This is a genomic window from Ruegeria sp. HKCCD6604 (assembly GCF_013110635.1).
Lineage (GTDB): Bacteria > Pseudomonadota > Alphaproteobacteria > Rhodobacterales > Rhodobacteraceae > Ruegeria.
In genome coordinates, this window is sequence record NZ_WVQW01000003.1 from 171,268 (window position 1) to 228,938 (window position 57,671).

Annotated in this window: 45 protein-coding genes (2 of these 45 only partly in view); 25 read left to right on the top strand and 20 right to left on the bottom strand. The window is 58.9% G+C overall.

Annotated elements, in window-relative coordinates:
• Positions 1-563 carry the 3' portion of a 2-oxo-hept-4-ene-1,7-dioate hydratase gene (gene hpaH / locus GS614_RS10850; protein WP_171726261.1) on the top strand. Its footprint begins 238 nt before the window's first position, so only the last 563 of its 801 coding nucleotides appear in the window; its start codon lies off the left edge, out of view; it ends in the stop codon at positions 561-563.
• Positions 564-574: 11 nt separating this feature from the next.
• A complete protein-coding gene (locus GS614_RS10855) occupies positions 575-1,630 on the top strand; it encodes an aldolase/citrate lyase family protein (protein ID WP_171726262.1) in 1,056 nt (351 codons plus the stop codon).
• Positions 1,631-1,729: 99 nt separating this feature from the next.
• On the opposite strand, the gene GS614_RS10860 is transcribed toward GS614_RS10855, so the two are convergent.
• Genes GS614_RS10860 through paaG form a run of 4 tightly spaced genes read right to left on the bottom strand, consistent with a single transcriptional unit; the run spans position 1,730 to position 4,878 of the window.
• A complete protein-coding gene (locus tag GS614_RS10860) occupies positions 1,730-2,326 on the bottom strand; it encodes a TetR family transcriptional regulator (RefSeq protein WP_171726263.1) in 597 nt (198 codons plus the stop codon).
• 3 nt (positions 2,327-2,329) lie between these two features.
• Positions 2,330-3,640, bottom strand: a complete 1,311-nt coding sequence (gene paaK, locus GS614_RS10865) for a phenylacetate--CoA ligase PaaK (protein WP_171118144.1) — start codon at positions 3,638-3,640, stop codon at positions 2,330-2,332.
• A gap of 24 nt (positions 3,641-3,664) precedes the next feature.
• Positions 3,665-4,090 carry a hydroxyphenylacetyl-CoA thioesterase PaaI gene (gene paaI, locus GS614_RS10870; protein ID WP_171170296.1) on the bottom strand — a complete coding sequence of 142 codons (426 nt, stop codon included), beginning with the start codon at positions 4,088-4,090 and terminating at the stop codon, positions 3,665-3,667.
• 2 nt (positions 4,091-4,092) lie between these two features.
• Positions 4,093-4,878 (bottom strand): 2-(1,2-epoxy-1,2-dihydrophenyl)acetyl-CoA isomerase PaaG, encoded by a 786-nt coding sequence (gene paaG / locus GS614_RS10875; RefSeq protein WP_152460574.1) that lies wholly within the window; start codon positions 4,876-4,878, stop codon positions 4,093-4,095.
• A gap of 103 nt (positions 4,879-4,981) precedes the next feature.
• On the opposite strand from paaG, the gene GS614_RS10880 reads away from it, so the two are divergent.
• The 6 genes from GS614_RS10880 (at position 4,982) to paaZ (ending at position 13,355) form a co-directional block, all read left to right on the top strand.
• Positions 4,982-7,015, top strand: a complete 2,034-nt coding sequence (locus GS614_RS10880; RefSeq protein WP_171726264.1) for an FAD-dependent oxidoreductase — start codon at positions 4,982-4,984, stop codon at positions 7,013-7,015.
• Positions 7,016-7,085: 70 nt separating this feature from the next.
• Positions 7,086-8,105: a TRAP transporter substrate-binding protein gene (locus GS614_RS10885; protein WP_171726265.1), complete on the top strand. Its 1,020-nt coding sequence runs from the start codon at positions 7,086-7,088 to the stop codon at positions 8,103-8,105.
• 57 nt (positions 8,106-8,162) lie between these two features.
• Positions 8,163-8,666: a TRAP transporter small permease gene (locus GS614_RS10890; RefSeq protein WP_152460571.1), complete on the top strand. Its 504-nt coding sequence runs from the start codon at positions 8,163-8,165 to the stop codon at positions 8,664-8,666.
• Complete coding sequence (locus GS614_RS10895) at positions 8,666-10,018, top strand: TRAP transporter large permease (protein WP_171118134.1); 1,353 nt, start codon at positions 8,666-8,668, stop codon at positions 10,016-10,018. Before GS614_RS10890 ends, GS614_RS10895 begins: the two co-directional genes overlap by 1 nt.
• Positions 10,018-11,205 (top strand): cytochrome P450, encoded by a 1,188-nt coding sequence (locus tag GS614_RS10900; RefSeq protein ID WP_171614653.1) that lies wholly within the window; start codon positions 10,018-10,020, stop codon positions 11,203-11,205. The genes GS614_RS10895 and GS614_RS10900 overlap by 1 nt, the downstream gene beginning before the upstream one ends.
• A gap of 119 nt (positions 11,206-11,324) precedes the next feature.
• Entirely contained in the window at positions 11,325-13,355 is a 2,031-nt protein-coding gene (paaZ, locus tag GS614_RS10905) for a phenylacetic acid degradation bifunctional protein PaaZ (protein WP_171726266.1), read from the top strand.
• 327 nt (positions 13,356-13,682) lie between these two features.
• Here the strand turns inward: paaZ and GS614_RS10910 are convergent, their stop codons facing one another.
• Positions 13,683-14,135 carry an Lrp/AsnC family transcriptional regulator gene (locus GS614_RS10910; RefSeq protein ID WP_171118128.1) on the bottom strand — a complete coding sequence of 151 codons (453 nt, stop codon included), beginning with the start codon at positions 14,133-14,135 and terminating at the stop codon, positions 13,683-13,685.
• Positions 14,136-14,250: 115 nt separating this feature from the next.
• On the opposite strand from GS614_RS10910, the gene GS614_RS10915 reads away from it, so the two are divergent.
• The 10 genes from GS614_RS10915 (at position 14,251) to GS614_RS10960 (ending at position 29,339) form a co-directional block, all read left to right on the top strand.
• Positions 14,251-15,450, top strand: coding sequence for a methionine gamma-lyase (locus GS614_RS10915; protein ID WP_171726267.1), 1,200 nt, complete (start codon positions 14,251-14,253; stop codon positions 15,448-15,450).
• Between the two features lie 14 nt (positions 15,451-15,464).
• Entirely contained in the window at positions 15,465-17,846 is a 2,382-nt protein-coding gene (locus GS614_RS10920; RefSeq protein WP_171726268.1) for a 1-deoxy-D-xylulose-5-phosphate synthase N-terminal domain-containing protein, read from the top strand.
• A 387-nt stretch (positions 17,847-18,233) separates the two neighbouring features.
• Positions 18,234-20,210 carry a DEAD/DEAH box helicase gene (locus GS614_RS10925; RefSeq protein ID WP_171726269.1) on the top strand — a complete coding sequence of 659 codons (1,977 nt, stop codon included), beginning with the start codon at positions 18,234-18,236 and terminating at the stop codon, positions 20,208-20,210.
• Between the two features lie 185 nt (positions 20,211-20,395).
• A complete protein-coding gene (locus GS614_RS10930) occupies positions 20,396-22,453 on the top strand; it encodes an adenylate/guanylate cyclase domain-containing protein (RefSeq protein ID WP_171726270.1) in 2,058 nt (685 codons plus the stop codon).
• Between the two features lie 298 nt (positions 22,454-22,751).
• A complete protein-coding gene (locus GS614_RS10935) occupies positions 22,752-24,335 on the top strand; it encodes an ABC transporter substrate-binding protein (protein WP_171726271.1) in 1,584 nt (527 codons plus the stop codon).
• A gap of 68 nt (positions 24,336-24,403) precedes the next feature.
• Entirely contained in the window at positions 24,404-25,498 is a 1,095-nt protein-coding gene (locus GS614_RS10940) for a Xaa-Pro peptidase family protein (RefSeq protein WP_171726272.1), read from the top strand.
• The gene (locus tag GS614_RS10945; protein ID WP_171170022.1) at positions 25,498-26,505 is read left to right on the top strand and encodes an ABC transporter permease subunit; all 1,008 of its coding nucleotides are present in this window, start codon (positions 25,498-25,500) and stop codon (positions 26,503-26,505) included. Before GS614_RS10940 ends, GS614_RS10945 begins: the two co-directional genes overlap by 1 nt.
• The gene (locus GS614_RS10950) at positions 26,505-27,407 is read left to right on the top strand and encodes an ABC transporter permease subunit (protein ID WP_152460560.1); all 903 of its coding nucleotides are present in this window, start codon (positions 26,505-26,507) and stop codon (positions 27,405-27,407) included. The genes GS614_RS10945 and GS614_RS10950 overlap by 1 nt, the downstream gene beginning before the upstream one ends.
• 4 nt (positions 27,408-27,411) lie before the next feature.
• Positions 27,412-28,389, top strand: a complete 978-nt coding sequence (locus tag GS614_RS10955; protein ID WP_171118115.1) for an ABC transporter ATP-binding protein — start codon at positions 27,412-27,414, stop codon at positions 28,387-28,389.
• Positions 28,386-29,339 (top strand): ABC transporter ATP-binding protein, encoded by a 954-nt coding sequence (locus GS614_RS10960; RefSeq protein ID WP_171118113.1) that lies wholly within the window; start codon positions 28,386-28,388, stop codon positions 29,337-29,339. Before GS614_RS10955 ends, GS614_RS10960 begins: the two co-directional genes overlap by 4 nt.
• Positions 29,340-29,677: 338 nt before the next feature.
• Here GS614_RS10960 and GS614_RS10965 read toward each other — a convergent pair whose 3' ends face one another.
• Positions 29,678-31,462 carry an ABC transporter ATP-binding protein gene (locus GS614_RS10965; RefSeq protein ID WP_171726273.1) on the bottom strand — a complete coding sequence of 595 codons (1,785 nt, stop codon included), beginning with the start codon at positions 31,460-31,462 and terminating at the stop codon, positions 29,678-29,680.
• A gap of 429 nt (positions 31,463-31,891) precedes the next feature.
• On the bottom strand, positions 31,892-32,830 hold the full coding sequence (locus tag GS614_RS22160; protein WP_253285336.1) for a cytochrome c family protein: 939 nt from the start codon (positions 32,828-32,830) through the stop codon (positions 31,892-31,894).
• Between the two features lie 96 nt (positions 32,831-32,926).
• Between GS614_RS22160 and GS614_RS10975 the strand changes: the two genes are divergently transcribed.
• Genes GS614_RS10975 through GS614_RS10985 form a run of 3 tightly spaced genes read left to right on the top strand, consistent with a single transcriptional unit; the run spans position 32,927 to position 35,312 of the window.
• Entirely contained in the window at positions 32,927-33,451 is a 525-nt protein-coding gene (locus GS614_RS10975; RefSeq protein WP_216597837.1) for an RNA polymerase sigma factor, read from the top strand.
• Positions 33,448-34,185, top strand: coding sequence for a hypothetical protein (locus GS614_RS10980; protein WP_171614637.1), 738 nt, complete (start codon positions 33,448-33,450; stop codon positions 34,183-34,185). The genes GS614_RS10975 and GS614_RS10980 overlap by 4 nt, the downstream gene beginning before the upstream one ends.
• Positions 34,186-34,223: 38 nt before the next feature.
• Positions 34,224-35,312: a helix-turn-helix domain-containing protein gene (locus tag GS614_RS10985; RefSeq protein ID WP_371809397.1), complete on the top strand. Its 1,089-nt coding sequence runs from the start codon at positions 34,224-34,226 to the stop codon at positions 35,310-35,312.
• On the opposite strand, the gene GS614_RS10990 is transcribed toward GS614_RS10985, so the two are convergent.
• Positions 35,285-36,175, bottom strand: coding sequence for a LysR family transcriptional regulator (locus GS614_RS10990; RefSeq protein WP_171614633.1), 891 nt, complete (start codon positions 36,173-36,175; stop codon positions 35,285-35,287). The genes GS614_RS10985 and GS614_RS10990 overlap by 28 nt on opposite strands.
• A gap of 107 nt (positions 36,176-36,282) precedes the next feature.
• Between GS614_RS10990 and GS614_RS10995 the strand changes: the two genes are divergently transcribed.
• Positions 36,283-37,284 carry a sterol desaturase family protein gene (locus GS614_RS10995; RefSeq protein WP_171726274.1) on the top strand — a complete coding sequence of 334 codons (1,002 nt, stop codon included), beginning with the start codon at positions 36,283-36,285 and terminating at the stop codon, positions 37,282-37,284.
• 72 nt (positions 37,285-37,356) lie between these two features.
• Here the strand turns inward: GS614_RS10995 and GS614_RS11000 are convergent, their stop codons facing one another.
• Positions 37,357-38,661: a UDP-glucose/GDP-mannose dehydrogenase family protein gene (locus GS614_RS11000; RefSeq protein WP_171726275.1), complete on the bottom strand. Its 1,305-nt coding sequence runs from the start codon at positions 38,659-38,661 to the stop codon at positions 37,357-37,359.
• A gap of 373 nt (positions 38,662-39,034) precedes the next feature.
• Positions 39,035-39,922, bottom strand: coding sequence for a LysR substrate-binding domain-containing protein (locus tag GS614_RS11010; RefSeq protein ID WP_171726277.1), 888 nt, complete (start codon positions 39,920-39,922; stop codon positions 39,035-39,037).
• A 229-nt stretch (positions 39,923-40,151) separates the two neighbouring features.
• Between GS614_RS11010 and GS614_RS11015 the strand changes: the two genes are divergently transcribed.
• Complete coding sequence (locus GS614_RS11015) at positions 40,152-41,507, top strand: MmgE/PrpD family protein (RefSeq protein ID WP_171726278.1); 1,356 nt, start codon at positions 40,152-40,154, stop codon at positions 41,505-41,507.
• 191 nt (positions 41,508-41,698) lie between these two features.
• Here the strand turns inward: GS614_RS11015 and GS614_RS11020 are convergent, their stop codons facing one another.
• The 8 genes from GS614_RS11020 to xdhA form a co-directional block, all read right to left on the bottom strand.
• Entirely contained in the window at positions 41,699-42,436 is a 738-nt protein-coding gene (locus GS614_RS11020; protein WP_171118091.1) for an Asp/Glu racemase, read from the bottom strand.
• Entirely contained in the window at positions 42,433-43,500 is a 1,068-nt protein-coding gene (locus tag GS614_RS11025) for a histidinol-phosphate transaminase (protein WP_171726279.1), read from the bottom strand. Before GS614_RS11025 ends, GS614_RS11020 begins: the two co-directional genes overlap by 4 nt.
• Positions 43,497-45,161 (bottom strand): hydantoinase B/oxoprolinase family protein, encoded by a 1,665-nt coding sequence (locus GS614_RS11030; protein WP_171726280.1) that lies wholly within the window; start codon positions 45,159-45,161, stop codon positions 43,497-43,499. The genes GS614_RS11025 and GS614_RS11030 overlap by 4 nt, the downstream gene beginning before the upstream one ends.
• Positions 45,162-45,169: 8 nt before the next feature.
• Positions 45,170-47,257, bottom strand: coding sequence for a hydantoinase/oxoprolinase family protein (locus tag GS614_RS11035; RefSeq protein WP_171726281.1), 2,088 nt, complete (start codon positions 47,255-47,257; stop codon positions 45,170-45,172).
• 516 nt (positions 47,258-47,773) lie between these two features.
• Positions 47,774-49,375 carry a xanthine/uracil/vitamin C permease gene (locus tag GS614_RS11040; protein ID WP_171726282.1) on the bottom strand — a complete coding sequence of 534 codons (1,602 nt, stop codon included), beginning with the start codon at positions 49,373-49,375 and terminating at the stop codon, positions 47,774-47,776.
• A gap of 43 nt (positions 49,376-49,418) precedes the next feature.
• Positions 49,419-50,297 carry a xanthine dehydrogenase accessory protein XdhC gene (gene xdhC / locus GS614_RS11045; protein ID WP_171726283.1) on the bottom strand — a complete coding sequence of 293 codons (879 nt, stop codon included), beginning with the start codon at positions 50,295-50,297 and terminating at the stop codon, positions 49,419-49,421.
• A gap of 3 nt (positions 50,298-50,300) precedes the next feature.
• Entirely contained in the window at positions 50,301-52,619 is a 2,319-nt protein-coding gene (gene xdhB / locus GS614_RS11050) for a xanthine dehydrogenase molybdopterin binding subunit (protein ID WP_171726284.1), read from the bottom strand.
• Between the two features lie 15 nt (positions 52,620-52,634).
• Positions 52,635-54,098 carry a xanthine dehydrogenase small subunit gene (gene xdhA / locus GS614_RS11055; RefSeq protein WP_171726285.1) on the bottom strand — a complete coding sequence of 488 codons (1,464 nt, stop codon included), beginning with the start codon at positions 54,096-54,098 and terminating at the stop codon, positions 52,635-52,637.
• Positions 54,099-54,253: 155 nt separating this feature from the next.
• On the opposite strand from xdhA, the gene GS614_RS11060 reads away from it, so the two are divergent.
• The gene (locus GS614_RS11060) at positions 54,254-55,156 is read left to right on the top strand and encodes a LysR family transcriptional regulator (protein WP_171229400.1); all 903 of its coding nucleotides are present in this window, start codon (positions 54,254-54,256) and stop codon (positions 55,154-55,156) included.
• 53 nt (positions 55,157-55,209) lie between these two features.
• On the opposite strand, the gene GS614_RS11065 is transcribed toward GS614_RS11060, so the two are convergent.
• The gene (locus GS614_RS11065) at positions 55,210-56,442 is read right to left on the bottom strand and encodes a urate hydroxylase PuuD (RefSeq protein ID WP_171726286.1); all 1,233 of its coding nucleotides are present in this window, start codon (positions 56,440-56,442) and stop codon (positions 55,210-55,212) included.
• 101 nt (positions 56,443-56,543) lie between these two features.
• On the opposite strand from GS614_RS11065, the gene GS614_RS11070 reads away from it, so the two are divergent.
• A complete protein-coding gene (locus GS614_RS11070; RefSeq protein WP_152460538.1) occupies positions 56,544-57,464 on the top strand; it encodes a LysR family transcriptional regulator in 921 nt (306 codons plus the stop codon).
• Between the two features lie 5 nt (positions 57,465-57,469).
• Here the strand turns inward: GS614_RS11070 and uraH are convergent, their stop codons facing one another.
• Positions 57,470-57,671, bottom strand: the 3' portion of a protein-coding gene (uraH, locus tag GS614_RS11075) for a hydroxyisourate hydrolase (protein WP_171118073.1). Its footprint extends 152 nt past the window's final position; the window shows 202 of its 354 coding nt (coding positions 153-354); the start codon falls outside the window, past its right edge; it ends in the stop codon at positions 57,470-57,472.

The following is a 57,671-nucleotide window of genomic DNA, read 5'->3' on the forward strand; positions in this document are numbered from 1 at the left end:
GAATTCTGTTTGACGACATGGTGTTTGCACAGGGTGCCACCGTTCCGGCCGGGCGCTTCATCCAGCCCCGGATCGAGGCCGAAATTGCCTTTGTCATGAAATCGGCCATGGGCGGGGGGAACGTGTCCCGCGCAGATATCATCGCGGCGACGGATTACGTCGCGCCGTCCATCGAAATTCTGGATACGCGGATTCAACGGGTGGATCCCGAAACCGGCAAGGCCCGTACGGTGTTTGACACGATCAGTGACAATGCCGCCAATGCCGGTATCGTTTTGAGCAACGATCGCCACAGGGTGGATGCCTTTGATCTGCGATGGGTTGGGGCGCTGACCTTCCGCAATGGCGAGATCGAGGAAACCGGTCTGGGCGCGGGGGTGCTGAACGATCCGGTCGAAAGCGTCGTTTGGCTGGCGCGACGCATGGCGCAATACGGTCAGAGCATCGCGCCGGGCCAGATTGTTCTGTCCGGCAGCTTCATCCGCCCGGTCGAATGCCCCCCGGGAACAGAAATCCACGCGGATTTCGGACCGTTTGGCTCAGTTGATATCAATTTCGCCTGAAAGGAGCGCCAATGCCTGCGCCAATCAATTCGTTCAAGGCCGCGCTGACGTCGGGAACCCCTTTGATCGGGTGCTGGATCGGCTTGGCCAATGCCTACACCGCCGAGATCGCCGCAACCGCGCAGTTTGACTGGCTGCTGGTCGACGGAGAGCATGCGCCAAACGATCTGCGCTCGATCCTCGAGCAGGTGAGGGTGATTGAAGGATCTGGCAGTACCCCTGTCGCACGCCTGCCGATTGGCGAGACCTGGATGATCAAGCAATATCTTGATGCCGGTGTGCAGAACATTCTGGTGCCGATGGTCGAAAGCGGCGATCAGGCGCGCGAACTGGTGCGGGCCGTGCAGTATCCACCCCGTGGCGTTCGGGGCGTAGGTTCCGCTTTGGCGCGGGCCTCGCGTTTTGCGGCTATCCCGGATTATCTGAAAACGGCGGACGAGCAGATCTGTCTTTTGGTGCAGGTCGAAAACAGGCTTGGGCTGGAGGCGCTGGACGACATCCTGGCGACCGACGTCGATGGGGTGTTCGTCGGCCCGTCGGATCTGGCCGCAGATATGGGCCATATCGGCGATGCCGGGCACCCGGACGTGATCGAGGCCGTTCTTGATGCGATCCGGCGCATCGTTGCGGCAGGCAAGCCGGCAGGGATATTGTCGCTGGACCCGGTCATGCAGCGAAAATGCCTGGATCTGGGGGCAACATTCGTGGCCACGGACATCGATGTGACTTTGTTCGCCAAGGCAATCCGGGCCGCTGCCGCTGATGGGCTCAGCCTGCTGCCCGATCAGGTGGCTTCGGGAATCGCGCAGACAGGCGCGGCGTCGAAATACCTGCAACAGCTTTGCAAACACTGGTCGCACAAGGCTCAGGTAACACTCGATGAAACACAAGGCAGCGTGAGCTTTCCGGACGGGAACCGCGTCACCCTTTCGGCGGGCGACACCAGCCTGACCGTAATCGCCGCCACCCGGGCGCGCGGTGATCTGGCCCGATGGCAACAGGTCATCGAGGCTCATCTGGCGCGTTTTGCGTTTCGGGAAGAGTTCCGTATTGATTGGTCAGGATGAGGAAAACACGTTGCGGCCCTGAACCTGCTATTGTGGCAACGGGTCAAAGGCAGGCACCCCTGTGTTGGATTTGGAACGGGTTTGCCCAAAAGGCCTGAGCTAGAGCTTCTGGATACCATGGACGGTCAGAGTGCTGACCAGATCGGCATAGTCTTCGCGGGCCTTGGGCCCTGCTCCGCTGTTCCACATGTAATACCAGTTCAGCATCCCAAAAACTGACATCGTGGTGCCGCGCAGCTTGTCCTTGTCATCGTTGAAGGCTGTCGGGGCCAGCTCTTTCAGGATGTCGCGCACAAAATTCACCAATTCCAGCTGATACCCGCGCAGAAGTTTCTGCTGTTCCTCGGTCAAGGCGCTCATGCCGCTGATCTGCACCCGGTGTTCGTCATCTGCGCCTTGGTAGGCAAACAGGATTTCGCGCACCGCTTTCCGCAGCTTATGTTCAGACGTAAGACCGTTCAGATCCACATTGCAGATACGGTCGCGAAGCTCGCGCAGGTAGGTTTCAAGGATGTCATACAAGATGGCATCCTTGCTGTCGTAATAGTGGTAGATGTTTGCCTTGGAAATCCCGCACTCTTTTGCCAACAGGGTCATCGAGGCGCGATCAAACCCTTGGTCGGCGAACACTTTGGCGGCCGTTTTCAGGATTTGCTTCCGCTTCTGGTCGTGATCTTTGGCGATTGTACGGGCCACGGCTTATTCCTTATCGCGATTGTCGACGACGCGCTTCGCCTTGCCCTGAGAGCGTTCGACGTCGCCGGGGTCACCTACAACAATTTCCGTTGAGACGCCAACGACGTCCTTGATCCGCTTGGTCAGCATCCGTGCCGCGGCCGTCTTGGATAGTTCGTCGGTGGAATCCGGGGACGATTCAACATAAACCCGCATGGCGTCCATGCGGCCGGATTTGTACAGCTCGATCTGATAATAAGGGGCAAGGCCCCCCGTCGCCATGACCTGTTCTTCGATCTGGCTGGGAAAGACGTTGACGCCGCGCAGGATCATCATGTCGTCGCTGCGACCGGTGATCTTGGCCATCCGGCGCATGGACCGTGCTGTCCCCGGCAACAGGCAGGTAAGATCGCGCGTGCGATAGCGGATCATCGGCAAACCTTCCTTGGTCAGGGTCGTGAACACCAACTCGCCAGTTTCGCCATCGGGCAGGACCTCTCCGGTCGCGGGATCAATGATTTCAGGCAGGAAGTGATCTTCCCAGATCACCGGGCCATCCTTGGTTTCCACGCATTCATTGGCCACCCCGGGCCCCATGATTTCGGACAGGCCATAGATGTCGACCGCATGCATATCAAACGCATCCTCGACTTCGGCGCGCATGGCGTCTGTCCAGGGCTCGGCACCGAACACGCCAACCTTCAGCGAGCTTTCACGCGGGTCGAGCCCCGCCTTGTGGAACTGTTCAAGGATATTGAGCATATAGGAAGGCGTAACCATGATCCCGTCGGGGCGGAAATCGTTGATCAGGTTGACTTGCTTTTCGGTTTGCCCGCCGGACATGGGGACGACGGTCGCGCCAAGCCGCTCGATCCCGTAATGTGCGCCAAGACCGCCGGTGAACAACCCGTAACCATAGGCATTGTGCACCATGTCCCCCTTGCGCAACCCCGATGCGCGCAGGGACCTTGCGCCCAGATCCGCCCAATTGTCGATGTCGTTTTTCGTGTAGCCCACCACCGTCGGCTTGCCCGTCGTACCGGACGAGGCGTGCAGGCGAATGATCTGGCTGCGTGGAACGGCGAACAGGCCGAACGGATAGTTGTCACGCAGATCATTCTTGTACGTGAACGGAAACTTCGCCAGATCCGAAAGCTGCTGAAGATCGTCAGGATGCACACCGGTTTCGTCAAACCGTTGCTTATACATCGGAACGTTCTCATAGGCGTGGCGAACGGACCATTTGAGGCGTTCAAGTTGCGTCGCGCGGATTTCGTCGATCGAGGCGATCTCGATCGGGTCCAGATCCGCTTTGTTTGGGGAAAGGTCTTCCATCGCGTCACTCCTCCAGTCGCGAAGCTATTCCTGAAAATTCTGCCCGCCGACCGCGCGGGACATTCCGCGAAATTCGGCGATCAGGGTGTTGTCTTGGTTGGTGACGCGCACGTCATAGATGCCACTGCGGCCGGTGACGGCAACCTCTGACGCGATTGCGGTCAGATGGTCCCCTTTTTTTCCGGGCGCGAGGTAGCTCATCATCGTATGCTGGCCGACGGTTGCCACGTTACGGCTGTTGCAGGCGAAGGCAAAGGCGCTGTCGGCCAGAGCATGAGTGACGCCCCCGTGGCAAATGCCGTGCCCGTTGCAGTGATGGTCCCCGACTGTCAGGGTCAGAACTGCACGGCCTTCGTCGACTTCGACCAGATCCATCCCGAACCATTTGCTGGCTTGGTCATTTGCCCACATCGCTTCAGCGGATTTCGTGGCACGTTCTTTGGGCGTCATCATCAGCGTCCCTGGAAATTCGGTGCCCGCTTTTCAAGAAAACTGGATACGCCTTCGGCGTAATCCGCGCTTTCCCCGCAGGTCTTCATTGCGTCTGCTTCGATCTCGAGCTGATCCGAGAGGGACGTGGTGGCAGCCGTTTGAATGCACTGTTTTGTCAGCCCGAGCCCGAGGGTGGGGCCGTTTGCCAATTGCGCGGCAAGTGCGCGCGCTTCGGTCATCAATTGATCATCGGCCACCGCCTTCCAGATCAGCCCCCAATCTTCGGCTTGCTTGGCCGGAAGGGGTTGGGCTGTCAGGGCCAGCCCCTTGGCGCGCGCCTCGCCCAACAGGCGCGGCAAGTGCCAACTGCCGCCCGTGTCGGGAATCAGGCCCACCTTGGAAAAGCTCTGAATGAATTTCGCACTTTCCGCGGCCAGAACCATATCACAGGCCAGCGCCAGATTTGCACCCGCCCCGGCGGCCACTCCGTTCACGGCGCAGATCACCGGGATATTCATCGACCGGATCAACCGGACAAGAGGGGCATAGAATCTGCGTACCGTTTTGCTTAGATCCGGCGGGCCATCCATTTTCGATGGGTCGCGATCGCCGAGGTCCTGACCGGCACAAAAGCCTCGTCCGGCACCGGTCAGCAATATCGCGCGGGCCCCGCCGTCGCGCGCGGCTTTCAGCGCATCCTGAAGCGCCAGGTGCATTTCTTCATTGAACGAGTTCAGCTTGTCCGGGCGGTTCAGGGTGATTTCGGCCCAGTTCCCGTTGTCTTGTACAAGAATCGTATCGCTCATGACTGTCTCATCTGGTCTCGTTTCAACTTAATCATTGCATTAACCGAACGGTTGGTCAATATATAAACCCGAACCGAATCTGAACCGATCAAAGGGATTGCAAATGTCGCAGTCGTCGCTGGTGAGCGTTGAATTTGAGGGCAACGTGGCGTGGGTCACCATTGACAACCCGCCAGTAAACGCGACGTCGACAGGTGTTCGGCAAGGGCTGTCTGACGCGGTTGATGCGGTCAAGGGCGCGCGTGTGGCGGTGCTGTGTTGCGCCGGAAAAACTTTTGTCGCAGGCGGCGACATGTCCGAATTCGATGCGCCGCCGGTCGAGCCGCACTTGCCCGACGTTGTTCAGAAAATCGAAGACAGCGAGGTTCCGTTCATTGCCTGCATGCATGGCAACGTGCTGGGTGGCGGGTTCGAAATCGCTATGGCCTGTGCATGGCGGATCGCGGCGCCGGGAACGGGATTTGGCCTGCCGGAAGTCAATGTGGGTTTGATCCCCGGGGCAGGGGGCACACAACGATTGCCGCGTCTGGTCGGGATGCAGGCTGCAATTGACGTGGCCTGTTCGGGCAAAATTCTCAAGGCAGAGACACTGGCCGAGCTTGGCGGCGTCGACCGCGTCGCCGAAGACCCCAAGGCTGCTGCTCTGGAATTGGTTGCCGACCTGCCCGAACGCCCAATACCTGTCAGCCAGCGTGCTGTGGCGGAATTTGCGCCGGATCTGTTGGAGGCGAGCCGCGAGGCTTTGAAAAAACGCGCCAAGGGTCAGAAATCGCCATTGGAAAACCTGACGGCGCTTGGTTGGTCGGTTGAGCCATTTGCCACCGCACAACCGAAAGAGCGCGCGCGCCATCTGGAGTTGCGCCAAAGCCCGGAAAGCCGCGCTTTGCGCTACGCGTTTTTTGCTGAACGGGCCGTGTCCAAACCTTCTTTGATCAAAGGTGTGGCCGCCCGTGACATAACACGGATCGCCGTTGTCGGAGGTGGGTTGATGGGGGCAGGGATCGCAACTGCGGCCCTGAACGGCGGGCTGTCCGTGACGTTGATCGAGCGAGACGCCGACGCCGCGGCCGCAGCGCGCAATCGGGTCGAGGGTCTGCTGCAAGGCGCGGTCAAGAGAGGCAAGATGTCCGAGGCGCAGCTTCGGGATCGCCTTGCTGCGTTTCGTGCGGTGAACAGTTATGCAGACGCTGCGGATGCCGAACTGGCGATCGAGGCCGTCTTTGAAGACCTGTCCGTCAAGCAGCAGGTATTTGACGAGCTGGCCAGACATATGAGCAGCGATGCGATTTTGGCAACGAACACATCCTACCTGGACCCGCGCGAGATTTTCGCGGGCGTCGGCAATCAGGCCCGATGCATCGGGCTGCATTTCTTCAGCCCGGCCCATGTCATGAAATTGCTCGAGGTCGTGGTAGCTCCGCAAACGTCTGCTGAAGTTGTCGCAACCGCGGTCGCGCTTGGTAAAAAGCTTCGCAAGGTTTCGGTGCTGTCGGGTATCTGCGATGGGTTCATTGGCAACCGCATGTTGGCCGCCTATCGGCGCGCGGCCGATTATCTGCTGGCAGATGGGGCGCTTCCCTATCAGGTGGACCGTGCAATGCGGGCGTTCGGGATGCCCATGGGGCCGTACGAGCTTCAGGATCTGACCGGTCTTCAAATCGCCTGGGCGAACCGCAAACGCAATGCCGCCAACCGCGACCCGAACGAACGTTATGTCACCATCGCGGACCAGCTTTGTCAGCACGAGCGTTTCGGCCAGCGTGTCGGCAAAGGGTGGTACCGTTACGAAGAGGGCAGTCGCGATCCGGTTCGGGATCCCGAAGTTGAGGCATTGATCGAAGCTTATTCCGACCAGCAGGGCATCACCCGCAGGGATTTTTCGGACGAGGAAATCTGTTCTCGGTTGCTGGCGGTCTTGGCCAACGAGGGCGCTTTGATCATTGAAGAGGGGATCGCGGAAAACGCCGAAGCTGTCGATATGGTTCAAATCCATGGATACGGCTTTCCCCGCTGGAGAGGAGGACCGATGAACTATTGCAACGAAATCGGCATCAGCCGGTGCGCCGCAAATATGCTAACCGTAGCGAAAGAAAGCCCCGGTTCGTGGCGCCTCGCGGGCCAATTGGAAAACAATTAACATGTTGATGGTTACAAAAGTGACCATTAACGCATTCTCGAGTCATGTTTCACAGGGAGGAGACAAAACCATGAAGTTCACCAAGTTGAGCACTCTTTTGGCCTCGGCCGCACTGGCCGTTTCGGGCACAGTGGCGCTGGCGGCGGATTATACGCTGACGATTTCCAGCTGGGCACCGCCGACCCACGGCATCAACGCGAAGATGTGGCCGAAATTCGTGGAAATGGTCGAAGAAGCCACCGACGGCAAAGTCACTGCTGAACTGAAGCTGGGAATTGCCCCGCCGCCGGCGCAGATGGATCTTATCATGGATGGCGCGGCGGATGCGTCGATCATCTTCCACGGATACCAGCCCGGTCGTTTCGTCACCACCAAGATGATTGAGCTGCCCGGATATGAGGGCTCGGCCGAAGCGGCCTCGGTCGCGTATTGGCGTACATACGACAAATATCTCAAGGCAGCGGACGAACATCGCGGTGTGAAAGTGATCGCCCTGCACACCCATGGCCCGGCACAGCTTCATTCCAGCAGCCCGGTGAACAAGCTCGACGAGGTATCGGGCCTCAAAGTCCGTATCCCGGGTGGTGTCGGCGGAGATGTAGGCACCGCGCTGGGCGCAACCGGAATCCAGGTTCCCGCGCCGAAAGTATACGAGACACTCGCGTCGAAAGCTGCTGATGGCGTGGTCATGCCATTTGAATCCCGCAAGGGTTTCAAACTGACGGAAGTGGCGCAAAACGTATATGAAGTTCCGGGTGGCCTGTATCGCGGGTCATTTGCGTTCATCATGAACGAAGACACTTTTGCGGATCTTCCCGCCGATGTGCAGGCCGCTTTGGAAGAAAAGGTCTTCGGCGAACCGCTGAGCCGCGAAATCGGTAAAATCTGGGATGAGATCGACGCGATCGGCCGTGAGGCGACCGAGCAGACCGAGGGCAACGCGATCAATGCAGCCTCTGCCGAAGATCTGGAAAAGTTCAATGCGATTGCTGCCGATGTGCGCGCCAAGGTCATCGAAGAGGTCAATGGCACGGGCGTCGATGCGCAAGCCGCTTATGACATGATCGTTAACGAAATGGCTGCCCAGTAACGCAGCCCGGCTGGCGGGGTTGAACCGCCAGCCATCTACACCCGTTGGGGGCCAATCATGCAATCTATCGTGACCTTCGCGCGTCGCGTCAGTATCATTCCGACGGTGCTGGCCTGTGTGGCGCTGTTCATCCTGATGGTGATGACCTTTTTTGACGTCATCCTGCGCTCAGTCTTCAATGCTCCGATCGAGGCGGCAACCGAACTGACGCGGATTCTGATGGCGATCCTTGTGTTCTCGGTTCTGCCGATGATTTCGGCCGGGAAAGGGCAAATCGCCGTTGATCTGACCGATGGAATTTTTTCCCGCCTGCGGCTGAGCAGGGCGCGCGATGCAATTGTCTATCTGGTGTCCGGCATCATGCTGATCTGGCCGATTCAGCGCGTTTGGGTTCTGGCTGAACGTGCAAGGGATTACGGGGATGTCACCGAATACCTGTCGATCCCTGTCTTCTATGTCGGCTGGTTCATCGCCGCCTTCACCGCAATAACGGCCGTTGCGATGGTCATCACCGGTCTTTTGCACATTTTTGCCCCCCAAACCTTGTCGGAGCACGCCTGATGACTGCCGCACTGATCGGTTTCGCCCTTGTCTTGGTTCTTGTGTTGGTACGTTTGCCCATCGTGTTTGCGATGGGCCTCGTGGGGACGCTTGGGTTCGCATATGAACGCGGTGGCAGCATTCTGTCCGAGCGCGGGCTGAAGGCCGCCATGTCGATGGTGGGTCGCCAGATTACGGACACGGCACAGGACTATGGCCTTTCGGTCGTTCCACTGTTCATCCTCATGGGCCTGTTCGTGAACAAGGGCGGGCTCGCGCGCGAGTTATACGCGGTTTCAAACGCCTTCCTGGGCCACTTCCGAGGTGGTATCGCCATGGCGACGGTTGCCGCGTGCGGCGGCTTTTCGGCCATTTGCGGTTCCTCGCTGGCAACGGCTGCGACCATGTCCAAAGTCGCGATGCCCGAGATGCGCCGGTACCGCTACTCGGATGAGCTGTCGACCGCGTCGATTGCAGCGGGGGGCACGCTGGGTATCCTGATCCCACCGTCGGTCATTTTGGTGATCTACGGCCTGCTGACCGAAACATCGATCGGCAAACTCTTCGTTGCGGGCATCATCCCCGGTGTACTTGGCATCCTCTTCTATCTGTTCGCGGTGCGCTGGACCGTTTGGCGCAGGCCCGAGGCCGGCCCCGCCGGTGAACGCCACGGCTGGGGCGAACGCCTGTCGGCCCTGCGCTCGGTCTGGGCGGTGTTGCTTTTGTTCTTCCTGGTGATCGGCGGCTTGTACGGAGCGTTCGATTTCTATCCTCTGAACCTGACCTTCAGCCCGACCGAAGCCGCCGGTATGGGCGCCATGGGGGCATTCCTGATCGCATTGTCGCGCGGCGGGCTGACCCTTGGGTCGACCTTTGAAGTGCTGAAGGAAACCAGTTTCACCGCCGCGGCGCTGTTCTCGGTTCTGATCGGCGCGCAGATCTTTTCGAACTTCATCAACCTGGCCGGTCTGCCCGAAGCGTTGATCGCCTTGGTCACCGCATATGAGGTGGAGCCCTTCGTCGTGATCCTGATGATCCTCGGGATCTACATCATTCTGGGATGCGTCTTTGAATCGCTGTCGATGCTGTTGCTGACGGTTCCGATCTTTTTCCCACTGGTCACGTCATTGGGATATGATCCGATCTGGTTCGGCATCGTTGTCGTCGTCGTGACCGAGATCAGTTTGATCACGCCGCCCGTGGGTCTGAACGTGTTCATTCTGAAAGGCGTGGTCGGGGACGTATCGACCGGAACAATCTTCAAGGGGGTCACACCGTTCTGGGTGGCAGACATCTTCCGTCTGGCTCTAATCGTTCTGGTGCCTTGGCTGGTTCTGGTCCTTCCCGAACAAATGGGAGCGATGGGTCACTGATGTTCTCTTTGACTGCGCTTCCGGACGGGTTTCATACGGATCCCTATCCAACCTACGCCGCGTTGCGCGAAGACACGCCCGTCTGCTGGCAGCCCGATGGTTCGGTGGTCCTGTCGCGGTATGACGACCTGGATCTGGTGTACCGGGATACCGAGCGTTTCATATCGGATAAAAAGGCGGTTTTCGGCCCCAAATACGGTATCGACAGCCCGCTGTACGAACACCATACCACCAGCCTTGTGTTCAATGATCCGCCTCTGCATACCCGCGTCCGCAAGGTCATGGTCGGTGCGATGAACCCACGGGCGCTGGCGCAGATGGAACCGGGCCTGATTCAACTTGTCGATGGGCTGCTGGACGAGATGCAGGCCAAGGGCTCGGTAGAGTTGATCGAGGATTTCGCCGGTGCCATCCCGATCGAGATCATCGGCAACCTGCTTGGCATTCCCAGATCGGAACGTGGCCCTTTGCGGGATTGGTCTTTGGCTATTCTGGGCGCTTTGGAACCTCAATTGACGCCCGAGCAGGAAGAGTGGGGCAACCGGTCGGTATATGATTTCAAGGACTATCTTCGGCATGTCATAGAAGATCGCCGGGCCAATCCCGGAGATCCTGCGACGGATGTCCTGACACGTTTGATGCAGGATGACACCGATGGTGGCTTGACCGAGGTCGAGCTGTACCAGAACTGCATCTTCATTCTGAATGCAGGGCACGAGACCACCACCAACCTGATCGGCAACGCATTGGAACTGTTGGAACGGCACCGCGACAAACGGGCCGAGCTTCTGGCCAATCCGGATCTGATCAACACGGCAGTGGACGAGTTTCTGCGGCTGGAAAGCCCAAATCAGTTTGGCAATCGTCTGACCACCGAAGATGTAATGTTCCACGGTCAGACCATTCCGGCAGGTACGGACATTCACCTGTGTATCGGCGCGGCCAATCGCGATCCGCGGCAGTTTGCACAACCTGATGAGGTTGTATTGGATCGACGTCCCAACAAGCATCACGCGTTTGCCGGAGGTCCCCATACCTGCGTCGGCCTGACCCTGGCGCGTATGGAGGGTCGCGTGGCCGTCGGACGGTTTCTTGCGCGATTCCCGACCTATCGCATCACTGACGGCGCCGAACGGGGCGGGCGCATCCGGTTTCGGGGTTTCGCGCGACTGCCAGCTCAAGTCTGAGATGTTCGGTTTGGGTTGCCAATTCGCCAATTTATTGACCGACCGATCGGTTTATATTATGATTTCGTGAGACGGGCATATGGCCGCGCGAAGTTCACACAACAAATGAGGAGACGCTCATGACAATCCAACAGATTTCCAGCTTCGCGGCCGGTGAATGGGTTTCGCCCGGTGCGGGTGCCCGCAACATAAAAAGCGCGGTCACCGGCGAGGTGATCGCCACGGCCGGCAACAGCGCGTTGGATGTGCAGGGGATGCTGGACTATGCGCGCAATGTCGGCGGGCCGGCGCTGCGGCAGATGACGTTCCACCAGCGGGCCAAGATGCTCAAGGCGTTGTCCATTCATTTGGGTCAGCACAAGCAGGCAATGTATGACTTGTCTTTCAGCACAGGTGCGACCCAGTCCGACCACTTGATCGACATAGACGGTGGTATCGGCACGATGTTTGTCTTCGCTTCGAAAGGTCGACGCGAGATGCCGGATGGACATGTCTATCTGGACGGTGAGGTCGAGCAGTTGTCGCGCAACGGCACCTTTCTGGGGCAGCATATCTGCACCCCGTTGCATGGGGTGGCGGTTCACATCAACGCGTTCAACTTTCCTGTCTGGGGGATGCTGGAAAAGCTGGCTCCAACCCTTCTGGCAGGCGTTCCGGCCATCGTAAAGCCAGCAACGAACTCGTGCTACGTCACCGAACTATGCGTCCGGCTGATGTTGGACTCCGGCATTTTGCCTGCTGGCGCGTTGCAGCTGGTTTCGGGTGGTCTGGGCGATATGCTGGACCGTCTGACCATGCAGGACGTGGTCAGTTTCACCGGATCTGCGGAAACGGCGTCGAAACTGCGTTCCAACCCGGTGATTCTGGAGAATTCTGTTCGTTTCGTGGCCGAGCAGGACAGTCTGAACTGCTCCATCCTGGGCCCTGATGCCGAGCCTGGAACGCCGGAATTCGATCTTTTCGTCAAAGAAGTCCAGCGCGAGATGACCACGAAGGCCGGGCAGAAATGTACGGCGATCCGCCGGATCATTGCCCCAGAGCCTCAGGTGCAGGCGGTGATCGAAGCCCTGTCCGCGCGGTTGGCAAAAACGGTTATCGGCGACCCAAGGCTGGAAACCACACGCATGGGCGCGCTGGTCTCGAACGGTCAGAAACGCGATGTTCTGGAAAAGGCGGCAATCATTGGGCAGGAAGCCGAGCGCGTTTTCGGCAACCCTGACGATTTTCAGGTTGATGGGGCGGATGCCGAGAAAGGCTCGTTCCTGCCGCCGATGTTGTACCACTGTGCCAATCCGGATGCGGCCCGACGCGTCCATGACACCGAGGCTTTTGGCCCGGTCAGCACGGTGATGGGGTATCGCGATCTTGACCATGCGATCGAACTGGCAAATCGCGGGCAGGGGTCGCTGGTGGCATCGGTCATAACCCGTGACGCGGATGTGGCACGGCACGTTGCCCTGGGGGCCGGGGCCTATCACGGGCGGCTGTATTTCAACAATCGCGACTCGATGAAGGAATCTACCGGCCACGGCTCTCCTCTGCCGCATATGGTTCACGGCGGACCTGGACGCGCTGGCGGCGGCGAGGAGATGGGCGGTGTGCGTGGCGTGAAGCATTACATGCAGAGGACAGCCATTCAGGGATCGCCTGATCTGCTGACCGCGATCGGGAACAAATGGGTTCCCGGCGCGACCGAGGTCGAAGGGCCAGCCCATCCGTTCACGCGCCGGTTTCACGAGTTGGCGATTGGCGAGACCCTCCACACGGCGCCCCGTACAATCACGATGGAAGACATCGAACACTTTGCCAATTTCACCGGCGATACGTTCTATGCGCATATGGATCAGGCTGCGGCCGAACGGAACCCGTTCTTCCCGGGCCGTGTGGCCCATGGGTATCTGCTTTTGTCATTTGCAGCCGGATTGTTTGTTGAACCGAACGAAGGACCAGTTCTGGCAAACACCGGTCTTGACGGGTTGCGATTCATGAAGCCCGTCGAGGCGGGTGATACCATCAAGGTGCGGTTGACGGTCAAGGCCAAGACCAAACGGAACGAGGATTACGGCGAAGTCCGCTGGCATGTCACCCTGACCCAGCAGGATGATGAAATGGTTGCGGAATATGAGCTTTTGACGATGGTCGCATACTAGGCCCGGAACCCATTGAACTTGGCAGGTCAGCGTGTTCACGGTTCGAAAAAAACGAGCGGTGAACATGTCTGATCTTCGGGATACGTGCCAGAAACCAGGGTCGCAAACAGTGCTGGTTGCCTGCAAAGCACGCCAAGCGGCGCAATCGCGCCTAGATCATGTTCGACAGGATCAACGGCTGGTGGCGCGTCGCAACCCTGTGCGACCGAGGCTCAAAGGTCTTCTCGTCCGCGTCGCCATCGACATCTATTGGCTGTGACTCCTCATCCCAGCGCCCGTTGAACATGCACCTCAACCTGAGTTTGCAGATTGGCCGGGCGCGTTCCATCAGGGTGGAAAAACGGCGGTCTTCTTTACCGTTCCATAAACAAAGCTGGTGTCGATCGAAGCAATCCCACCGATTGGGTGAATTCTGTTTCGAATGAATTCTTCATATGCCTCGAGATCCGATACCAACACCCGCAACTGATAGTCCATCGCCCCGGTTAGCACGTGGCATTCAAGAACTTCGTCGATCATCCGAACGCGTTTTTCGAAATTCTGAACGTCCGTTTCATTGTGCCGCTCCAATCGGATCCGCACAAAAACAGTAATGCCTATGCCGTATGCGGCGGCGTCCACATCCGCGCTGTAACCCTTGATGATTCCGCGAGCTTCGAGGTTCTTGACCCGGCGCAGACACGGCGACGGAGACAGGTTCACCTCGTCGGCAAGGTCCTGGTTCGTCATGCGCCCGTCCTTTTGCAGCGCCCGAATGATCTGTCTGTCTTTTTCGTCCATTTCAACCTTATACTTGGCAGAATCTGCCAATATGGATCGCATTATTGGTACTATTTGCAAGCAAAAGCCCAAAGTAAAGGTGCAAACTGGCGCCAGCTTGAAACAGGAGCTTGCAATGACTCGTTCAACCGGATTTGCCACCCGCGCCATTCACCACGCTTACAAACCTTTGGAAAATGAAGGCGCCCTTACCCCACCGCTGCATTTGACGTCCACGTTTACCTTTGAAACCGCAGAGGCTGGTGGAGAGATGTTCGCCGGTGAACGCGCAGGTCATATCTACAGCCGTATTTCGAACCCCACATGTGACCTTCTGGAACAACGCATTGCCGTGCTTGAAGGGGCCGAGGCCGGACTGGCCCTTTCCAGCGGCATGGGGGCGATCACGGCAGTGCTTTGGACCCTGCTGTCGCCGGGGGACGAAGTCATCGTGGACAAAACGCTCTATGGCTGCACCTTCGCCTTCATGCGCCACGGACTGGCAAAATGGGGGGTCACAATCGCCCATGTCGACATGACAGACCCAGAGAACCTGAAAGCCGCCGTTTCCGACAAAACCCGCGTTGTCTATTTCGAAACTCCGGCCAATCCGAACATGCGCTTGGTGGACATCGCCGCCAGCGCCGAAATTGCGCATTCGGTCGGAGCAACGGTTGTCGTCGACAACACCTATGCCAGCCCCTATCTGACCCGCCCGATCGAGCACGGGGCGGATATCGTTCTGCATTCTGCCACCAAATATCTCGGCGGTCATGGCGACGTGGTCGCTGGTCTGGTTGTCGGCACCGCCGAACAGATCGCCGAAATCCGCCTGGTCGGAATGAAGGATATGACCGGTGCGGTCATGGCCCCTTTCAACGCGATGCTGATCCTGCGTGGCCTGAAAACACTGAACCTGCGTCTGGATCGTCATTGCGCGTCAGCCAGGGTCGTCGCTGATTTCCTCGAGGCCCATCCCGCTGTCGGCGAGGTTTACTTCCCCGGGCTGAAAAGCTTTGCCCAGCATGATGTCGCGCAGCGGCAAATGTCCCAACCCGGCGCCATGATCGCGTTCGAGATCAAGTCCGGCCTGTCCGGTGGGATCGAATTCATGAATCGTCTGAACATGATCCAGCGCGCGGTGTCCTTGGGCGATGCCGAAACGCTGATCCAGCACCCTGCATCCATGACTCATTCGACCTATACCCCGGAAGAACGGGCCGAGCATTGGATCGGCGATGGTTTGATCCGTTTGTCCGTCGGGCTTGAGGATGTCGAAGATATCCTCGCAGACCTGGAGCAAGCTTTGCCGTATCCTGCCCGCAGCGCCGCCTGAACCCGGAGACCGCCATGCACATTGATCCCACCCAGTTGAAGATCGTTGAACAACGTCTGTTATGGTTGTCGCATTGGATGATCCACCATGCCAACCACATCCGGCCAAAGGTGGATGGGATCAAGGTTGGTGGCCATCAGGCGTCGTCTGCTTCGATGGTGTCGATCATGACCGCGCTCTATTTTTCGGCCCTGCGCCCTGAAGACCGGGTGGCTGTCAAACCCCATGCCTCGCCGGTTTTCCATGCGATGCAGTATCTCATGGGCAATCAAACGCGCGAGAAGATGGAAAATTTCCGTGGTTTTGGCGGTGTGCAAAGCTATCCCAGCCGGACCAAGGATATCGACGACGTTGATTTTTCCACCGGGTCTGTGGGGCTGGGTGTCGCGATCACCTCGTTTGCTTCGATCATTCAGGATTACATCAAGGCCAAAAGCTGGGGCTCGGATGCTCCGATGGGGCGGATGGTGGCCCTTGTAGGCGACGCCGAACTGGACGAAGGCAATGTGTACGAGGCATTGCAGGAAGGCTGGAAGAACGACCTGCGCAATACGTGGTGGATCATTGACTACAACCGGCAATCCCTGGATGGCATCGTCCGCGAAGGGCTATTCGAACGGATTGAAAAGATCTTCGATGCGTTCGGTTGGGATGTCGTGCGCGTGAAATATGGGGTTCTGCAACGCGCGGCCTTTGAAGAACCGGGTGGCGATCGCCTGCGCGACTGGATCGATGCGTGCCCCAATCAGGATTATTCGGCTTTGACCTTCATGGGGGGCGCAGTCTGGCGGCAGCGCCTGATGGACGATCTGGGGGATCAGGGGGATGTGACCGCTCTGATTGAACGGTGGACGGACGCAGAGCTGGCGGCGCTGATGGAAAACCTTGGCGGCAATTGCGTCGAGACCATGGCCCGGACATTTGCCGCCATCGATCATGATCGCCCGACCTGTTTCCTGGCCTACACCGTCAAAGGGTGGGGCACCCCCATCGCAGGTCACAAGGACAATCACGGCGGGCTGATGAACAACAGCCAGTTCGCCGCGTGGCAGTCGCATATGGGCGTGCCAGACGGCGAGGAATGGGAGCCGCTTGCGACAGTACAGGACCCCGCCGCATTCAAGGATTTTCTGGCCAGGGCACCGTTCTTTGCCAAGGGTCCGCGCCGCTATTTCGATGACAAGCTGGACGTGCCAAGGATCGAGGTCGACACCAGCCGTGAAATCTCGACCCAGATGGCGTTTGGCAAGATCCTTGACGATCTGTCAAAAGGTGATGGCCCGTTGACCGAACGCATCGTGACAACCTCTCCGGATGTCACCGGCACGACGAACCTGGGGCCTTGGGTGAACAGGCGCAAGCTGTTTGCCCGATCCACGCAAGCCGATGCCTTCATAGAACATCGGATCCCTTCGACGGCGAAATGGGAATTCACGCCGGAAGGGCAGCATATCGAGCTTGGGATCGCCGAAATGAACCTGATGCTGCTTCTGGGAGCGGCGGGTCTGTCGCATTCCCTGTTTGGCAAACGTTTGATCCCGATCGGCACCGTCTATGACCCCTTTGTCAGTCGCGGCCTCGATGCGCTGAACTATGCCTGCTATCAGGATGCACGCTTTATTCTCGTTGGTACGCCGTCGGGCGTGACACTGGCACCTGAAGGCGGAGCGCATCAATCCGTCGGCACACCGCTGATCGGGATGAGCCAGGACGGGCTGGCTGCATTTGAACCCGCCTTTGCTGATGAACTGGCGGTGATCATGGAATGGGCCTTCGACTATCTGCAACGCGACGGTGAAGGACAACCGGACGAGCGCACATGGCTGCGCGATGAAACCGGCGGTTCCGTCTATTTGCGTCTGACGACCAACCCGATTGAGCAGCCCGGCAAACGCGTGGATGACGAGTTTCGGCAGGGTGCCATTGACGGGGCCTATTGGTTGCGAAAACCGGGGCCCAATTGCGAAGTTGTAATCGCCTATCAAGGTGCTGTCGCGCCCGAGGCAATCAAGGCCGCCGGTATCATCGGCGAGGGTCGCCGCGATGTCGGCGTTTTGGCCGTGACGTCCGCGGATCGGCTGAATGCCGGTTGGACGGCTGCACAACGCGCGCGGTCGCGCGGCAACCCCGCCGCACTATCCCACATCGAAACCCTGATGTCTGGTCTGCCAGCGCACTGCAATCTGGTCACCGTGATTGACGGGCATCCTGCAACATTGTCGTGGCTGGGCGCTGTGCGCGGTCATCAGACCATTCCGATGGGGGTCGAACATTTTGGCCAGACAGGAACGATCGGTGATCTCTATCGCCACCACTGTATTGATGCCGATGCCATCATCGAAAAAGTGAATGGCTTGACCCGTGGCAGAGTACTTCATCGGGCAACAGGGGCTTGAGATTGGGCCAACAAGATCAGGAACGATACCGCTCGGGCACTTGTTTGACCCATGTCGCATCGACGACGGCCATGTCATCGAAATGATCGGCACGGTTATGCGTGCCCGGTTCATGTTTCCGACGCCCAACAGCAGGCAGCTGCCGGCAAGATGTTGAATTGTGTTCCCGCGTTGACCTAGGCTTGACGCGGCCCGGCCCTGGCGGTTGCGTCAGGGTCTGACCTGTCAGGGTGTTCCCTTATGAGGAGCTTTTCGGCGAAAATGCCCGTTTTCCCGTCTATACAACCGGGATGGCAGCCGATAAGGGGCTGTCTTTACCCTTGGATGATCCGCTGATCGCAATTCCGCACAGCGCCTATCACCTGGCCGATACAAAGAACCACCACCGTGAAACAAACCATTGCAGATGCGCTAGCGCGCAAGGGCTATGATACATTGACCCAAGTTCAGCGAGCCGTCACCCAGCCCGAGCTGGAAGGGCGCGACATGCTGGTTTCGGCCCAGACCGGATCAGGGAAGACCATTGGGTTTGGTCTGGCGATAGCGCACAGGGTGCTAGGCGATGAAGAAACGCTCGGCAAACCCGAAGCGCCGTTGGCGCTGGTTGTCGCACCGACCCGCGAGCTGGCACTTCAGGTAAAACGGGAACTTGGCTGGTTGTATTCCGGAGCGGGAGCGTTTCTGGCCTCGTGCGTCGGGGGCATGGACATTCGGGATGAACGTCGCGCGTTGGCCCGAGGCGCACATATCGTTGTGGCCACTCCGGGACGACTTCGCGACCATATCAATCGAGGTTCAATCGATCTGACAGCTATCCGAGCGGTTGTCCTGGACGAAGCGGATGAAATGCTGGATCTGGGGTTCCGCGAGGATCTTGAGTTCATCCTTGATGAAACACCCGCGGATCGTCAGACCTTGTTGTTTTCTGCCACTGTGCCAAGCGCAATTGCCAATCTGGCCAAGCGGTATCAGCGCGACGCGGAACGTGTGAGCACGGTCGGCGAACTGACCCAGCATGCGGATATCGAGTATCGGGCCATGACGGTGGCGCCGCGTGATGGTGAAAACGCGATAATCAATGTGCTGCGATATTACGAGGCCCCCAATGCCATCGTTTTCTGCAACACCCGAGCGATGGTTTCGCGCCTGACCGCGCGCCTGTCGAACCGGGGGTTTTCTGTCGTGGCCCTGTCAGGTGAGCTGACCCAGAGCGAACGATCCAACGCGTTGCAGGCCATGCGCGATGGACGGGCCCGGGTCTGTGTCGCAACCGATGTTGCGGCCCGCGGCATCGATCTGCCCAACCTTGATCTGGTGGTCCATGCCGAACTGCCCAACAGCCATGAAACACTGCTGCACCGGTCTGGCCGCACGGGTCGCGCTGGGCGCAAGGGCGTCAGTGCCCTGATCGTCGCGCCATCATCGCGCAAAAAGGCAGAGCGCATTCTGAAATTTGCCAAGCTGACAGCAGAATGGGGATCGGCCCCGTCTGCGGATGAGGTGAACGAGCGTGATCAGGCTCGGATGCTGGCATCGGAGGACTGGCAGGTCGAGATCACGGAAAGCGAGCGCCCGTCTGTTGAAAAACTGATTGCTCGCTTCACGCCCGAACAAATCGCAGCCGCTTACCTCAGGCAATACAAACTACGCCATTCCGCCCCGGAAGAGCTGTCGGGGGTCGATCAGACCGCCCCAAAGCTGCGCGCATCTTTTGGGCCAGGCGTCTGGTTTTCACTGTCCGAAGGACGCAATCAGAATGCGTCTCCCCGTCATATGCTGCCGATGATCTGCAAGGCGGGCGATCTGACAAAAGACGACATCGGTGCCATTCGGATTGCCGAGGACGTAACTTATTTCGAAATCAGTGAAGCCAGTGTCGACCGCTTTCTGACCGCCATTGGTCCAGAGATGAAAATCGAAGAAACCAAAGACCTTGTGCGGTTGGACAAAGCACCGGACCTGTCGTCAACCGGTCGGTCCGGGCTCAAAAGAAAGTTCAAAGCCAGACCTACGGGACACAAAAAGGAAAACTCTCCGGCTGAGCGGAAAGCCCACCGCCGCCAATCCAAGCCCGAGGTTCAGCCTGCCCAGACCGTGCCCGCGACCGAAACCCGCCGAGCGTCGGATGACGACGCAAAAAGCCAGTTCAGCGCTTCGGGCGCAAAACCGAAAAAGCGCAAGCCCGGCAGTGTCGAGCAAAGGAGAGGTCGCTCTAAACCAGCCGGAGACGCGCCGAAAGGTCCGCCGCCGCCGAAGGGCAAGCCAAACAGCAAGAAGAATCGTGCACGCGCGGCGGCCGTCAAATCCGCCAAGGGTGGCAACGCAGTTCCAAAACGTCGCAAATCCGGACCCAAGGGCAGTTGATTTCCGCCACGCGCAAGGTCTGTCCTCTGGGCATCGGCAAGTGACCAGGTGCCGTGGATTTCGGTCGCGGCATACACATGTGCTTAACAGTTGCGTGATTTTTCGGGGTAGGAGCAAACTAAGCTTTGCTCTTCCTGCGATCTCAACCGAATACTGTGGTACAGGACATTCTTTTCGGGGTTTTCATGCGGTTCAGTGTCGGCATTGCTGTATCTATGCTGGTCGCCGTATCCATCGGCGTGTCGACCTTCGTTGTTCATTCGCTGTGGTGGACGACCGCGCGTGACAACAGCCGCATGCTTGCCGCTGAGATCAACAGCCAGATTGCAAACGCGGTCCGTATCGAAGTCGGGGCAACCCTCAGATCCGCCGAAGCCGCATGGTCGGCGGTGCGCACGATCTTTGTACAGAATGTCATCGCAACGCGGCAGGCCGATAAACGAGAGTTCGTCTTTCTGTCTCAGTTGCAGGCGCAGCCGAATATTTCCTGGATTTTCTTCGGCTGGCCGGATGGCAACTTTTTCGCATCGCATCGGTTGGGCGACAGCGGGCTTGAGATGATAGAGATCGACAAGGACATCCGCGACCGGAACCTGCGGACCGATCGATACATTTTTATTCCCGGGGATATTCAGTTCGAAGAAAGGACCTTTGTTCCGACCTCCTATGATCCTCGTGATCATGCCTGGTTCAACAATTTCATGTCCCTGGACACGATGGGATGGATCGAAGCACGCGATCTTCCGGGCAGTGACAAGACCGTATACGCATTTGCGGGGCCGATCGATGTCAACCGGGCACGGCAGGGTGTTCTTGCGGTCGCAATCGAAACCGACCGTTTGTCACGCTTTCTGGCGACGCTCGAGCCCGGCGAATTCGGAGCCGCCTTTATTCTGGATGCTGATGGCAAAGTAATTGCTGTTCCCGACGCAAAAGCGGACGAAGTTACACCGGCGCGCATGGGCGAGGGTGAGCTGTACGAGGTTGCCAAGATCTCGGGGGAAAAACTGTTGGGCGACCCGGATGGCAAGACTGCGGGCAGTTCGACGAAACGCGTGGTGATCGATGGCGTCCCCTATGCGGTGGCCCTGACACCTTTGGGTTTTTACGGGTGGCGCGTCGCTACGGTCATTCCTGAGGCGGCCTTTTTGTCGGGTATCAATGCAACCTTGATAGACCTGATCTATATCCTGATCGGGGTCGTGATCGTCTCAACCGCCCTGGCAATCTGGTTGATCCGTCGAATTGTGGCCAATCCTTTGGCGCGCATTGCCGAGGATCTGAGCAAGATCGAACGCTTCGACGTCGAACGCATTCCACGCCGGCCTTCAAACCTGTCCGAGCTTGCCAATCTGTCTGCGGCAACGGCCAGCATGGCAGCAGGGTTGTCCGCGTTCCGAAAGTACGTGCCGACCGATCTTGTGAAGATGCTGGTCGCCGAGGGCATCAAAACGCAGCCCGGTGGCGACATGAAGCAGATATCCGTATTGTTTTGCGACGTGACCGGATTCACCGGGCTATCGGAAAAACTCGGCCCCAAAATCATCCAGTTGATGGAGCCTTTTTTCTCTGCGGCCGCAGCAGCCGTCGCGCGCCATGACGGGACGATCGACAAATTCATGGGTGACGCGGTCATGGCGATCTGGGGGGCACCGCGCAAGGATGCGCTCCATGCCGAAAATGCCTGCCGCGCGGCACTGGATCTTGTCGTGACCGTGGAAGATGCGGGCATCAAAGACGAGGCCGGAAATTCCCTGCGTGTCAGGATCGGGTTGAACAGCGGTGAAGCTCTGGTAGGCAACATTGGGTCAGAGCAGCGGTTGAACTACACGGCGATCGGTGACGTCGTGAATGTGGCCAGCCGATTGGAAGGGGCCAACAAGGAGTATGGCACGCGTATTCTGATCGGCCCCGAGACCCGGCGCGAAGCAGGCGACGCAATTGTGGCCCGAGAGCTGGACACGCTCGCGGTCTTTGGCCGGACCGAGGAGCTGGTGGTCTATGAGCTGATTACGATGGCCGACGGTTTTGAAGGATCCCTTGATTGGATCGAGACCTACGAACAAGGTCTTGCGCATTATCGTTCCGGCCGGTTCGAGCAGGCGATAGCTGCGTTTGAGGCTGCGGACAAAATGCGGGGCGGGGACCCTGTATCCGTCGCCATGAAGCTGCGCGCAACGAAACTTTTGACCAACCCTCCCTCGGGGGATTGGCGTGCGGTTACGCATACGGACAAGACGTGAGCGCGCAGGCCATGAGAGCATGCAATCCGCACCCGTGAACAGCCAGGTCTGAGGTCACGGCAGGGGGATTCGGGCCGTCGTATCGTTTTCGCAGCGAAGATGAGAATGAATTCCGGAAATCAGGGTGCAATGACAGAAAGAGTCTTCAAAGATATCCGCAGAAAGACACTGTTGACATTAGATTTTGTATTTTGGATACATTAGACAGAGGGATCGCGACGACCTGTGCTGTCACTGAATGCTCTGGCGACAAAGAGCAATGCGATTGTCTTTATAAGTCCTTTTCTGGGAGAAAATCATGAACCTCAAACTTCTGGCCGCAACCACTGCGATCGCCCTGACGGGTGCCGTGGCGCAGGCAAATACACTTGTATATTGTTCCGAAGGATCGCCTGAAGGGTTCGATCCTGCGCTTTACACCGCAGGGACGACCTTTGATGCGTCTTCACATCCGATCTACAATCGGTTGCTTGAATTTGAAACGGGCACGACCAATGTGGTCCCCGGCCTGGCCGAAAGCGTCGAGGCCAGCGATGATGGTCTGGAATACACTTTCAAGCTGCGTCAGGGCGTCAAGTTCCACTCGAACGACGCGTTCACGCCGACCCGCGACTTCAACGCGGATGACGTGATTTTCGCCTTCATGCGTCAGAAAGACGAAAACCACCCTTATAATCAAGTGTCAGGCGGAACCTGGGAATATTTCCAGGGTATGGGGATGCCTGATCTGGTCGAGTCCATCGAAAAGATCGACGACTACACGGTGAAATTTACCCTGTCCAAGCCCGAAGCACCGTTTGTCGCCAATATGGCGATGGACTTTGCCTCAATCGTGTCGGCGGAATACGCTGCGGCAATGATGGAAGCCGGTACGCCGGAAAAACTGAATACGGCACCCATCGGCACCGGACCTTTCTCGTTCGTGGCATATCAAAAAGACGCGGTGATCCGTTACGCGGCCAATGATGCGTATTGGAAAGACCCGGCGCAGGTCGAAAACCTGATCTTTGCCATCACGCCGGATGCGTCTGTGCGCTATCAAAAGCTGAAAGCAGGCGAATGTCATGTGATGCCCTATCCGAACCCTGCTGACATTCAGGCAATGAAGGATGATCCGGACATCAACATGCTGGAACAAGAGGGCCTGAATGTTGGTTATCTGGCCTACAACACCACGATGGCGCCATTCGACAATCCGAAGGTGCGCAAAGCGCTGAACATGGCGATCGACAAGCAGGCGATCATCGACGTGGTCTTCCAGGGTTCGGGCCAGGTGGCCAAGAACCCGATCCCGCCTACCATGTGGGGCTACAACGACGCCATCGTGGACGATCCCTATGATCCCGAAGCGGCCAAGGCGATGCTTGAGGCCGAAGGTGTTTCGGACCTGTCGATGAAAATCTGGGCCATGCCCGTCCAGCGCCCCTACAACCCCAATGCCCGTCGCATGGCCGAATTGATCCAGGCGGATTTCGCCAAGATCGGTGTGGGCGTCGAAATCGTCTCGTACGAATGGGGTGAATACCTGTCTCGGTCGAAAGAACTGAACCGGGACGGTGCCGTTCTGCTGGGCTGGACCGGGGACAATGGCGACCCGGACAACTTCCTGGCGGTGTTGCTGGGCTGTGACGGTGTCGAAGCATCCAACCGGGCGCAATGGTGCCATCAGCCCTTCGAAGACCTGATCCTGAAGGCCAAGCAAAGCACGGATCAGGCCGAGCGGACCAAACTGTATGAAGAAGCGCAGGTTGTGTTCAAAGAGCAGGCTCCGTGGGCAACCATCGCGCATTCGGTCGTTTACATGCCCATGAGCAACAAGGTGCAAGGTTATAAGGTGCACCCTCTGGGCGGTCACATCTTCTATGGTGTGAGCGTCGAATAAACCACCACTCACAAACCGGAGCCGCCAGATTGGTGGCTCCGGCTTTCTTATTGAGGAGGTCGGGCAGAATGCCGGATTTGTCCGAATACCGCCAATTGGCAATGGAAATGTCAGTGGACGCAGTGGCCCTGGTGCCGGGTCCGAATTTCACCCGCGCATTGGGCAAATCCTTCATGAGCCACGAGCGCCCTTTTGTCGTGGTGATTCCGGCCCAGGGTGATCCGGCGGCGATCGTGCCCAATCTGGAACTCGCCTCATGGGATCTGGTTGGATTTGAGGGTGCCGTGTTCGACTGGCGCGATCAGACCGGCTATGACGGCGCCTTTTCCGCACTGGCAGCGCATAGTCCGATCAGATCGTTGGCCGTCGAAGGTCAGGTGATGCGGTTTTTCGTGTCAGACGCGTTTACCCGCGCAATTCCGGATCTGCAGATTGTGGATGGCGAACGCGAAATCTCAGGCCTTCGCATCATCAAAACCGAAGAAGATATCGCCGCGCTGCAAGCGGCCATCGATATTTCGGAACGCGCGTTGGAGCGTGTGATTGCGGGTGTTCGCACAGGTCAGACCGAAAAACATATCGAGCAGGCGCTGATACAGGCGCTTTTTGCGGAAGGCGCCGAGTCGTTGGCCTTTTCCCCCATCGTGGCTGCGGGGGACAACTCGGCACGACCGCACGGCAAGGCGCGCGCCGACTACCGGATCAAGGCAGGCGACGCCTTGCTGTTCGACTTTGGCGCTCGAAAACATGGTTTTGCGGCCGACATCACGCGAACTTTTTTCGTTCAGGACGTCACGGACGAAGGCCGGGATGTCTACGACACGGTTTTGCGCGCCAACAAAGCCGGGTTCGAAGCCTGCCGCCCCGGCGTGACAGCGCATGACATCGACGATGCCGTCACAGGCGTGCTTGAGGCCTCGCCCTTTGCCGATCGTATCCGGACCAAGACAGGTCACGGTCTGGGCCGGGATGTGCATGAGGCGCCGTATATCATGCGCGGCAACAGCCAGAAAATCCTGCCGGGCATGGTCTGGACCAACGAACCCGGTCTGTATGAATTGGACAAGTTCGGCGTTCGCATAGAAGATGACGTCCTTGTCACCGGGGATGGCTGTCGGTCACTGACCCGCTTTCCCAAAGAACTTACAATCATAGGTCGCTGATGCTTGGCTATTTCCTCACCCGTCTTGGCCTGTTTGTTCCGACATTTCTGGGCGTGACGCTGATTTCGTTCATGTTCATCCGGGTGCTGCCCGGCGATCCGATCATCGTGATGGCCGGAGAACGCGGCATGACGGAAGAACGTTATCAGGAAATGGTCGAAAAGCTGGGTTTCGACAAGCCGGTGTTGCAGCAGTATTGGGATTACCTCACCGGAGTGCTTCAAGGTGATCTGGGCGAAAGCTTTGTCACCAGGAAACCCGTATGGGATGAGTTCTTTTCGCTGTTCCCCGCAACGTTGGAGTTGTCCCTGTGCGCCATGATCTTCGCCGTTGCGCTGGGTCTGCCGGCAGGTGTGATCGCGGCGGTGAACCGAGGGAAGTTCTTTGACCGGGCGCTGATGTCCTCGGCGCTGGTCGGGTACTCGATGCCCATCTTCTGGTGGGCGCTGCTGTTGATCATCATATTCTCGGGCAATCTGGGCTGGACGCCGGTCTCGGGCCGCATCGACCTGTTGTATTACTTTCCCAGCGTCACGGGCTTCATGCTGATCGACAGCCTGTGGTCGGGTCAGGAAGGGGCATTCGGATCAGCCGTGCGCCATCTGATCCTGCCGACGATTGTGCTGGGAACGATTCCGCTGGCGGTAATCGCACGCCAGACCCGGTCGGCGATGCTGGAAGTTCTGGGCGAAGATTACATCCGCACCGCGCGCGCCAAGGGTTTGTCACCAACGCGGATCAATGGATTGCACGCGCTGCGAAACGCTTTGATTCCGGTTGTTACGGTGATCGGCCTATCGGTGGGCACTTTGCTGGCGGGGGCCATTCTGACCGAAACCATCTTCAGTTGGCCGGGCATAGGAAAGTGGATGGTCGACAGCATCTTTCGCCGTGACTACCCGGTTGTTCAGGGCGGATTGCTGATGATCGCGGTGATCGTGATGCTGGTGAACCTGCTGGTCGATGTCCTTTATGGCATCATCAACCCCAAAATTCGGAGGCGGTGATGGCCGAACTATCCTCAACCCCGCCCAGAACGGAAGACCGCCCCAGCGCCCTGCGCGAGTTCTGGTACTACTTCAGTGAAAACCGTGGCGCTGTCATCGGGCTTTGGGTTTTTGCAGCCTTCGTTTTTTGTGCCGCCTTTGCGCCCCTTCTGGCCCCCTATGACCCAACCGAGCAGTTCCGCGATCATATCCTGCAACCGCCTGCTTGGCAGGAGGGCGGAAGCTGGGCTTTCCCGTTGGGCACCGATCCGCTGGGTCGGGACATGCTGTCGCGCCTGATCATGGGCTCGCGCTATTCCTTCTTTGTCGGAATCGTCGTCGTCTGTGTGGCCGTGTCGGGTGGCGTGATGATTGGCCTGCTGTCGGGCTTTGCCCCCAAATGGGTCGATACGCTGATCATGCGGGTGATGGATATCGTTCTGGCCTTCCCGTCGCTGCTGTTGGCGCTGGTGCTGGTGGCCATCCTTGGCCCGTCGCTGACCAACGCGATGATTGCCATCGCCATCGTTTTCCAACCCCACTACGTGCGCCTGACCCGCGCGTCGGTTCTGGCGGAACGTCAGAAGGATTATGTCACGTCGGCGCGTGTGGCCGGTGCTGGCAGGTCACGGCTGATGTTCATCACCGTGCTGCCCAATTGTCTGGCACCCATCATAGTACAGGCGGCACTGTCCTTTTCGACGGCGATCCTGGATGCAGCTGCCTTGGGCTTTCTGGGCATGGGCGCGCAGCCGCCCACTCCGGAATGGGGCACCATGCTGGCCGAAGCGCGCGAATTCATACTGCGCGCCTGGTGGGTGGTCACCTTCCCCGGTCTGGCGATTCTTGTCACCGTTCTTGCCATCAACCTGATGGGTGATGGCCTGCGTGATGCGCTTGACCCGAAACTGAAACGGAGCTGATCGCATGAGCCTTTTGCAGATCCGCAACCTGACTGTTGAATTCGCCACGGCCTCGGGCAAGTTCCGCGCCGTGGACGGTGTCGATCTGTCGGTCGACAGGGGCGAGCTGATGGCCATCGTCGGCGAAAGCGGCTCGGGCAAGTCGGTGTCGATGCTGGCGCTGATGGGGTTGTTGCCCTGGACCGCGACGATCACCGCTGACGAGATGCGCTTTGAAGGGGTGGATCTGGCCGGTCTTTCGGCCCGTGAGCGCCGCAAGATCATCGGCAAAGACATGGCAATGATCTTTCAGGAGCCGATGTCGTCGCTGAACCCCTGTTTCACGGTGGGATTCCAGATCAAAGAGGCCCTGCGCATCCATCTTGGTTTGAACCGCAAGGACCGCCACCAGCGCGCGATTGAACTGTTCGACCAGGTCGGCATCCCGGCTCCGGAAAGCCGCCTGAACACCTTTCCACACCAGATGTCAGGGGGCATGAACCAGCGCGTCATGATCGCGATGGCCATCGCCTGCAAGCCCAAGCTGCTTATTGCGGACGAACCGACCACGGCGCTGGATGTCACCATTCAGGCGCAGATACTCGACCTGCTTGTTCGGTTGCGGGACGAACACGATATGGGCCTTGTGCTGATCACTCATGACATGGGGGTGGTGGCCGAAACCGCCGAACGGGTTCAGGTGCAATATGCCGGACAAAAAGTCGAAGAGCAGCCCGTGCGTGATCTGTTCCGCACGCCGCGCCATCCCTATACTTCGGCCTTGCTGAGCGCTTTGCCCGAGCGCGCGACTTCCAAGATCCTTCCGACGATTCCCGGCGTTGTGCCGGGTCAATTCGATCGCCCCGCAGGGTGCTTGTTCAGCCCGCGATGCCGGTTCGCTGATGCAACTTGCGCTGAAATACCGCCGACCCCTCGTGCCGAGGCCTTCGGCAAGGCACGTTGTCACCACGTTGAAAAAATTGCGGCCGGAGAATTGGCATGACCGACCCCATCGTTCAGGCGAAAGATCTGACCCGGTTTTACACGGTGAAGGGCGGCTTGCTGTCCAAGTCAGCGACGGTGAAGGCCCTTTCGGGGGTGGATTTCGAACTGAAACCGGGAAAGACTCTGGCCGTCGTCGGAGAGTCCGGCTGCGGCAAGTCAACATTGGCGCGATTGGTCACGATGATTGAAGAGCCGACGTCGGGCAGGCTGACGATTGACGGTGTCGACATTACCCCGTCGCGGTGGAGCAAGATGCGGGAAACGGTGCAAATCGTGTTCCAGGATCCGTATGGATCGCTGAATCCACGTCAACGCATCGGCCAGATATTGCAGGAACCGCTGATCATCAATCGCCCGGACATGTCCGCCGCAGACCGCGAGGCACAAGCGCGCGACATGATCGAGATGGTGGGATTGCGCCCCGAACATTATGATCGCTATCCACATATGTTCTCTGGCGGGCAGCGTCAGCGTATCGCCATTGCACGCGCGCTTATGCTGAATCCCAGGGTCCTGGTTCTGGATGAACCGGTTTCGGCTCTGGACGTCTCGATCCAGTCACAGATCCTGAACCTGCTTGTGGATTTGCAGGAACGGCTTGACCTCGCCTATCTGTTCATTTCGCATGATCTTTCCGTGGTTCGGCATTTTGCAGACGACGTGATCGTGATGTATCTGGGGCGTGCTGTTGAAAAGGCACCCAAAGAACAGCTGTTCGCCGCGCCGCGCCACCCCTATTCCAAGGCGTTGCTGTCCACGACGCCCCGGGCCGACCCCACGGCCCGAAAAGAACGGATCAAGCTTGAGGGCGAACTGCCATCGCCGATGAATATTCCAAAAGGTTGCGCCTTTGCGCAAAGATGTTGGCTGGCAACCGATCAGTGCAGGGCAACATTGCCTGAACTGGCCGGAGAACCGCATCAGGTCGCGTGTCTGTTTCCCTTGTAATGCAAGTAGGTTTCTGCGTTGGTGTGATTGGGTGGCAAACAGGGCGGTCGCAATAGAAGCGACGGTGACTTCTTGTGGGAGAACCACCCCGCCAAGGCGCCGACGTGGGCGACCAAGCCACATGTTTGTGTCGCTACTGTCGAAGACCGCCATCTTCGAACCCTTGCGCAATACCGGACCGTTTACTTCCCAAGATGCGGCCCGAGCCGCCCAAATCCCTTGGGCGGCTTGGGCTTGATGATTTCGATGCACGGACGCGCGTGAAGAGAATACTCCGCCCCTCTTCCGGACAGGTCTTGCCCAGAGAAGGGAGGCATGTGCCAGACCGAATGCAGGGGCTACTCTGCCACTTCCGCCGAGGGTGCGTGTTTTTTGAATTGCTGATTGAACAGATTGCGGAAGCTTCCGTTCTTTTTCATCAACTCGTCCAGATTGCCCTGTTCCACGATCGAGCCATCCTGAACCACGATAATCTTGTCCGCTTCCAGAACAGTCGAAAGTCGGTGCGCAATGACGACGACGGTCACGTCCTTTGTCAGGGTGTCCAAAGCCTTTTTGACAAGCGATTCCGATTCAGCATCCAGCGCGCTCGTGGCTTCGTCCAAAAGCAGGATCTCGGCTTTTCTCAGAATAGCGCGGGCAATCGCAATTCGCTGCTTCTGGCCACCTGACAGGAAGGTGCCGTTTTCGCCAACCTGCGTATTGTAGCCTTCGGGCAGATCCATGATGAAATCATGCGCATGTGCGGCTTTGGCGGCGTCTATGACTTCTTCGTCCGTGGCGTCAGGGGACGAGCAGCGCAGGTTGTCCATGATCGATGTCGAGAACAGGAATGTATCCTGACCGACATAGGATATTTTGCGTCTCAGCGAGGCAAAGTTCACCTCGCGTAGATCCTGACCATCAATCTCAACGCTGCCCTGATCGGGATCATAGAAACGCATGATCAGGCCGAACAACGTGGACTTACCGCCGCCGGATTGACCAACAAGAGCTGTGGTTTTACCGGCCTCGAACGTGACATTCATCTCTTCGATCACCGGCATCGCACCATGATAGCCAAAGGTTACATTGCGCAATTCGATCTGTCCGGGGCCGTCGATGAGGTCATGGGCTTTGGGGCTCTCCAACATCGTCTCGTCCTGATCCAGCAAGTCGAACAACATGGCGACACCGACCATGCAGGTTTCGATCTGGACACGCATTCTCGACAGACGTTTTGCTGGTTCATATGCCATCAGAAGTGCGGTTATGAAAGACATCAACTGACCTGCGCTAGGTTGTTCGCTTCCAGCGATTCCCATTGTGCTGACGACTAGTACACCTGCCACAGCAAGACCGGCCAAAAATTCCATGAGGGGGCTGGCCACGGACTGAAGTCTCGAGATATCGTTTGCCCGGTCCTCGACCTTCCGAATGGCGGTGTCCATGCGATTGATCATGCGATCTTCCAGTGAGAAGACCTTGATAACCTTGATACCAGCGGATGTTTCTTGAAGTACCCGAATAATTTCAGCCAGCGATGCAAACTCGGCCTGCATGATCGAACGCACGCTTTTCAGCAGATAGCGTACCCCTAGAAGGGCGATCGGGCCCACGACAAAGAACATCACCGACAGAACGGGTTGCTGGTAAACCATAACCCCTACAAGGCCGACCAAAGTCAGGGCGTCGCGCACAAATCCGGTGACCAGGACATCGATGAGGCTGCGAGCCGCCTGAGCACCGTGGGTGGTGCGCATCAAAAGATCTGAGGATTCATTGGTCGAAAAGAACGAGACGCCGTGCCTGAGGAGTTTGCGATAAACCCTGTCTTGCTGTTGCGCGACGATCCGGTTGCCGGCGCGGGCCAGGAAAACAGACTGAATATACGAGGCAATGGCCTTAACCAGAAACAGAATCACGACCCCAAGCGCAATGACATGCGCGTAGCCCCGCAATTCCGGGCTGGTCATCGCATCGACAATGTACTCCATCATATATGCGGAGCCGGCCGTGGTGACCGCCACGGCAATCATTGCCAGAACCGCAATACCATACAGCTTGCCTTGCGCGTAAAAGCTTTCACCTACAAGGCGGCCCATATAGCCTGATCGCCACTTGTTCCAGGCGCGCTTTATCATTGCGTTCTCCAAATCGTGAAACTGTGCGCACGCTCAGTTAACCTATATCTTGTCGGGCCTAAAGGACAGATGCCATGCTGCGGCAGAGCGGCCCATCCCGACCATCTGAGCTGTAGGCCCGCTAAATAATGGCTGGTTGACGATCGGACAAGAGTTGGAAAGCGCAACAACAACCGCGATTTGCCCCTTTGTACGGGCGCAGGCAGGGTTGGTGGCGCGACAGGATCCGCAAAAAACGCCTTAAAATACGGGCTGTTTTGCCACAAACGAGTCGTGTGTCCGGCATGAATCCGCTGATAGAAGGCTGTAATTCCTGACTTTGAACACGTGTTGATCCGAAACCAGACAGGGGACGGGCACAAGCATCGTATCCGATCCCGGGGCCGGTTGCGTGAAATCGAAATTCAGCAGGTCTCTTGGGTGTTGCCGTCACCCCTCTTCTTGCAAATACGCAAGAAGGTTAACAATATCTTCGTCCTTTTTCAGGCCGCGAAACTGCATTCGATTGCCCTGAAGATACCCTTTGGGATCCGTCAGGAATGCGCTCAGGGTTTCATGGGTCCAGACGATGTCGGAACTTTCCAGCGCTGTCGAATACTTGAATCCCTCGGCCTGACCGGCCTTTGCGCCGAGAATGCCGTGCAGGGACGGGCCAACACCATGGCTGCCTTCTTTCAATTTGTGGCAAGCGCTGCACTTGCGAAACACCTTTTTGCCGGCCGTCGCGTCACCCTGAACAGCTGCGGCAGCAACAACCTCTGTGGCTTCCGATGCCGTCGCGGCCTGTTCTTCATCCGTGTGAAAGATCAGCCGGGCTGTAATCGGTACCGTTCGGGTGATGCCGGGCAGGCTTGCCAATTCCATAAGCTTGTCCACGCCGGCGTTGACACCGGCGTCTTCGGTGCTGAGAAACACCATGTCGTTTGTCGAAACAAGCACTGACGTCTCGGACAAGCGTGCGACGAACATTTCCGCGTCAAACTCAACTTCCGTGCCGGCCAGCGAAAGCACGGAAGCAGCATCCAGAGTGGTGGTTTCACCCACGGCCAGCCCTGCAACCTTCGCCATGTCGAATTCGGCCGTCAGGCGCGCAGTGGGTGCTTGGCGGAATACAAATTCGATCACCCGTTCGTTGCGAATTTCTATGTTGGTCTCGACCGAGGACAGGTCGATCTCGATTTCGGCCACGCCCTCCTGCGTCACGTGTCCGCTCAGGCTGGTGAAGCTGTTGACCTCGCCCACCGCGTTTTTCTTGATCGTTCCATAGGCCAGATGCGAGCGATCGGACTCCAGTGTCCAACCCGCTGCCCATATGGGTGTTGCAACAATTGCCGACGCAAACGTGACTGCCTTCAACTGAAGTTTCATTTCTTTCCTCCGCGGTTTATGTCAGTTTTGGCCCTGCGGGCCGGGTCCGTTTCTGACAAACACACACAGGTCGCGTTTTATTCGATGAGTGCCGAGATGACTTCCGAACAGGCCGTTCGTGACGCCGTACAGATGCACTCAAGACGCGTCTGGCGGTTTGCTCTGGCGTTGTCGGGGGCATCGGATGTGGCGGACGATCTGGTGCAGGCCACATGCCTGCGTGCGCTCGAGCGGCATCATCAGGTAACGTCGCATGATCGTCTGGACAGTTGGCTGATGACGATCTGCCGGTCAATCTGGTTGAACGAAGTGCGGTCTCGTTCCGTCCGGCGGGCACAGGCGCTGTCCGTGACCCCAGAATCGGAACTGGTCGCAACTTTGCCGGATTCAGAAACGAATATTTTTGCGGCTGAAGTGTTTACCCAAGTGATGCAGCTGCCAGAAGCGCAGCGGGAAACGGTCATGCTCGTGTTCGTCGAAGGGTACAGCTACCGCGAAACCGCTGCATTGCTGGACGTTCCCATCGGCACAATCATGAGCCGGCTATCGAATGCCCGGCGGAAACTGAAAACCGTGATGCAGTTTGAGGCGGCAGACGCCGCGCGACGGAGTGGCAAATGACGTTTTCCGACGAGACGCTGTTGGCGTATCTGGAAGGCACGCTGGATGAGGCTCAGAGCCGCGCCATCGAGGCCGCGGTTGAGGATGATGTCGAGCTTGAACGCCGCCTGATGGCGCTGGATCCGTTTGCGCCTGTCGTTCGGCAGGTCTTTGAGACACTGCCCACCGCGGCGCCGAAGGTCGATTTGCCGGAACCCGTGGCGCGAAACACCAATGGCGGGTTTCTGCGCCTTCTGGCCGTGGCCGCGGGCGTCGGGGTTGCAGCCGTCGCCCTGACGTTCTGGGCGACGCGCCCGGCAGAACTGGGCTGGGCGCAGCAGGCAGCGATCTATCAGTCGCTTTATGTGCCCGAGACGATAGTCTCGCTGGACAGTTCCGAGGCATCGCTGGACAAACAATTCGCGATGGCCGAGGCAGCACTTGGCAGGTCTCTGAACCGTGAAGCGCTGGACTCCCTGCCAGGGTTGGAGTTGAAGCGAGCACAGGTTCTTTCGTTCAAGGGAAAGCCCTTGGTTCAGGTCGTTTTCGCCGATGAGCAGGGTCAACCTTTTGCCTTCTGTGTTATCCGCCAGGGGCCGAACGCCCCGAAGGCAGAGGTCAAACAGGCCGTTCTGAGCGGTTTGGCAACAGCGACCTGGGCGCAGGATGGTTACGGTTACATGCTGCTGGGCAGCTCTCCGCAGACCGATTTGAGCAGCAAACTGGATGTTCTGACCCGAACCTTTGCGGGCTGACGGAATACCCCTTGTGAACCAACGGTAATGTCCGAAGAATGCGGGGTATGACGTCGAAGAAACCCTTGCCCCTTCCTGAAGACGAGGCCGAAGATCTTGGCCCCGCCAGCATCTATGACGGCGATCCGTCCGAAGAGGACGACCTGTGGTTCTTGCCGCCGGATGAAGTCGAGGAAGACGAGGGTTTTTTCCTGCCCGGGCCGCGACGCGAGCAGCGCCTGCTGTTCGATCCGCGCGATTGGCGGGCTGCGCAGTCCGACCTTTCTGCGGAACTTGCGGATCTGGCCCTGACTTTTGGTGCGCTGGACGAACGGTTGCGAGCGGGCCCCGAGGGCTGGACGCACCGCTTGGCATTGATGGAGACGTCCGATCTGGGGTGGTGGACCGGAGACCGGATCAGCGTGGATCGATTGGCTTTGTGGACCGGCTTGCGCATCGGCGCGACTCATGATGACGTGCAGGCCCTGTTTCGGGCCGGATGGGCCGTGCGACGCCTGAGTTCGGGTGCGCCGCCTGCCGCCGGCGGTTGGGAACGTGGTCTGACCGCGTTTCTTGACCGGTTGGCTCAGGGGGCCGACGCGACCCCGGAATCCATCATTGATCTGGCCGAGGTCATGCAAAATGCCGAAGGGTTGCATCCTGTCACGCAGTCGGCAATTGCGTTTCATGCGTGGCGGGCGGTGTCACAAGGCATCGGGCAGGACACGGAAGCCGCCGTCATCGCCGCGCGTCATGCAGCGTCCATGGGGCGTGGCGGTGCGCTGTTCATGCCCTTGGCCTTGTCCGGGCCGCGCGCGCTGCGCGGCTCGGGAGATCCTTCGGAGAAACTGAGCGCATGGATCGGCGGCGCAGGGCAGGCTGCCCTTGCGGCGTTGCTGCATCTGGATCGGATCAGCGCGTGGGAGGCGAAAGCCAAAGACGTCACGCAGGATCTGAGCGGCCGCACTCCACCGCGGCTGATCAATGCATTGACGGCCTGGCCCATGGTATCCGCGCCCTTGGCCGAAGACCTGACCAAGGCTTCCCGCGCGGCGGTACAGCGCAATTTCGACCTGTTCGCGCAGCGGGGTCTGGTTCGCGAGGTCACCGGGCAGGGGCGTTACCGCGTCTGGACGGCGGCGCTGTAATCCATCAGCCAATCGCGAAACGTACGCGCGGCCGGGCGCAGCGCCGTTCGGGAAGGGTAGACCAGATGATAGGCTTCCTGCCCCGGACATGAGATGTCTGGCAGGCAGGGAACCAAACCCGACAGCTTCATAATCCGATCTGACGCGGGCGCGCGCGCCAAGGCAATGCCGCATCCGCTGGCGCAGAGCTCGGCCGCCATCACCGAGTTGTCGGCAAAAAAGTACCGTGCCCGGCCCGCTGGCAGCCGCTGGTGTTCGAACCAATGCGGCCAGCTTGCCCGATGGGTCGAAACTTCGATCAAGGTGAAGTCGAACAAGTCCTTTGCCGTCTCGATCCGGGCAGCAATCGCGGGTGGGGCGATGGGATAGAGATGTTCGCGCATCAACTCGTCACTTTCCGAGCCAAACAGCGCGGGGTTGCCAAACACGATCTGAAGGTCAGTGAACCGATTGGCAAAATCCGACACGACATTGCCGGTCGAAAGCGAAAGGTTGATCTGAGGATGCGCCGCCTGAAATCCGGGAACACCCCCGGCCAGAATGCCATGTGCAAACAGCAGCACCGACTGAACGTAAAGCCTTTGCTCACGGGTTTCACCGAACAGACCCGCGGTTGCCGTTTCCAGCATGAGCAAGGATTGCTGTACCGACGGCAGATAGGCGCGCCCGGTCTCGGTCAACGTGACCGAATGCGCGTGGCGGTGGAACAACGGAGTGCCCAGCCGTGTCTCCAACGCTTTGACCTGCTGGCTGACGGCGGCAGGCGTCATGTTCAACTGGGTCGCGGCACGGGCAAAGCTTTCGGTTCGGGCCGCAGCCTCGAATACGCGCAGCCAGTTGAGGGAAGGGACGCGGGTGTTCATTCCATCAGGCTAAGCAGAACTTAGCCTCACCGGCAAGACAATTGGGTCTGAGCTTTTGATCCCCGGCCTTAGGCTTGTGGTCAGTGAACAGATGAAATGAGACCACAATGTCAGACCCCGCCCTGCCGCCACGAGCCAAGCGCAAGATCTGGAACTACACGCCCCAGCTGCCGATTCAGACCGCGCCCTATTGGGATTGGCCTATGAAACCTCTGGCCGCGTTGAAATACCTGCTGCAAAGCTGGAATCCGCTTGCATTGCGGGCGCTGCTGCTGGTCTTTGCGGTCATCACCTGGACCTATCTGACGCCTTCACTGAGCAGGGTCGAGACCTTCGGCTGGGATTGGGTTGCGGAAATCTGGTTCCGCAATTTCTGTATCCTGATGGTGGTCGCAGGCGGCTTGCACCTGGCCCTTTGGAGGTTCCGCACGCAGCAGGACGAATTCCGCTATGACATGCGCCCGATGATGAAGGGCGCCAAGGTGTTCACATTCAAAAACCAGGTCTGGGACAACATGTTCTGGACCTTGGGCCCGGCGTTGACGTTCTGGACGTTCTGGGAATGTCTGATCCTGTATTCCTATGCCAATGGCTGGATCACGATGATCACGTTAGACGGCAACCCGATCTGGTTCATCGCCATGACCGTCTTTGTGCCGATCTGGGCCGGGTTCCATTTCTACTGGCTGCACAGGCTGCTGCACGTGGGTATGCTTTATACAAAAGTCCACGCTTGGCATCACCGCAACATCAACACCGGCCCTTGGTCGGGGCTTGCGATGCATCCGGTCGAAAGTTTCTTTCTGATGTTCGATACGATGATCTTCTTCCTGCTGCCGTCCCATCCGATCCACGCCATTTTCCTGCTGTTCCATCACGGCATCGGCGCTCCGACCTCTCATGCCGGGTTCGAGCATGTGAAGTTCGGCAACAAGGCCAAGTTTCAGGTCGGGGATTTCTTTCATCAGCTGCACCATCGGTTTTTCGACTGCAACTACGGCACTTGGGAAACCCCTTGGGACGAATGGTTCAACACGTTCCACGACGGCACCGATGAAGGCAATGAAATGGTCAAGGAACGCCGCCGCAAGATCTGGGCCACCGAATAGCCCGTGAAGGCAGATCCCTGCCGGACCCAAGCGGGTCCGGTGGGCGTGTTTGATCCAAAAGGCGGGGTGCCTTCAGCGTCCAACGCCGACATAGGTTTCAAAGCCGGATTTCAGCGCCTGTGACTTTGAATAGATATTGCGCAGATCCACCATTCTGGCAGAGTTCATGGAACCGGCCAGCTCGGTCAGGTTCAACGCGCGGAACTCGTTCCACTCTGTCAGCAACACCACAACGTCAGCCCCTTGGACCGCTGCATAGGGATCGTCGCACCATTCGACCCCGGGCAATAGCGCATCGCCTTCCGCTTTGCCCTGCGGATCGACGACGCGCACTTTGGCTCCTCCGCCGATCAAAGCGGGAATGATGGACAGTGATGGCGCGTCGCGCATGTCGTCCGTGTTGGGTTTGAAAGTGACACCCAGAACCGCCACCGTCTTGCCGTTAAGGCGGTCGTCGCAGGCGTCTCGGATTTTCTCGATCATCCGCTTCTTGACCTCGTCATTCACCCGAATGACGGTTTCCGTGATCTGCATCGGATATGCATGATCCTGCCCGATCCGCGCCAGCGCGGCGGTATCCTTGGGAAAACAAGAGCCACCATAGCCCGGCCCCGCATGCAGGAATTTGTTGCCAATTCGTCCGTCCAGACCGATGCCGCGGGAAACTTCCTTGACATCCGCACCGACCTTTTCACACAGGCCTGCGATTTCATTGATGAAAGTGATCTTGGTCGCCAGAAACGCGTTGGCGGCGTATTTTATCATCTCGGCGCTTTCCAGATCGGTGGTCAGGATCGGAAAGTCACGCAGATAAAGCGGTCGGTAAATCTCGGCCATCACTTCGGCGGCGCGATCGTTTTCCACACCGACAACGACGCGATCGGGGCGCATGAAGTCGTCGATTGCAGCGCCTTCGCGCAGAAATTCAGGGTTCGAGGCCACGTCGAATTCGGCTGTGGGGTTGGCTGCCGCAACGACCTCCTGAACTTTTCTGTTTGTTCCCACCGGCACGGTCGATTTGGTGACGATGACCGTGTAACCGGTAACCGCTTGGGCGATCTCTTCTGCCGCCGCCATCACATAGGTCAAATCCGCGTGGCCGTCCCCTCGTCGGGTCGGAGTTCCGACCGCGATGAAAACCGCATCGGCGCCATCAACTGCTGCTTTCAGATCGGTTGAAAAACTCAGGCGACCGGCAGCAACGTTTTTTGCCATCAGCACATCCAGGCCCGGTTCATAGATCGGCACTTCTCCGGCCTTGAGCATGTCGATCTTTTGCTCAGCCTTGTCGACGCAAATCACGTCATGACCAAAGTCCGAAAAGCATACACCGGACACTAAGCCAACATAACCGGTGCCGATCATTGCAATACGCATCCAAAAATCCTTCTTACCAATTACCACGGACGGCGTGGGCACAATCAAAGAAACTGACGCCGGTTTCAATGGCCGTCAGCAGTTGCGTGATGCATCCCATAGATTCTTGCGGATATTGAGGCAATAGAAGCGCAGATGGTGCAAAGCCCTTCGAAATCGCGATCATGTCGGCTTTGTTCAGCGGAACCGAGGATCGGTAAGAACTGGTTGGTGTCGAAACTCGGTTGCGCAGAGGGTGCTGTTGATGGCTGGAAGAGCCCGTGCCTTGGGTATTGATGACGCGCGGAAGTGATTGCGCGTTCTCGCCACCAACAAACTGGCTAGCAAAAGAAAATAGGGGCCGCGTGACATGCCCCGGCAAATGACCGGTCGATCAGCTGTCCATTTCAGCGGCGGCTTGCAACAGCCAGTTCTGAAACAGCCGAACCGGTGGCGAAACCGGTTTTTTCTTGAGACGCATGAAATAGGTCCAGGGGCTGTTCAGATCAAACCGGAAAGGCTCGATCAGCAGCCCCCGCTCGACATAGGACCGGGCCAGCGACCGGGGCAGGGCGACGCATCCCAGTGACTTGGCGGCCATTTCCATCGCCAGATTCGAGACATTCGTCCGCAACCCGCCCTTCTGGCTCAGATCGGACAACCCGAAATGCCGCGCCGCGTGCTCCCAATAGGAGGGGCGGCCCAGGATATGGATCAGCGGTGCATTCTGCAATTGCTTGGGGTCGGTCAGCGGCGTGCCATCGACCAGAAAGCCGGGCGCACAGACCAGTGCCAGCTTTTCGACCCACAAACGTTGGGCGTCCGGCGACACATCGTCGACATGATTGATCGTCAGCGAGATGTCCGAAACATTTGGTTCGACATCAGCCCAGACAGTGCCATGAACCGTCAGATCAATATCGGGATGCACCGCGTTGAAACCACGGATCACATCCGGCAACCAGTTCTCGGCCAGACTGACCGGGCAAGAAACCACCACTTTGCGGGTATGCGACCGCACGATGACAGATTGCGTGGCCGCGTTGATTTCCTGGAGGGCATGGCGCACCGACGGCAGATAGGCCTCGCCCACATCTGTCAGCGACAGGGAACGGGGATGGCGCACGAACAGGGGGCGCTGCAAAAACTCTTCCAACGAGCGGACATGATTGCTGACGGCAGATTGGGTGCAGTTCAGCTCTTCGGCAGCAGCGGTAAAGCTCAGGTGCCGTGCCGCCGCTTCGAACGAGCGAAGAAAGGTCAGGTGTGGAAGATTCATCATGACGGACGTTTCTCAGGCAAGGCACATCGCAAAGAATTAATAAGCCCAGGGCTTGCTGTCTTGCCCATGAGCGACTCACACGTATGGTTCTGCCTCGAAATGTGATCTGGTCCTAGTCACAAATAATCCGGGGCCATTGCCCCATCATTGTTTTCGTGCCGCTATGCGCAAACTCACATAGGCTTTTTCTTGTAACCTGAACCCGAAAGAAAAACCTCGACTGGACACCGTGACAGATACCTTTCAGACCGTTGCAGATTTTGCGCTGAATCGTGCCGCGCAGGATTTTCCTGACACCGGACGCAAGGCAGCGGCGTTGATGCTGCTGGATACGCTGGGGATCACCATAGGATCGGGGCCGATGCAGGCCGGACAGATTGCACGCGAGAGTGCGGTAGCGCTGTTTGGCGCGGGCGATCCGGGGCTGAGCGCGCGCATGCTTTTCGACGGTCGTCGCGTCAGCGTCGCGGGTGCGGCCTATGCAGCGGCCACACAGACCGACAATCTGGACGGCCATGATGGATACAATCCGACCAAAGGCCACATTGGGGTTGTCGTCGTTCCCGCACTGGCGGCACTGGCTGAAACCGTTCAAGATTTTTCAGGCCCCGAAGCGCTGGCGGCGGTGATCGTTGGATACGAGGTCGCGGGACGCGCGGGCATTTCTTTGCATGACACCGTCAGCGATTATCACACATCCGGAGCTTGGAACGCGCTTGGCGTGGTGGCCGTGGCGGCGCGCTTGCGCGGTTTGACGGCCGAACAGATGCGGCAGGCCATGGGGATTGCCGAATATCACGGCCCGCGCAGCCAGATGATGCGCGAAATCGCCAATCCCACCATGCTGCATGACGGTTCGGGCTGGGGCGCGTTGGTTGGCATTTCTTCAGCGGTATTGGCCGAGAAAGGCTTTACCGGGGCGCCGGCCATCACCATCGAAGCGGCAGACGTTGCCCCCCATTGGCAAGATCTGGGCGATTTCTGGCAAATGGAGCATCAATATGTCAAACCCTACCCGATCTGCCGTTGGGCCCACGCCGCAATTGATGCCACCCGTGCACTCATGCGTGAAAACGACCTGACTTACCGCGATATTGCCGCGATTCATGTAAACACGTTTCGGGAAAGCGCCTGCCTTTTCCGGGGCATGCCGGATGATACGTCCAAGGCGCAGTATTCGCTGCCATTTGCCGTCGCAACAATGGTTGCGCATGGCCGGATCGGAGTTGAGAACATCACCGGTGCGGGCCTGGCCGACCCGCTGGTCGCCTCGATCGTCGAGCGTATCTCGGTTTCAGAGGCCGCACGCCATTCCGACCGTTTCCCCGAAAGCCGGTTCGCCGATGTCAGCATCACTCTGACCGACGGGCGAATACTCGAGTCTGGCGACGTACATGCACGCGGCGGACCCGAGGCACCAATGGATGAGACCGAAGTGATCGACAAATTCATGGAATTTGCGACACCATCAATGGGTGCATCCCGTGCTGCCGCCATTCGTGATGCGGTTATAGGGCTGGGCGCGCCGGGCTCGAAATTCTCAGACCTTGGCGCGTTGATCTACGCCCCCGCCGACCAGACGTAAAATCTGCCGAAGCTGCCGTTGAAACGCGTTCCGACCGGCACATCCGCACCCTTGATCCTGATGGCGGCGATGATGCAGGCCCTGCCGCCCGCTGCACAGGTTGAATTGGAGCTGGGAGCAAGTCTGGGTGATCCAAGACCCGCTCGAGGTGAGCTTGCTTTTTTACATTGTCGCCTTGCGCCCTGATCCGGTCAGAGCAGGTCGAACAATCGCCCTGGCAGCGCGTCATGACGCGGCAGGTTCAGCGCCCGCATAAGGCAGAACATCATCGCCTGATTTGAGGTGACGACCGGCTTGCCCAGCGTTGCTTCAATCCGGTCGACCGCCTCGACCGAACGCATGTCGGTGCAGCTGAGAATTATGGCCTGTGCCTGCGGGTGATCGGCCTGACAGGCCAGTTCATAGACGTCGTCCGGGGTCAGCTCTCCCTGACCGTAATTGCCCAGCTTTCGGCCCACATCGGCGCATCGAACGGTCTCGATTCCGTTCTGGGCCATGAAATCCATCGCCTGAGCGTTTATTTCGCCCAGATAGGGCGAGGAAAAGCCGACCTTCGTGGCCCCCAGTGCCTTGATTGCGGCGATCAATGATCCGGCCGCGGTCAGCGACAGCGCACCGGATTCCGATTTGATCTGTTGCGCCAGCTCAGCGTCGAAAGACGGCCCATGGGTCAGGGTGGCCGAGGTGCAGCCGTACAGCACCACATCGGGCCGCACCCCCGAGATCATCCGCAGATCGTGGCTGATATCCGAAGCGCCCAAACCTGCCATTTGATCCGAGCCGGGAATTTCATTCACGTCATAGCCGCCCATGCGCTGGAAATGGATGGTGGTGTTTGGTGGTCGCAGCATCTCCATATCCGGTTCCAGATTGGTGTTGGTGAAGGGCACCAGAACACCGATCTTGGCGGCTGTGCGGGTCTCGGTCATGTCAGCGCTCCTTTCAAGATGTCGCGGGCCTTGTCCATCACCTGGGGCGCACAGATCGTGGCGCGCAAACAGTCCGACAAACCATAGCCGCCCATGCCGCGCATCATCAGGCGCTCAGCCCGCAGGGCCGTGTCGGCGCGCTGTGCCTGCGCGGTCGAGGCAAAGCGGATCAGCACGAAATTTGTGTGGCTTTCCGGCACGCTCAGGCCCAGTTCGCGGCATTCCTGCGCAAACCGGTCCCGAATTTCGGCTGTCCGTGCGACCACGTTGCGCATATGGGCCTGATCCCGCATCGCCGCCGCCGCCGCTGCCTGCGAGGCAATCGAGATATTGTTGGGATTCAAAAGCTTGCGGACCTCACCCGAGATTTCGCTTGGGAAACAGCCCCAGCCGGCCCGCGCCCCCGCCAGCCCGTAGGCCTTGGAACATGTACGCGTGATCACGGTGTCGCCCCGATCCACCAGCGCAAAGATCTGCGCGGGATCGTTCGTGGCATCGGCAAATTCCGCATAGGCTTGGTCCACCACCAGCAATGTATCGCCAGGCAGATCCGATCGCAGGCGGACAATTTCGTCATTCGGGATCAGCGTGCCGGTGGGGTTGCCCGGATTGCAGACGAACACGATGCGGGTGGCAGGTGTGACAGCGGCCAGCAGCGCGTCCACCGATACGGTCAAATCGACCTCGGGCGCTGCCACATATTCGGCCTGTGCCTGTGCTGTGGCCGAGGCGACAAAGGCATAGCCATATTGTGTGCCCAGCACCTGATCGCCCGGTCCGGCAAAGGCGCGGATCAGACAGCCAATCAGTTCCATCGAGCCCGCCCCACATAAAATGCGCGCGGGGTCGAGCCTGTGCACCTCGGCAATGGCCGAGCGCATTTCGGCCCATTCCGGATCTGGATAAAGGGCCAGATCCGCCAGCGCTGCCTGCCCGGCCGCAACGGCGGCGGGGCTTGCGGGAAAGGCGCTTTCGTTCTGCGCCAGTGAAATCGTGCCTGCGCCGTTCGGATCAGCCAGCGCATAAGCGCCCATGGCGCCAACGTAAGGAACCGGTCGGATCATGCGTCACCCCCGTAAATCCTGGCGCCTTGCGCACTTACCAACCCGCGTTTGATGTCCAGTGCCAGCGCATCCGGGTCGCGTTCGGCAGGGTCGCCAAAGCCGCCGCCGCCCGGTGTATCGAAGATCAGGTAATCACCGTGTTCCACCCGTAATTCTCCTTTACCCGGAATATCGTTTGCACCGTCCCTGAAACGGATGCGACCGGGCGCGCCGGGTCTGCCGCCCATACGGCCAAGCGCCGGGTATTTCAGCCGTTCGACCGACAGGAAAACGATAAAGGGCGCACCGTTGGACGAGGTCATCTCGATCCGTTGCCCCAGCCCGCCGCGATACTTGCCCGCGCCGCCGGAATCCGGGCGCAGTTCGCGCCGCCAGATCGTCACGGGTGCGACGCTTTCGGTGATCTCGACCTGACTGCCGAACACGCCCGACGGATAGGCCGTGGCCGACAGACCATCGGCATGAGGTCGCGCGCCGGTTCCACCATTGTGCACGGGTTCCACCGCGAATTCGCGACCGCCATCACGGGCCACTTCGGGCGCGTGGCGCATGGGCAGGTCGAACATGCAACTTGCGCCTTCGGCCGGGACCGCATCGGGCAGGGCCTGATGCAGGCAGCCCAGAACCAGATCGGGCGTGACCTGACCCAGGGTATGCCGCATCGCAACCGGCACCGGGCGCTGCGCGTTCAGGATGCAGCCCTTTGGCCCGTCAACGGTAAACGGCTCCAGCGATCCCGCATTGTTGGGAATGTCCGCGCCGACAATGCAGCGCAAGGCAAACACCGTATAGGCGGTGGCATAGTTCAGCGGCACGTTGATGCCCTTGCGCGAACAGCCCGAGGTGCCCGAGAAATCCACATGCATGCCGTCCTTCCTTACGGTCAGGGTGGCGTGCAGCTCCAGCTCATTCTCATAGCCGTCCATCTTCAGAACATTCTTGTAGACACCTTCGGGCACGTCGGCGATGGCCTCCAGCGTGCCGCGGCGCGACGTGTCGATGATGTACGAGCCGAGCGTCTCCAGATCGTCGAGGCTAAATTCCTCCATCATCGACAGCAGCCTTGCAACCCCGGCTTCGCAACAGGCGATCAGTGCATAGATGTCGCCATCATTGGCGACGGGTTCGCGGCTGTTGGCGCGGATGATGTCCAGCAGCAAAGCGTTGGGAGTGCCCTGTTCAACCAGCTTGCAGGGCGGGATCAGCAGGCCCTCGTCATAGATGTCGGAACCTTCGGGGCCCATGCCCAACCCACCCAGATCAACAAGATGCGAGGTGCAGGAGGTAAAGCCCACCACCTTGCCATCCTTGAATGCGGGCATCATCAGCAGAAAATCGTTCAGGTGCCCCGAGGCAAGCCATGGGTCGTTCGTCATGTAGATGTCGCCCGGCTTCATGGTCTGAACCGGGAAAGCCCGGCGCAGGTGCTGCACCGCCTCGGCCATGGTGTTGATGTGCCCTGGTGTGCCGGTCACGGCCTGCGCCAGCATCCGGCCATCGGCGTCAAATATCCCGGCAGAGATGTCACCACATTCGCGTACGATCGGGCTGAAGGCGGCGCGGATCAGGGTTTGGCCCTGTTCTTCGACCACGGCCAGCAGACGATTCCACATCACCTGCAATCGGGCGGGCGAAAGATCGTGTGAAAGATCGGACGACATCATGCGCCTCATTTCTGGTCCTGAACGAGGACGAGGTTTCCAATGGCATCCACATGCGCCGAGAAGTCGGCGGATACGAGCGTGGTTGTCTGCGGCTCGGTGATCAATGCGGGGCCGTGAAGGTGGTCGCCGGGCTTCAGATCCGCTCGGGCAACGAAGGCCGCTGGTTTCGATACACCGTCCACGTCACAGGTGATCGGACGGGTTTCCGGCGCCGAGATTGTCTTCAACCGGGGCGTTTCAGGAACCGCCGGCACGCCGCTGTCACAGGTCGCGACACGCACCGCCCAATTGAGAATCTCGATCTGCATTCCCGGCACCGGGCGCGAGAATTGCTTGCGGTATTCCTGTTCGAATGCAGCGGTCAGCGGCTCGATATCTTCGGCGGTCAGGGGGCGGTCGGGAAGGGCTATCTCGATCTCGTGCCCTTGTCCGTTGTAGCGCATGAAGGCAGTGCGCAGCGTCTGGGTCGGGACATCGCCGGCCCCTTGGAAGACGACCTCTCTGGCCTCGGAAATCATGGCTTCGAACAGCGTGTTGATCCCGTTCATGTCCATGCTGCCCAGCAACGTGTAACGCGAGCGGACGATCTCGAAAGACACCGGCGCGAACAGGAAGCCGACGGCCGATCCGACACCGGGATCGGGCGGGATCACGATGCGGCTGACCCCGGCGGATCGCGCGACCCGGCTGGCGTGCAATGGCCCGTTGCCCCCAAACGCTATCATTGTTCGTGGGCCAAGGTCCTTGCCGGATTCCACCGCATGCATCCGACCCGCGCTGGCCATGCTTTCGTCGACGATACGGCTGACGCCATCGGCGGCGCCTACGGCATCCAGATCCAGCTTTGACCCGATCACCCGGCTCAGCGCCCGTTTCGACGCTTCGGGGTCAAGCTGAATATGCCCCTCGGCAAACGTGTCGGGTACGATATATCCCAGTGCAATATCACTGTCTGTTACCGTGGGTTCGGTTCCGCCGCGCATGAAGGCGACGGGGCCGGGCTCGGATCCCGCTGATTTTGGCCCCACGGTCAGCCGCCCCAACCGGTCAACCCCGGCAATCGAACCGCCTCCGGCGCCGATCTCGATCATTTCGATGACCGGTATACGTACCGGCATTCCGGACCCTTTGATAAACCGTGCGGCGCGGGCAATCTCGAACTGGCGCGAGGTCTGAGGACGGGCGTTGTCGATCAGGCACAGTTTGGCGGTGGTGCCGCCGACGTCAAAGGACAATACCTGGCCCAGACCGGCGCGGGCGGCGACGCGGGCGGCCAGAATGGCACCGCCGGCAGGGCCGGATTCCACCAGCCGGATCGGAAACCGCGAGGCGGTTCGCATGGTGCACATTCCACCACCCGCTGTCATCATCAGGATCGGACAGGTGACGCCCTGGGCCTCGAATTGTCGGACAAACCGGGCCAGATACGTTGCCATCAGAGGCTGGATATAGGCGTTGGCGACTGTCGTGCATAGCCGGTCGAATTCGCGCGCTTCGGGGCTGACGTCCGACGAAATCGAGATGGTCAGATCGGGTCGCCTGTCCGCCAGCATATCGCGCAGCCTGCGCTCGTGCTCGGGGTTTGCATATGCGTGCATCAGGCAGACGGCGATGGCTTCCGCTCCGCTGGCGTCGATGTCCTTCAACAGCGCGTCGATGGCTGTGTCTTCCAGCGGAATCAATACCTTGCCATCCGCCGAAACGCGCTCGCGGACCGTCAGCGCGCGCTCACGCGGCACCAGCAGATCAGGTTTTTCCAGATTGATGTCATATTGCGAATAGCGCCGCTCGTAGGCGATTTCCAGAATGTCCCTGAACCCTTCGGTGGTCACGGTTGCCACGACCGCGCCGCGTTTTTCGATCAGCGCGTTGGTGGCCAGCGTGGTGCCGTGAATGAAACCGGTGACTTCGCTCAGACGGTGCCCTGTCTGTTGCATTACGCGCGCTGCGCCTTGCATGGCTCCGTCGGCGGGGTTGTGATGTGTGGTCAGGGTTTTGGTCGAGGCAAGTATCGTCTCTTCGCCAGAGACAAGAACCGTATCCGTGAACGTGCCGCCAATATCGATGGCCAGGCGCAGCGCTTGAGTTGTCATGAGGTTATCCGAAAAATCCGTAGTCACAGCGTGATGCGTAGGGGCCAGAGGCCCTGAGATCAGGCTGGGATCACAAGGTCACAGCCGGTGGCACGGCGGTCCATGGGATTTGGAAAACAACTCTTCATAAGCAGGTATTCTTGTTCACACCAGCTTGCCGCAACAAGCCGGAAAGCGACAAAAATGCCTGCAAACGACAAAATTCGTCACGCCTGGCCGATTGCGGCGCTTGCGGGTGAGGGTCTTGACCCCGCGCACGTCACCTGTGGTCGTCTGTTTTGTGTGACCCAGCCGATGCAGCGCCCGTGTTCGTGATGGAAGATGCCCAGGCGACGCAGATGCGTGGTTCGGAAGGGCGATCCTCTGCAAGACCCTTTCGAACCACATGCCGTAACTCTGAGATAGGCGAGAGAAAGATCTGCAAGCGACCGCAGGGCAAACTCTGCGTCTTGAACGGCCACGATTGAACGGGAAGGGATGGTTTTTGGGGCAGCCGTGCGACTGCCCCGTTGCCGATCAGGCCTGTTGAGCTGGTGAGTCGTCATCGATGAGGTCGGGCTCGTCCGGTACGATGATGCGATGCTCAAGATCCTCTTTGGGGGCGAACACCGGGTAGACGTACAGGAACGCGCCGATGATCAGATAGCCGATGGTTATCCCGTCGAACTGAGGCATCTGTAGCGTGTAGGAATGGATGATGCCGATCGAAGACATCAGCCCACCTGCGACAGCAAACGCGCCGGCCATCCGGAAGCGCCCGTCAATCACATCGGCCACGATGGCACCCCAGACCAGACCGGTGATGATCGCCCCCTGGCTCAGGGCAAGGTGCCCCTCGTAATGAGCCCCTTCCATCAGAAGGGCCGAGGTCAGATCAGGATCTCCCAAGGATGGCAGCCCTTCGACACCGCTGCTGCGCAGCGCGTTCATCAACGATCCCCATTTGACCATCAGGAAGGCCGAGATATGGGGCAGGATCGCAAAGGATACCGCGGCCATGTGCATCGGTTTAACGGCCCAGGCGGTGTTGGTGATCAGGCTGACTGAGACAAAGACCAGTACCGGTGCGGCTGCGGCGATCGGGATCAGCCCCGCAAGGAAGGACAGGAACCCCAGAAAGGCGGCGGCGGCAACTACAACGGCCACACCGACAATATACCCCGCATGGGCATCCAACCGTTTATAGGCCGGATGGCCGATGTAAACGGTTGTCGGGAATGGCGAACCAAACAGAGCGCCCAGCATCGTGCCTGCGCCGTCCGTCACCTGGCAGAGCCCGACAGGGTAATGGTCGCCTGCCGCTTCGGCGGATTCCACGTTGTTCATCGTTTCGATGAAGTTGTAGATCTGCACGGGGATCAGCACCAGGAACAGCTCAGGGTTGGCGAACAGGTATTGCACGCCGGCGATCAGATCACCGAAATACGGGATCGGCGGGTAGAACCCGATGCCGCTGACATCAATTTTGGACTCGCCAAGTAAAAGGGCGATCACGGTACCGGCAGCAATCGCGACAAGGCCGGCCGGAACATTGCCCGGCAGGCGGAAACGGCCGATCAACCCCCAGAGGATGAACAGCAGCGACGTAAAGCCGATGATGGGGTTCTCGAACACTTCGGCCAGCGGCACAGAGCCGATGAAGACTAGGGCAATGCCGCACAGCGTCCCCAGCATCCCCGCACGTGGCGTGATCCGCTTGAGATACGGCCCAACCACGGCGCCCAGAGCCGCGACGATGCCGCCCATGAACCCGGCGCCGATGCCCACTTGCCAGGCAAGCATTGGATCATTTGTCGCCCAATAGATGGGTCCGATCACCCCGAACAGGTAGACGAACATAACTGGCGTCGAGATGCCGTAGGGCAACGCGGTTACGTCTTTGCCCTGCGCGTTTGCTGCCCATTTGGCGAGGTAAGTGTAGACGGTTACACCGGCCAAAATCGCAATGGCAGCGCCGGGAACGATGCGGCCAAAGACGATGTCCGCAGGCATTTGAAACACGAACTGGCAGACCCCGGACAGGATCAGCAGGTTTACAAGGTTGTCCGTGAACAGCGCCCAGAAAGCGCTGAAATCGCTGCGGGTAAACAGCTTGTATTCATAGGTCCTCCCGTCCATGACGGTCTCCTCCTCTGATGTGACCGGGCTGGCCCGACGGGTGTCAGGCCGATCTCCCTTTCCGGTCGTGATGGTGGGCCCGCAGGGGCGCCTGGTTTGCCCCAGTCAGGGCGGTCGCGGCAGTTTCAGAGGTCAATTCAGCCATCACTTCGGCCGCCACGAAGGCGGCGATGACGCTGGGCCGCTTGTCGCGGCTACCGCTGGCCCCAATGGGGCATTTCAAGTGTTCGATAGACTGTCCGTCACAGTATTTGTGCGCCCAGTTTCTGAGTTTAACCCGCTTGGTAGCGGATCCGATCATCCCTACGTAAGCCGCGTCCTGACGTTCCAGCGCTGCGGATGTCAGCAGGAAGTCCAGCCCGTGATCATGGGTCAGAACGATAAAGGCGCTGCCTTCGGGTGCGCTCCAGATTTCGGCTTCGGGAATCGCGCTGACCCGGGTTTCGACATCAGCGGCGCAAAGCGCGATCTCTTCGGGCCGGGTGTCGACGAGGATGCAGCGCACCGGCAGATGCTGAAACAGATTGGCCAAGGCACGCCCCACGTGGCCCGCGCCCATGACATAGACATGGGGCAGAACGTCTTCGCGCTGGGCGGCGCGCTCTTTTGCTGCCCATTTGTCTGACGCACGCATGCGGGTCAGGTTCAGTTCGACCCTGCCGCCGCAGCATTGCCCGATTTCCGGGCCCAGAGGCACATCCATGTCCTGATGCAACGCTCCATCACGCAGCATGTCCCGCGCGGCGTTGATGGCCATAAACTCCAATTGCCCACCGCCAATGGTTCCCCACAACGATCCGGGTGCCACGAACATCTCTGTTCCCTCATTGCGCGGCGAAGACCCGCGGACACGCGTCAACGCAACGCGGATCACGCAATGCTGCGCGGACAGAAATTCGTTCAGGGAACCCGGGGCAACCATGGCTCAGGGCCCGGCTTGCAGCCGCGCGACCGCCATCAGGACACGTTCGGGCGTGGCCGGTGCGTCGAGGCGCGGGCATTCCCGGTAATCCGCGACCGAGGCCACGGCCATCGACAGGGCCTCGAACACCGAAATTCCCAGCATGAACGGCGGCTCGCCAACAGCCTTGGAGCGTTTGATGGTCAGTTCCCGGTTTTCCGACCAATCGGCTAGGTTCACATTGAAGATGCGCGGGCGGTCTGACGCGAGTGGGATTTTGTATGTTGATGGGGCATGGGTACGCAGGCGGCCGGTATCGTCCCACCAAAGCTCTTCAGTGGTCAGCCATCCCATGCCCTGAATAAAGGCGCCTTCGACCTGACCTTTGTCCAACATTGGGTTCAACGAACGCCCGACGTCATGCAGAACATCCGTGCGATCCACGCGGTATTCACCGGTCAGTGTGTCAATCGTGACTTCTGAACAGGACGCGCCATAGGCGAAGTAATAGAACGGGCGGCCTTGCCCCTTGGCTCGGTCCCAGTGGATTTTTGGTGTCTTGTAGAACCCTGCCGCCGAAAGCTGTACGCGCGCCAGATAGGCCTGTTTGATGAATGCATCGAAGGCCAGAACGTGTTGGCCGATATGAACCTGATTGGCGTGGAAGGTCACTTCCTCTGGCGAGACGCTCCAGGTCTCGGCTGCGAACTTCACCAGACGTTCCTTGATCTGATCGACCGCGTTCAAGGCCGCCATGCCATTCAGGTCGGTCCCGCTGGACGCAGCAGTGGCCGAGGTGTTGGGAACTTTTTCAGTCGTCGTCCTGGTGATCTTGATCCGGTTGAAATCGACCTGGAAGGCCTCGGCCACGACCTGAGCAACCTTGGTATTCAGGCCCTGGCCCATTTCAGTGCCACCGTGGTTCAGGTGGATCGACCCGTCATTGTAGACATGCACCAGCGCGCCGGCCTGATTGTACCAGGTCGCGGTGAAGGAAATGCCGAACTTGACCGGCGTCAGCGCAATGCCTTTTTTCAGGATCGGTGATGTCTTGTTGAACGCGATGATGTCCTGACGGCGCTGGCGGTATTCCGAGGTCTCTTCCAGCTCTCCGACCAGCCGGTCGAGAATGCTGTCTTTGACTTCTTGGTGATACGGGGTCACGTTGCGGTCCGTGGTGCCGTAGAAATTCGCCTTGCGCACATCCAACGGGTCCTGCCCCGTGGCATAGGCGATCTCTTCGATCATCCGCTCTGCCGCGATCACGCCCTGCGGGCCGCCGAACCCGCGAAACGCGGTATTCGACACGGTGTTGGTTTTCATCGGGTGGCTGTTCAGGCGCACATTCGGATAGAAATAAGCGTTGTCGGCGTGAAATAGCGCCCGGTCGGTGACAGGGCCCGACAGGTCTGCCGAAAAGCCACAGCGCGCGGCAAAGCTGCCTTCGACCGCCTGAATGCGGCCCTCGTCGTCAAATGCGATATCATAGTCGATCACGAAGTCATGGCGTTTGCCGGTTGCCGTCATGTCCTGATCCCGGTCGGGGCGGATTTTGACGGCGCGGTTCCACTTTTTGGCAGCCATGGCCGCGACTGCGCAGAACAGGTTCATCTGGCTTTCCTTGCCGCCAAACCCCCCACCCATGCGACGGACGTTGACCACGACGGCATTGGACGGCACCCCAAGGACATGCGCCACCATGTGCTGCGCCTCGGACGGGTGCTGGGTCGAGCAATGCACCACCACGTCGTCGTCTTCGCCGGGAATCGCAAAGGCGATGTGACCTTCAAGGTACATGTGATCCTGACCGCCAACGCTCATGCGGCCTTTGATCCGGTTGGGCGCGGCCGCCTGAGCCGGTGCCACGTCTCCCCGCTCCAGCTTGAGGGGCGCTGTGACATGCGGGTATCCTGCTTTCTGCGCGGTGATCGGGTCCAACGCGTGGGGCAGGGTTTCGTATTCGATATTTGCCCGTTCCGCAGCGCGGCGCGCGATGTCGCGGGTCTCGGCAATCACGGCAAACAACGGCTGGCCGTGGAATTGTATGGCGTCGGTCGGGAAAACCGGTTCGTCGTTCAGGTGGGTCGGGCTGATATCATTGGCCCCCGGCACGTCATCAGCGGTCAGCACACCGACCACGCCGGGCGTTGCCAGAACGTCGCTGAAATCGATACCCAGAAGCTTGGCGTGCGCGACGTCTGAAACGCCGAGATACGCGTGCAGCGCGCCTTGTGGCAGCGCAATGTCGTCCGTGTAGTCGGCCTGCCCTGTGACGTGCTTGACCGCACTGTCATGGTTTACACTGGTGTGAGCCGATCCAATGATGGAAACGTTGTCTTTCATGTTGTCGCCTCCTGATCAGGCACAAGTCAGTTGAACGGGGGTGTCGGTTGCGTGGTCGTTTTCAAGGAAGAACCGGCGCAGCAGGTTTTGGGCGGTCAGCATCCGATAGTCCGATGATGCGCGCCAATCTGTGAGAGGTGAGAAATCCTCGGCCAGCGCTTCAGCGGCGGCTTCGAAACTTTCGCGTGCCCAGGGTTGGCCGTTCAGCGCCGCCTCGGCTGTCGATGCGCGTTTAGGCGTGGCGGCCATGCCCCCGAATGCAATGCGCACATCGCTGATGATCCCGTCTGTGACGCTCATGTGCAGTCCGGCGGCCACGGAAGAAATATCCTCGTCTCGGCGCTTGGAAATCTTGTAAGCCGCGTCCAGATCATCGGGTCGGGGCAGGGGCACGCGGATGCTTTCGACAAATTCGTCTGGCAGACGGTCCTGCTTGCCATAGTCGATGAAGAAGTCAGCCAGAGGCAGGGTTCGGCGTTCGGAACCGCGCCGCAGAGTGATTTCCGCGCCAAGCGCGATAAGAACCGGCGGCGTGTCCCCGATGGGTGAGCCGTTGGCGATGTTTCCACCGACGGTTCCCAAATTCCGCACCTGCCACCCTGCGATGCGATCCCAGTAGGAGGACAGGTGTGGCAGGTGTTCAGACAGAAGGTCCTGGCAATCGGTGTAGCTGGCGCCGGCACCGATCAGGAGGAGAGACCCCTGTCTTTCGACTGTTTTCAGGTCTTCGAGATGACCGGTGAAGATGGCGGGGCCTATGTCGCGCAGGAACTTGGTCACCCACAGGCCCACATCGGTGGCTCCGGCCACGATCGTGGCGTTTGGATAAGCTTGCAGGCATTCGGCAAGATCATCGACGCTGGATGGCAGAATGCTCAGGTTGTTTTCGGATCCGGAGACCACGCGCCGCCCGTCCTTCAGGGCCGCTAGACGCGCGGTCATGGTTTCGCGTTCGGTGTTCAGATGATCAGATGCCGGGGTGCCGTAGCGGCTGACGGCAATGGCCGCTCGGATGATCGGCTCATACCCGGTGCAGCGGCACAGGTTGCCCTGCAATGCGGTTTCAACCTGCACTTCGGTCGGTTTCGGAGTTTGCATCCAAAGCGCATAGAGGGCCATGACGAAGCCCGGCGTACAGAACCCGCATTGGCTGCCATGGTGATCGACCATCGCCTGTTGAACGGGATGCAGGCGACCATCGGGGCCGGACAGGTGTTCAACCGTGACCACATGGCAGCCATCGACGGAGGCAAGAAACCGGATACAGGCATTGACCGGAGCATAGGTCAGACCAGCGTCACCAAGCCGCCCGACAAGAACGGTGCAAGCACCGCAGTCGCCTTCGGCGCAGCCTTCCTTGGTACCTGTCAGCCGGCGGTCCAGCCGCAGGAAATCCAGAAGCGTCTGGTCTGCCGAAACACTTGCGACGGACACGTCCCGGCCATTCAGGACAAATCGGATGTGAGTGCGATGCGTCATGGAATTCTCCCTCTGCCCCTGCCTTCCGGAGGGTGGTCAGTGGAACCATAGGAGCAAAGATTGAGGTGGAAAATCGCCGCAAACGGCAAATACTTTCAACAGATCGTTGAAAAAGATGGGGCCATGGCGCATTCTTTCGCTGCTGGGAGGATCCAATGTCTTACATCGAAAGTCTGCGTGTTTTTGTCCGAGTGATGGAGCTGGGCAGCATCACCTCTGGCGGGCGTGATCTTCGGCTGACCCCGGCGGTGGCCAGCAAACGGTTGAAAGAGCTTGAAAACCATCTGGGTGTGCGGCTGTTCAACCGAACCACCCGGTCGATGACACCAACCGAAGTGGGGACGGTTTTCTACGATGAAGCCAAGGCGGTCCTGCTGGCGCTTGATCACGCCGAAGCGCGTGTCGCCAGCTTTTCCGACGCGCCTCGGGGGGCGATCCGTATCACCGCGCCTTTGGGTGTCGGGCGCAGAATCGTTGCGCCTCTGGTGCCGGAATTCTCTGACCGCTACCCGGAAACAGAGATTCGCATGCGTCTGTCTGATCGCAAGGTAGACATTCTGGCCGACGGTCTGGATATCGCCTTTTTCATTGGTGAACCCGGCGATTCAACCATGAAACTGCGGAAGTTCGCGGATTGTGATCGTGTTCTGTGCGCTTCGCCCGATTACCTGTCGCAGTTTGGGACGCCCAAAACACCGGATGATTTGCTGCACATGCCCCATAACTGTCTGTTGCTGCGTTATCCAAGGTCTCCGGAATACTATTGGACCCTTCGCACTGACATGGGACCGCGAAAGCTTGAAGTTGGCGGTAAATATGACGCGGATGATGGTGATGTGCTGACGGACTGGGCCTTGGCCGGTCGTGGGATCGTCAACAAGCCGCGCTTTGACGTGCGGGAGTTTCTCGAGGATGGGCGGCTGGTCGAGGTCCTGCCCGAGACGCCCCCCTTGCCAACGATTTTCGGGTGTCTTTATCCGCACAAAAAGCTGCAAGATCCCAAGGTGCGCCTTTTCGTCGAACATATCGCACAGCACAGCAAACGCTTTTTCGCGTAAAGAAAACCGGGCATCACGGCCCGGTTCGCTGTCATCGTTTTGCACGCAGGCGACTATTGGTTTCTGACTTCACGCACCCATGCGATGAGGGTTTGGCGTGCCTCTTCATCCATTTGCACTGCTGATGGTGGCGGCATTGCGTGGCTGATCCCGGCTTGCAGATAGATCTGGTCAGCATGTCGGGCGACATCGCCGGGTGTCTCAAGGTAAACTTTCTTCGGGGCCCATTTCATGGTGCCGTACACCGGCTCGCGGGCGTGGCACATCGAGCAATTGCCCAAGACCGTGTCATAGGCGTCTTCGAAGCCTGCGGCGGACGCATATTTCTGCTCGTATGGCGTCAGGTCGCGCGCCTCGGCGTCCTCCCATGTCTCGGTGTTTCTCACCGACGACAGCCAGGCGATCACGACCATTAGCAGAACCGTCACGCCCCAGGTCCAGTGCGGGCCTTTCCCGGTTGCGTGCATCGTGTTGAAATAGTGACGGATGGTGACGCCCGTCAGAAAGATCAGGCTGGCGATGATCCAGGAATACTCGGTGCCGAAAGCAAGCGGATAGTGGTTCGACAACATCAGGAACACGACCGGCAAAGTCAGGTAGTTGTTATGCGTGGATCGTACCTTGGCGATCTTGCCGTATTTGGCATCAGGCGTCCGACCGGCCTTGAGGTCTTCGACCACGATCCGCTGGTTCGGCATGATCTGAAAGAACACGTTGGCCGTCATGATCGTCGCAGTGAAGGCGCCAAGATGCAAAAGCGCGGCACGACCGGTGAAGATCTGGTTGTAACCCCAGGACATGATCACCAGGATCACGAACAACAGCAGCATCAGAACGGTCGGGTGATCGCTCAGCTTGGATTTGCACATCTGGTCGTAGAGCAACCAACCAATGGTCAGCGATCCGCCGGAAATCAGAATCCCCTGCCACAGCGCCAGGTCCACTTTGGTCGGATCAAGCAGGAACAGCTCGCCACCAACCCAGTATATGATCATGAGCAACGCCGCACCTGACAGCCAGGTCGTGTAACTCTGCCATTTGTGCCAGGTCAGGTGCTCGGGCATGCGCGAGGGCGCAACCAGGTATTTGACGGTGTGGTAGAAGCCGCCGCCATGTACTTCCCATTCTTCGCCGTAGGCCCCGTCCGGCAGGGCTGGGTTCGGCTTTAGCATGAGGTCCAGCGCGATAAAGTAGAATGACGCCCCAATCCACGCCATCGCGGTGATCACATGCAGCCAGCGGACGGAAAAGGCGATCCACTCCCACATTACGGCCAAGTCATACATGGCTTTGCTCCTAAGATTCTTTGCTTCCGGTTACTCTATGCGAGTGTGTTTTGTTCTGGTATTGCTGGTAAAGACCAAGCAGTATCAAAAAATGCAAAAAAATGTCCTACCTTGATAACATCAGAACCTTTGTCCGGGTCTATGAATTGGGCAGCATGTCCGCCGCGGGCCGTGATCTGAGGGTTTCGCCAGCCGTCACGTCGGCGCGAATATCGCAATTGGAAGAGCATCTTGGCGTGCGTTTGTTCCAACGCACGACACGCAGCCTGACGCCCACCGAGCAGGGAAAATCTTTCTATCGTGGCGCGGCAGAGATACTAGAAGCAGTCGAAAGTGCCGAAGCCCAGATCGTCAATCTTACCGAGAACCTGAAAGGGTCACTCTATGTCGCGGCGCCTTTGGGGGTCGGGCGTCGGTTGATTGCGCCGCAGGTCCCGAAATTTCTCGCCGAGTACCCCGAGGTGAACGTTCGGTTAAGGCTTACCGACCGAAAGGTAGATCTGACAACCGAAGGTCTGGACTTGGCATTTTTTCTTGGTCAGCCAGAGGACAGCAACCTGCGTATTCGCAAGATCGCGGATGTCGAAAGAGTGCTTTGTGCATCCCCGAAATACATCAAAAAGCGCGGGATGCCCGAAAGCGGGGACGCGTTGATCGCTGATGAGCACGAATGTCTCAATTTGCGGTTCCCGGGCGCGACCGAGTTTCAATGGCTTTTGAGGACCGATACGGGGCCAAAACGGTTCCGGGTTTCCGGGCGCTACGAGTCAGACGATGGCGACGTGCTGACAGACTGGGCCCTTGGCGGACATGGTATCGCGTTGAAGCCGATTTTTGAGATCGCTCAACATCTCAAGGCCGGGACACTGGTTCCGGTGGCGGAAAAGACGCCGCCAGAACCGATTCAGATGGCATGTCTGTTTACGCACCGCCGTATGCAGGACCCCAAAACGCGGCTTTTCATGGAATTCATAATCGAACGCATCGGATCGTCGATCGCGGCGGCAAATACGGCTCGGTAGGTTGCTCAGCTGCCGCGATAGGTCGAGTACCCGAAGGGCGAAAGCAGCAGAGGCACGTGGTAATGCGAATGTTCGGACATTCCAAACCGGATCGGGATGACGTTCAGAAAGCGCGGGTTTTCAGGTGGTGTGCCGCAGGCATCAAGGTAATCCCCGGCATGGAAGACAAGTTCGTAGTCACCTGTTGAAAACTCTGCTTCGGGCAGA

Bases quoted from the DNA above. Each gene is read 5' to 3' on its own strand.
- GS614_RS10920 (WP_171726268.1), top strand. From the start codon at position 15,465: ATGCACATTGATCCCACCCAGTTGAAGATCGTTGAACAACGTCTGTTA.
- GS614_RS10960 (WP_171118113.1), top strand. From the start codon at position 28,386: ATGACCGACCCCATCGTTCAGGCGAAAGATCTGACCCGGTTTTACACG.
- GS614_RS10895 (WP_171118134.1), top strand. From the start codon at position 8,666: ATGACTGCCGCACTGATCGGTTTCGCCCTTGTCTTGGTTCTTGTGTTG.
- GS614_RS10965 (WP_171726273.1), bottom strand. From the start codon at position 31,462: ATGATAAAGCGCGCCTGGAACAAGTGGCGATCAGGCTATATGGGCCGC.
- GS614_RS11070 (WP_152460538.1), top strand. From the start codon at position 56,544: ATGTCCTACCTTGATAACATCAGAACCTTTGTCCGGGTCTATGAATTG.
- GS614_RS11020 (WP_171118091.1), bottom strand. From the start codon at position 42,436: ATGACCGAGACCCGCACAGCCGCCAAGATCGGTGTTCTGGTGCCCTTC.
- xdhA (WP_171726285.1), bottom strand. From the start codon at position 54,098: ATGACGCATCGCACTCACATCCGATTTGTCCTGAATGGCCGGGACGTG.
- GS614_RS10910 (WP_171118128.1), bottom strand. From the start codon at position 14,135: ATGGACGAAAAAGACAGACAGATCATTCGGGCGCTGCAAAAGGACGGG.
- GS614_RS11040 (WP_171726282.1), bottom strand. From the start codon at position 49,375: ATGGACGGGAGGACCTATGAATACAAGCTGTTTACCCGCAGCGATTTC.
- GS614_RS10930 (WP_171726270.1), top strand. From the start codon at position 20,396: ATGCGGTTCAGTGTCGGCATTGCTGTATCTATGCTGGTCGCCGTATCC.
- GS614_RS10885 (WP_171726265.1), top strand. From the start codon at position 7,086: ATGAAGTTCACCAAGTTGAGCACTCTTTTGGCCTCGGCCGCACTGGCC.
- GS614_RS11060 (WP_171229400.1), top strand. From the start codon at position 54,254: ATGTCTTACATCGAAAGTCTGCGTGTTTTTGTCCGAGTGATGGAGCTG.
- GS614_RS10975 (WP_216597837.1), top strand. From the start codon at position 32,927: ATGACTTCCGAACAGGCCGTTCGTGACGCCGTACAGATGCACTCAAGA.
- paaZ (WP_171726266.1), top strand. From the start codon at position 11,325: ATGACAATCCAACAGATTTCCAGCTTCGCGGCCGGTGAATGGGTTTCG.
- GS614_RS10900 (WP_171614653.1), top strand. From the start codon at position 10,018: ATGTTCTCTTTGACTGCGCTTCCGGACGGGTTTCATACGGATCCCTAT.
- xdhC (WP_171726283.1), bottom strand. From the start codon at position 50,297: ATGGTTGCCCCGGGTTCCCTGAACGAATTTCTGTCCGCGCAGCATTGC.
- GS614_RS10935 (WP_171726271.1), top strand. From the start codon at position 22,752: ATGAACCTCAAACTTCTGGCCGCAACCACTGCGATCGCCCTGACGGGT.
- GS614_RS10955 (WP_171118115.1), top strand. From the start codon at position 27,412: ATGAGCCTTTTGCAGATCCGCAACCTGACTGTTGAATTCGCCACGGCC.
- GS614_RS10980 (WP_171614637.1), top strand. From the start codon at position 33,448: ATGACGTTTTCCGACGAGACGCTGTTGGCGTATCTGGAAGGCACGCTG.
- GS614_RS10990 (WP_171614633.1), bottom strand. From the start codon at position 36,175: ATGAACACCCGCGTCCCTTCCCTCAACTGGCTGCGCGTATTCGAGGCT.
- GS614_RS10880 (WP_171726264.1), top strand. From the start codon at position 4,982: ATGTCGCAGTCGTCGCTGGTGAGCGTTGAATTTGAGGGCAACGTGGCG.
- paaK (WP_171118144.1), bottom strand. From the start codon at position 3,640: ATGGAAGACCTTTCCCCAAACAAAGCGGATCTGGACCCGATCGAGATC.
- GS614_RS11030 (WP_171726280.1), bottom strand. From the start codon at position 45,161: ATGTCGTCCGATCTTTCACACGATCTTTCGCCCGCCCGATTGCAGGTG.
- GS614_RS11035 (WP_171726281.1), bottom strand. From the start codon at position 47,257: ATGACAACTCAAGCGCTGCGCCTGGCCATCGATATTGGCGGCACGTTC.
- GS614_RS10940 (WP_171726272.1), top strand. From the start codon at position 24,404: ATGCCGGATTTGTCCGAATACCGCCAATTGGCAATGGAAATGTCAGTG.
- paaI (WP_171170296.1), bottom strand. From the start codon at position 4,090: ATGACGCCCAAAGAACGTGCCACGAAATCCGCTGAAGCGATGTGGGCA.
- GS614_RS10950 (WP_152460560.1), top strand. From the start codon at position 26,505: ATGGCCGAACTATCCTCAACCCCGCCCAGAACGGAAGACCGCCCCAGC.
- GS614_RS11065 (WP_171726286.1), bottom strand. From the start codon at position 56,442: ATGTATGACTTGGCCGTAATGTGGGAGTGGATCGCCTTTTCCGTCCGC.
- GS614_RS10985 (WP_371809397.1), top strand. From the start codon at position 34,224: ATGCGGGGTATGACGTCGAAGAAACCCTTGCCCCTTCCTGAAGACGAG.
- GS614_RS11000 (WP_171726275.1), bottom strand. From the start codon at position 38,661: ATGCGTATTGCAATGATCGGCACCGGTTATGTTGGCTTAGTGTCCGGT.
- GS614_RS10855 (WP_171726262.1), top strand. From the start codon at position 575: ATGCCTGCGCCAATCAATTCGTTCAAGGCCGCGCTGACGTCGGGAACC.
- GS614_RS11025 (WP_171726279.1), bottom strand. From the start codon at position 43,500: ATGATCCGACCGGTTCCTTACGTTGGCGCCATGGGCGCTTATGCGCTG.
- GS614_RS11010 (WP_171726277.1), bottom strand. From the start codon at position 39,922: ATGATGAATCTTCCACACCTGACCTTTCTTCGCTCGTTCGAAGCGGCG.
- xdhB (WP_171726284.1), bottom strand. From the start codon at position 52,619: ATGAAAGACAACGTTTCCATCATTGGATCGGCTCACACCAGTGTAAAC.
- paaG (WP_152460574.1), bottom strand. From the start codon at position 4,878: ATGAGCGATACGATTCTTGTACAAGACAACGGGAACTGGGCCGAAATC.
- GS614_RS10915 (WP_171726267.1), top strand. From the start codon at position 14,251: ATGACTCGTTCAACCGGATTTGCCACCCGCGCCATTCACCACGCTTAC.
- GS614_RS10890 (WP_152460571.1), top strand. From the start codon at position 8,163: ATGCAATCTATCGTGACCTTCGCGCGTCGCGTCAGTATCATTCCGACG.
- GS614_RS10945 (WP_171170022.1), top strand. From the start codon at position 25,498: ATGCTTGGCTATTTCCTCACCCGTCTTGGCCTGTTTGTTCCGACATTT.
- GS614_RS22160 (WP_253285336.1), bottom strand. From the start codon at position 32,830: ATGAAACTTCAGTTGAAGGCAGTCACGTTTGCGTCGGCAATTGTTGCA.
- GS614_RS10995 (WP_171726274.1), top strand. From the start codon at position 36,283: ATGTCAGACCCCGCCCTGCCGCCACGAGCCAAGCGCAAGATCTGGAAC.